At 64.4% G+C, this 56,233-nt stretch carries 56 protein-coding genes and 1 pseudogene (2 of these 57 only partly in view); 25 read left to right on the top strand and 32 right to left on the bottom strand.

Annotated elements, in window-relative coordinates; all coding sequences use genetic code 11:
• Positions 1-2,668: the 3' portion of a phosphoribosylformylglycinamidine synthase gene (gene purL, locus NRS07_RS10920; RefSeq protein WP_259206477.1), read on the top strand. The gene continues 1,376 nt to the left of window position 1, outside the view; 2,668 of the gene's 4,044 nt are visible here — the last part of the coding sequence; the start codon falls outside the window, past its left edge; its stop codon occupies positions 2,666-2,668.
• Between the two features lie 196 nt (positions 2,669-2,864).
• Entirely contained in the window at positions 2,865-3,440 is a 576-nt protein-coding gene (locus tag NRS07_RS10925) for a hypothetical protein (RefSeq protein WP_259206478.1), read from the top strand.
• Positions 3,441-3,492: 52 nt separating this feature from the next.
• Here NRS07_RS10925 and NRS07_RS10930 read toward each other — a convergent pair whose 3' ends face one another.
• The 6 genes from NRS07_RS10930 to NRS07_RS10955 form a co-directional block, all read right to left on the bottom strand.
• Positions 3,493-4,269, bottom strand: coding sequence for a peptidyl-prolyl cis-trans isomerase (locus tag NRS07_RS10930; RefSeq protein WP_259206480.1), 777 nt, complete (start codon positions 4,267-4,269; stop codon positions 3,493-3,495).
• 82 nt (positions 4,270-4,351) lie between these two features.
• Entirely contained in the window at positions 4,352-5,131 is a 780-nt protein-coding gene (locus NRS07_RS10935; RefSeq protein ID WP_259206482.1) for a peptidyl-prolyl cis-trans isomerase, read from the bottom strand.
• Between the two features lie 162 nt (positions 5,132-5,293).
• On the bottom strand, positions 5,294-5,572 hold the full coding sequence (locus NRS07_RS10940) for a BolA family transcriptional regulator (protein WP_259206487.1): 279 nt from the start codon (positions 5,570-5,572) through the stop codon (positions 5,294-5,296).
• The gene (locus NRS07_RS10945; RefSeq protein WP_259213157.1) at positions 5,562-6,203 is read right to left on the bottom strand and encodes a septation protein A; all 642 of its coding nucleotides are present in this window, start codon (positions 6,201-6,203) and stop codon (positions 5,562-5,564) included. The genes NRS07_RS10940 and NRS07_RS10945 overlap by 11 nt, the downstream gene beginning before the upstream one ends.
• Positions 6,203-6,610, bottom strand: coding sequence for a peptide-methionine (R)-S-oxide reductase MsrB (gene msrB / locus NRS07_RS10950; protein WP_259206489.1), 408 nt, complete (start codon positions 6,608-6,610; stop codon positions 6,203-6,205). Before msrB ends, NRS07_RS10945 begins: the two co-directional genes overlap by 1 nt.
• Positions 6,611-6,648: 38 nt before the next feature.
• Positions 6,649-8,127 (bottom strand): YdiU family protein, encoded by a 1,479-nt coding sequence (locus NRS07_RS10955; RefSeq protein WP_259213158.1) that lies wholly within the window; start codon positions 8,125-8,127, stop codon positions 6,649-6,651.
• 95 nt (positions 8,128-8,222) lie between these two features.
• On the opposite strand from NRS07_RS10955, the pseudogene NRS07_RS10960 reads away from it, so the two are divergent.
• Positions 8,223-8,492: pseudogene (locus NRS07_RS10960) on the top strand (hypothetical protein); the annotation flags it as partial.
• Positions 8,425-9,747 carry an amidohydrolase gene (locus tag NRS07_RS10965; protein WP_259206494.1) on the top strand — a complete coding sequence of 441 codons (1,323 nt, stop codon included), beginning with the start codon at positions 8,425-8,427 and terminating at the stop codon, positions 9,745-9,747. The pseudogene NRS07_RS10960 and the gene NRS07_RS10965, both read left to right, overlap by 68 nt.
• A 209-nt stretch (positions 9,748-9,956) precedes the next feature.
• Here the strand turns inward: NRS07_RS10965 and NRS07_RS10970 are convergent, their stop codons facing one another.
• Positions 9,957-10,718, bottom strand: a complete 762-nt coding sequence (locus NRS07_RS10970; RefSeq protein WP_259206503.1) for a hypothetical protein — start codon at positions 10,716-10,718, stop codon at positions 9,957-9,959.
• Positions 10,719-10,854: 136 nt separating this feature from the next.
• On the opposite strand from NRS07_RS10970, the gene NRS07_RS10975 reads away from it, so the two are divergent.
• Positions 10,855-12,942, top strand: coding sequence for a 3-hydroxyacyl-CoA dehydrogenase NAD-binding domain-containing protein (locus NRS07_RS10975; protein ID WP_259206510.1), 2,088 nt, complete (start codon positions 10,855-10,857; stop codon positions 12,940-12,942).
• Positions 12,943-13,029: 87 nt separating this feature from the next.
• On the opposite strand, the gene NRS07_RS10980 is transcribed toward NRS07_RS10975, so the two are convergent.
• Positions 13,030-14,730: an MFS transporter gene (locus NRS07_RS10980; protein ID WP_259206516.1), complete on the bottom strand. Its 1,701-nt coding sequence runs from the start codon at positions 14,728-14,730 to the stop codon at positions 13,030-13,032.
• Positions 14,731-14,932: 202 nt separating this feature from the next.
• On the opposite strand from NRS07_RS10980, the gene NRS07_RS10985 reads away from it, so the two are divergent.
• The 3 genes from NRS07_RS10985 to NRS07_RS10995 all read left to right on the top strand — a co-directional run bounded on the left by NRS07_RS10985 (position 14,933) and on the right by NRS07_RS10995 (position 17,042).
• Positions 14,933-15,235, top strand: coding sequence for a Dabb family protein (locus NRS07_RS10985; RefSeq protein WP_259206517.1), 303 nt, complete (start codon positions 14,933-14,935; stop codon positions 15,233-15,235).
• 93 nt (positions 15,236-15,328) lie between these two features.
• Positions 15,329-16,111: an SDR family oxidoreductase gene (locus NRS07_RS10990; RefSeq protein ID WP_259206523.1), complete on the top strand. Its 783-nt coding sequence runs from the start codon at positions 15,329-15,331 to the stop codon at positions 16,109-16,111.
• A gap of 22 nt (positions 16,112-16,133) precedes the next feature.
• Complete coding sequence (locus NRS07_RS10995) at positions 16,134-17,042, top strand: SDR family oxidoreductase (RefSeq protein WP_259206531.1); 909 nt, start codon at positions 16,134-16,136, stop codon at positions 17,040-17,042.
• 55 nt (positions 17,043-17,097) lie between these two features.
• Here the strand turns inward: NRS07_RS10995 and NRS07_RS11000 are convergent, their stop codons facing one another.
• The 3 genes from NRS07_RS11000 to NRS07_RS11010 are packed head-to-tail and all read right to left on the bottom strand — an operon-like array spanning position 17,098 to position 19,213.
• Positions 17,098-17,859 (bottom strand): NRDE family protein, encoded by a 762-nt coding sequence (locus NRS07_RS11000; protein ID WP_259206535.1) that lies wholly within the window; start codon positions 17,857-17,859, stop codon positions 17,098-17,100.
• Positions 17,850-18,152, bottom strand: a complete 303-nt coding sequence (locus tag NRS07_RS11005) for a DUF4936 family protein (protein ID WP_259206537.1) — start codon at positions 18,150-18,152, stop codon at positions 17,850-17,852. Before NRS07_RS11005 ends, NRS07_RS11000 begins: the two co-directional genes overlap by 10 nt.
• Before the next feature lie 2 nt (positions 18,153-18,154).
• Positions 18,155-19,213, bottom strand: coding sequence for a folate-binding protein YgfZ (locus NRS07_RS11010; RefSeq protein ID WP_259206549.1), 1,059 nt, complete (start codon positions 19,211-19,213; stop codon positions 18,155-18,157).
• A gap of 113 nt (positions 19,214-19,326) precedes the next feature.
• Here NRS07_RS11010 and mltG point away from each other — a divergent pair, with 113 nt between their 5' ends.
• From mltG to lpxO, 10 genes are all read left to right on the top strand, one after another.
• Positions 19,327-20,334 carry an endolytic transglycosylase MltG gene (gene mltG / locus NRS07_RS11015; RefSeq protein WP_259206557.1) on the top strand — a complete coding sequence of 336 codons (1,008 nt, stop codon included), beginning with the start codon at positions 19,327-19,329 and terminating at the stop codon, positions 20,332-20,334.
• Positions 20,331-20,981, top strand: a complete 651-nt coding sequence (gene tmk / locus NRS07_RS11020; RefSeq protein WP_259206576.1) for a dTMP kinase — start codon at positions 20,331-20,333, stop codon at positions 20,979-20,981. The genes mltG and tmk overlap by 4 nt, the downstream gene beginning before the upstream one ends.
• Positions 20,978-22,003, top strand: coding sequence for a DNA polymerase III subunit delta' (locus NRS07_RS11025; RefSeq protein WP_259206578.1), 1,026 nt, complete (start codon positions 20,978-20,980; stop codon positions 22,001-22,003). The genes tmk and NRS07_RS11025 overlap by 4 nt, the downstream gene beginning before the upstream one ends.
• Positions 22,004-22,013: 10 nt before the next feature.
• Positions 22,014-22,391, top strand: a complete 378-nt coding sequence (locus tag NRS07_RS11030) for a PilZ domain-containing protein (RefSeq protein WP_259206628.1) — start codon at positions 22,014-22,016, stop codon at positions 22,389-22,391.
• Between the two features lie 41 nt (positions 22,392-22,432).
• A complete protein-coding gene (locus NRS07_RS11035; RefSeq protein WP_259206638.1) occupies positions 22,433-22,951 on the top strand; it encodes a GNAT family N-acetyltransferase in 519 nt (172 codons plus the stop codon).
• 65 nt (positions 22,952-23,016) lie between these two features.
• A complete protein-coding gene (locus tag NRS07_RS11040) occupies positions 23,017-23,799 on the top strand; it encodes a TatD family hydrolase (protein ID WP_259206639.1) in 783 nt (260 codons plus the stop codon).
• Between the two features lie 4 nt (positions 23,800-23,803).
• Positions 23,804-24,514, top strand: a complete 711-nt coding sequence (locus tag NRS07_RS11045; RefSeq protein WP_259206641.1) for an ankyrin repeat domain-containing protein — start codon at positions 23,804-23,806, stop codon at positions 24,512-24,514.
• 126 nt (positions 24,515-24,640) lie between these two features.
• The gene (locus NRS07_RS11050) at positions 24,641-25,555 is read left to right on the top strand and encodes a methyltransferase domain-containing protein (RefSeq protein WP_259206644.1); all 915 of its coding nucleotides are present in this window, start codon (positions 24,641-24,643) and stop codon (positions 25,553-25,555) included.
• 166 nt (positions 25,556-25,721) lie between these two features.
• Entirely contained in the window at positions 25,722-25,949 is a 228-nt protein-coding gene (locus NRS07_RS11055) for a DUF6139 family protein (protein WP_259206653.1), read from the top strand.
• Positions 25,950-26,157: 208 nt separating this feature from the next.
• Positions 26,158-27,057, top strand: coding sequence for a lipid A hydroxylase LpxO (gene lpxO, locus NRS07_RS11060; protein WP_259213166.1), 900 nt, complete (start codon positions 26,158-26,160; stop codon positions 27,055-27,057).
• Between the two features lie 9 nt (positions 27,058-27,066).
• On the opposite strand, the gene NRS07_RS11065 is transcribed toward lpxO, so the two are convergent.
• On the bottom strand, positions 27,067-28,317 hold the full coding sequence (locus tag NRS07_RS11065; protein ID WP_259206655.1) for a PEP-CTERM sorting domain-containing protein: 1,251 nt from the start codon (positions 28,315-28,317) through the stop codon (positions 27,067-27,069).
• Positions 28,318-28,528: 211 nt separating this feature from the next.
• On the opposite strand from NRS07_RS11065, the gene NRS07_RS11070 reads away from it, so the two are divergent.
• Positions 28,529-29,509: a tripartite tricarboxylate transporter substrate binding protein gene (locus NRS07_RS11070; protein WP_259206671.1), complete on the top strand. Its 981-nt coding sequence runs from the start codon at positions 28,529-28,531 to the stop codon at positions 29,507-29,509.
• An 88-nt stretch (positions 29,510-29,597) separates the two neighbouring features.
• On the opposite strand, the gene NRS07_RS11075 is transcribed toward NRS07_RS11070, so the two are convergent.
• The 14 genes from NRS07_RS11075 to NRS07_RS11140 all read right to left on the bottom strand — a co-directional run bounded on the left by NRS07_RS11075 (position 29,598) and on the right by NRS07_RS11140 (position 46,525).
• Positions 29,598-31,577: a U32 family peptidase gene (locus NRS07_RS11075; RefSeq protein WP_259206673.1), complete on the bottom strand. Its 1,980-nt coding sequence runs from the start codon at positions 31,575-31,577 to the stop codon at positions 29,598-29,600.
• Between the two features lie 97 nt (positions 31,578-31,674).
• Positions 31,675-32,238 (bottom strand): putative glycolipid-binding domain-containing protein, encoded by a 564-nt coding sequence (locus NRS07_RS11080; protein ID WP_259206676.1) that lies wholly within the window; start codon positions 32,236-32,238, stop codon positions 31,675-31,677.
• Between the two features lie 124 nt (positions 32,239-32,362).
• A complete protein-coding gene (locus tag NRS07_RS11085) occupies positions 32,363-32,560 on the bottom strand; it encodes a hypothetical protein (protein ID WP_259206678.1) in 198 nt (65 codons plus the stop codon).
• Positions 32,561-32,789: 229 nt separating this feature from the next.
• On the bottom strand, positions 32,790-33,749 hold the full coding sequence (locus NRS07_RS11090; protein ID WP_259206680.1) for a chemotaxis protein: 960 nt from the start codon (positions 33,747-33,749) through the stop codon (positions 32,790-32,792).
• Between the two features lie 171 nt (positions 33,750-33,920).
• A complete protein-coding gene (locus NRS07_RS11095; RefSeq protein WP_259206686.1) occupies positions 33,921-35,837 on the bottom strand; it encodes an AI-2E family transporter in 1,917 nt (638 codons plus the stop codon).
• A 225-nt stretch (positions 35,838-36,062) separates the two neighbouring features.
• A complete protein-coding gene (locus NRS07_RS11100) occupies positions 36,063-36,917 on the bottom strand; it encodes a flagellin (RefSeq protein WP_259206718.1) in 855 nt (284 codons plus the stop codon).
• A gap of 194 nt (positions 36,918-37,111) precedes the next feature.
• Positions 37,112-38,266 (bottom strand): hypothetical protein, encoded by a 1,155-nt coding sequence (locus tag NRS07_RS11105; RefSeq protein WP_259206720.1) that lies wholly within the window; start codon positions 38,264-38,266, stop codon positions 37,112-37,114.
• A 236-nt stretch (positions 38,267-38,502) separates the two neighbouring features.
• Positions 38,503-38,877 carry a hypothetical protein gene (locus NRS07_RS11110; RefSeq protein WP_259206722.1) on the bottom strand — a complete coding sequence of 125 codons (375 nt, stop codon included), beginning with the start codon at positions 38,875-38,877 and terminating at the stop codon, positions 38,503-38,505.
• Between the two features lie 72 nt (positions 38,878-38,949).
• The gene (locus tag NRS07_RS11115) at positions 38,950-42,048 is read right to left on the bottom strand and encodes an efflux RND transporter permease subunit (RefSeq protein ID WP_259206736.1); all 3,099 of its coding nucleotides are present in this window, start codon (positions 42,046-42,048) and stop codon (positions 38,950-38,952) included.
• Positions 42,049-42,055: 7 nt separating this feature from the next.
• Entirely contained in the window at positions 42,056-43,183 is a 1,128-nt protein-coding gene (locus tag NRS07_RS11120) for an efflux RND transporter periplasmic adaptor subunit (protein ID WP_259206739.1), read from the bottom strand.
• Positions 43,180-43,749, bottom strand: coding sequence for a hypothetical protein (locus tag NRS07_RS11125; protein ID WP_259206741.1), 570 nt, complete (start codon positions 43,747-43,749; stop codon positions 43,180-43,182). Before NRS07_RS11125 ends, NRS07_RS11120 begins: the two co-directional genes overlap by 4 nt.
• Positions 43,746-44,954, bottom strand: coding sequence for a TolC family protein (locus NRS07_RS11130; RefSeq protein ID WP_259206743.1), 1,209 nt, complete (start codon positions 44,952-44,954; stop codon positions 43,746-43,748). The genes NRS07_RS11125 and NRS07_RS11130 overlap by 4 nt, the downstream gene beginning before the upstream one ends.
• Positions 44,955-45,053: 99 nt before the next feature.
• A complete protein-coding gene (locus NRS07_RS11135) occupies positions 45,054-45,398 on the bottom strand; it encodes a hypothetical protein (protein ID WP_259206745.1) in 345 nt (114 codons plus the stop codon).
• 68 nt (positions 45,399-45,466) lie between these two features.
• Complete coding sequence (locus NRS07_RS11140) at positions 45,467-46,525, bottom strand: AI-2E family transporter (RefSeq protein WP_259206746.1); 1,059 nt, start codon at positions 46,523-46,525, stop codon at positions 45,467-45,469.
• Between the two features lie 465 nt (positions 46,526-46,990).
• On the opposite strand from NRS07_RS11140, the gene NRS07_RS11145 reads away from it, so the two are divergent.
• Complete coding sequence (locus NRS07_RS11145) at positions 46,991-47,203, top strand: hypothetical protein (RefSeq protein ID WP_259206748.1); 213 nt, start codon at positions 46,991-46,993, stop codon at positions 47,201-47,203.
• 649 nt (positions 47,204-47,852) lie between these two features.
• The gene (locus tag NRS07_RS11150; protein ID WP_259206750.1) at positions 47,853-48,131 is read left to right on the top strand and encodes a hypothetical protein; all 279 of its coding nucleotides are present in this window, start codon (positions 47,853-47,855) and stop codon (positions 48,129-48,131) included.
• 26 nt (positions 48,132-48,157) lie between these two features.
• Here the strand turns inward: NRS07_RS11150 and NRS07_RS11155 are convergent, their stop codons facing one another.
• Positions 48,158-49,354, bottom strand: a complete 1,197-nt coding sequence (locus tag NRS07_RS11155) for a tyrosine-type recombinase/integrase (protein ID WP_259206774.1) — start codon at positions 49,352-49,354, stop codon at positions 48,158-48,160.
• Positions 49,355-49,467: 113 nt separating this feature from the next.
• Between NRS07_RS11155 and NRS07_RS11160 the strand changes: the two genes are divergently transcribed.
• Entirely contained in the window at positions 49,468-49,926 is a 459-nt protein-coding gene (locus NRS07_RS11160) for a DUF411 domain-containing protein (RefSeq protein WP_259206776.1), read from the top strand.
• A 1-nt stretch (position 49,927) separates the two neighbouring features.
• Positions 49,928-50,284, top strand: a complete 357-nt coding sequence (locus NRS07_RS11165) for a hypothetical protein (protein ID WP_259206783.1) — start codon at positions 49,928-49,930, stop codon at positions 50,282-50,284.
• A 44-nt stretch (positions 50,285-50,328) separates the two neighbouring features.
• Here NRS07_RS11165 and NRS07_RS11170 read toward each other — a convergent pair whose 3' ends face one another.
• On the bottom strand, positions 50,329-50,829 hold the full coding sequence (locus NRS07_RS11170) for a pyridoxamine 5'-phosphate oxidase family protein (protein ID WP_259206786.1): 501 nt from the start codon (positions 50,827-50,829) through the stop codon (positions 50,329-50,331).
• A gap of 181 nt (positions 50,830-51,010) precedes the next feature.
• Between NRS07_RS11170 and nadB the strand changes: the two genes are divergently transcribed.
• Both nadB and NRS07_RS11180 read left to right on the top strand, forming a co-directional pair.
• The gene (gene nadB / locus NRS07_RS11175; protein ID WP_259206789.1) at positions 51,011-52,651 is read left to right on the top strand and encodes an L-aspartate oxidase; all 1,641 of its coding nucleotides are present in this window, start codon (positions 51,011-51,013) and stop codon (positions 52,649-52,651) included.
• A 134-nt stretch (positions 52,652-52,785) separates the two neighbouring features.
• A complete protein-coding gene (locus NRS07_RS11180) occupies positions 52,786-53,685 on the top strand; it encodes an NAD-dependent protein deacetylase (RefSeq protein WP_259206791.1) in 900 nt (299 codons plus the stop codon).
• 17 nt (positions 53,686-53,702) lie between these two features.
• On the opposite strand, the gene NRS07_RS11185 is transcribed toward NRS07_RS11180, so the two are convergent.
• The 4 genes from NRS07_RS11185 to NRS07_RS11200 all read right to left on the bottom strand — a co-directional run.
• On the bottom strand, positions 53,703-54,023 hold the full coding sequence (locus NRS07_RS11185; protein WP_259206793.1) for a hypothetical protein: 321 nt from the start codon (positions 54,021-54,023) through the stop codon (positions 53,703-53,705).
• A gap of 13 nt (positions 54,024-54,036) precedes the next feature.
• Positions 54,037-54,903: a carboxylating nicotinate-nucleotide diphosphorylase gene (gene nadC, locus NRS07_RS11190; RefSeq protein WP_259206795.1), complete on the bottom strand. Its 867-nt coding sequence runs from the start codon at positions 54,901-54,903 to the stop codon at positions 54,037-54,039.
• Positions 54,900-56,045: a quinolinate synthase NadA gene (gene nadA / locus NRS07_RS11195; RefSeq protein ID WP_259206806.1), complete on the bottom strand. Its 1,146-nt coding sequence runs from the start codon at positions 56,043-56,045 to the stop codon at positions 54,900-54,902. The genes nadC and nadA overlap by 4 nt, the downstream gene beginning before the upstream one ends.
• An 82-nt stretch (positions 56,046-56,127) precedes the next feature.
• A protein-coding gene (locus NRS07_RS11200; RefSeq protein ID WP_259206809.1) for an ABC-F family ATPase crosses the window boundary here: on the bottom strand, positions 56,128-56,233 show its final stretch. It continues 1,496 nt past the right edge of the window; 106 of the gene's 1,602 nt are visible here — the last part of the coding sequence; the start codon falls outside the window, past its right edge; it ends in the stop codon at positions 56,128-56,130.

The raw sequence follows: 56,233 nt of genomic DNA on the forward strand, positions 1-56,233 counted from the left end.
TCCGGTCGGCAGCCTGCTGGTGCAGCTCGGTGGTCCCGGCATGCGGATCGGCATGGGCGGCTCGGCCGCCTCGTCGATGGCGACCGGTACCAATACTGCCGACCTGGATTTCGATTCGGTCCAGCGCGGCAATCCGGAAATGGAACGCCGGGCCCAGGAAGTCATCAACGGCTGCTGGCAGATGGGAGAGGACAACCCGATCATCTCGATCCATGACGTCGGTGCCGGCGGCCTGTCCAATGCCTTCCCGGAAATCGTCAACGATGCCAAGCGCGGCGCGCTGTTCGACCTGCGCAAGGTGCCACTCGAAGAGAGTGGTATGGCGCCGAAGGAAATTTGGTCAAACGAGTCTCAAGAGAGATATGTGTTGGCTATTTCTCCAATGGACCTTGATAAATTTGCATCGCTGTGCGAGCGCGAGCGCTGCCCTTACGCCGTGGTCGGTACCGCCACCGAAGAGCGCCAGCTGCGCGTGATCGACCAGGAATCAAACGGCACCTCGCCAGTCGACATGCCGATGGATGTCTTGCTGGGCAAACCGCCCAAGATGCTGCGCGAAGTCGAGCATGTGCGCTACGCTTTCCCGGCGCTCGACCTGACCGGCATCGAGCTCGAAGAAGCCGCGCGCCGCGTGCTGCTGCTACCGGCCGTGGCCGACAAATCCTTCCTGATTACGATTGGCGACCGCAGCGTCGGCGGCATGAGCGTGCGCGACCAGATGGTCGGGCCATGGCAGGTGCCGGTCGCCGACTGCGCCGTCACCGCGATGTCTTTCGACGGCTTCGTCGGCGAAGCGATGGCGATGGGCGAGCGTACTCCGCTGGCCGTGATCGACGCCGCCGCCTCGGGCCGCATGGCGGTGGGCGAGGCGATCACCAATATCGCCGCCGCCGCCATCGACGACATTTCCGACATCAAGCTGTCGGCCAACTGGATGGCGGCCTGCGGCCAGCCGGGCCAGGATGCCGCACTGTTCGATACGGTCAAGGCAGTGGGCATGGAGCTGTGCCCGGCGCTGGGCGTGTCGATCCCGGTCGGCAAGGATTCGCTGTCGATGCGTACCACCTGGAACCAGGACGGAAAACACCAGGCCGTGATCTCCCCGGTATCGCTGATCGTGTCCTCGTTCGCACCTGTCGCCGATGTGCGCCGCACGCTGACCCCGCAACTGCGCACGGACCTGGGCGAGACCGCCCTGATCCTGGTCGACCTGGGGCGCGGCAAGAACCGCATGGGTGCCTCGGCGCTGGCGCAAGTGACCCAGCAACTGGGCGACAGCGTGCCGGACGTCGATTCGCCGCAAGACCTGAAAGCATTCTTCGCGGTGATCCAGCAGCTCAACCGCGACGGCAAGCTGCTGGCCTACCACGACCGTTCGGACGGCGGACTGTTCGCCACCCTGGCCGAGATGGCCTTTGCCGGCCGCGCCGGCGTGACGGTCAATCTCGACATCCTGGCGATGGAAGAAGGCCATGGCGCCGATTGGGGCGATGCCAAGAACTGGGCCGGCCAGGTGGCCGAACGCCGCAACGAACTGACGCTGCGCGCGCTGTTCAACGAAGAACTCGGCGCCGTGGTCCAGGTGCGGGGCGAGGACAAGCAGGCGGTCATGGCGGTGCTGCGCGAGCACGGGCTCGGCGCATGCAGCCACATCATCGGCAAGCCCAACGAGCGCGGCGCCATCGAGTTCACGCGCGACGCCAAGGTGATCTACAAGCAGCAGCGCGCCGACCTGCACCGCCTGTGGAGCGACACCAGCTGGCGCATTGCGCGCCTGCGCGACAACCCGGACTGCGCCGACCAGGAATTCGACCGCCTGCTCGACGAGACCGATCCCGGCATCTCGCCGAAAGTGACGTTCGACCTGCGTGACAATGTCGCCGCGCCGTTCATCGCGACGGGCGTGCGTCCGCGCGTGGCGATCCTGCGCGAGCAGGGCGTGAATTCGCATATCGAAACTGCCTGGGCAATGCACCAGGCCGGCTTTGCGGCAATCGACGTCCACATGAGCGACCTGATCGCGGGCCGCGTCAAGCTCGACGACTTCCAGGGCGTGATCGCCGTGGGCGGCTTCTCGTACGGCGATGTGCTGGGCGCGGGCGAAGGCTGGGCCAAGACCATCTTGTTCAACCCGCGCCTGAGCGACGCCTTTGCCAGCTTCTTCGCGCGCCAGGACACCTTTGGCCTTGGCGTGTGCAATGGCTGCCAGATGCTGAGCAACCTGAAGTCCATCATTCCGGGCGCGCATGCCTGGCCCAAGTTCACCCGCAACAAGTCGGAACAGTTCGAGGCGCGCTTCGGCATGGTCGAGGTACTGGACTCGCCGTCGATCTTCTTCGACGGCATGGCCGGCACCATGGCGCCGATCGCGATCGCCCACGGCGAAGGCTTTGCCGACTTCTCGCTTACCGGCGACGCCGCCGCCGCGATCGGATCGCTGCGCTATGTCGACAACCGCGGCCAGGCCACCGAAACCTATCCGTTCAATCCGAACGGCTCGCCCGGCGGCCTGACCGCAGTGACGACCAGCGATGGCCGCTTCACCGCGATGATGCCGCATGCCGAGCGGGTGCTGCGCAGCGTCGTGCATTCGTGGGCACCGGACACCTGGCCGGACGAGTCGCCATGGATGCGCATGTTCCGCAATGCGCGCAAGTGGGTAGCTTGACCGCTTGACCGTGTTAGTCAAGGCGCCTCTTCGGAGGCGCTTTTTTTTTGCGGGAGACATCAAGCTTTGCCTGGGAAAGTCTTCCTCGAAATCGAACCGCTCGCCGCAATGCGGCGACGCAAAGCACAGGGCAGGGCTGCGCGCATCATGAATGCTATGACGGACTCAACCGCCATAAATTTCTTTGGAGGATCACATGACTTACCGACAGCGTATTTCCCGGATCGCCGCCCGCATTGTGCTTGCCAGCGGCCTCACATTCGTGCTTAGTCCCGGCGCCTTCGCAGCCGAGGCTGCCCTGACGCAGGCGGGGACCAGTGCCGCTTGCGGCGAAGTAACGACTGTCGCGGCTGTCACGCCGGACGCAGCATTGGCGGACTGCGGATGTCCGCCGAAAGGCTGCGTGCGCACCCAGGGCTATTGGGGCAACAAGCCAGGTGTCGCCTGGCCGGCGCCCTACGACCGCGACGCCCCCTTCTTCAACAGCAGCTTGAGCTGGCAGCAGGTAATGGACAGCCCGGTACGGGGCGATGCCTATGTCATGCTGGCGCATCAGTACATCGCGGCCGTACTCAATGGCAGGGCTGGCGCATCGGCGCCCAACAGCCTGCGCGCGATCCTGCTAGCGGCGGGCAGCTGGTTCAAGACGGCCACCCCCGGCACCTGCCTGCGCGGCGCTTGCCAGCTGCAGCGGTCCTGGGCCGGCATGCTGGACGAGTACAATAATGGCGACTATCCGGGCGCGCCGCCACACTGCGCCGAAGACGACTGAACAGTAAAAAAGCGCTCCCTGGGGAGCGCTTCTTGGCGAGGCTGAATCCAGATTACTGGATCTTGGCCTTCTTCACCAGGCTTTCGCGGTACTGGGCCAGCTGACGCTGTTGCAGTTGTTCCGCGACCTGCTGCTTGACTTCTTCCAGGGCCGGCACCTTCGCGGCGCGCACGTCTTCGAGCTTGATCACGTGGTAACCGTACTGGGTCTTGACCGGGGTCTCGGTGATGGCGCCTTTTTGCAGGGCGGTCATGGCCTTGGAAAACTCGGGCACGTAGTTGGCCGGGCTAGCCCAGTCCAGATCACCACCATTGGCTGCCGAACCGTCTTTCGACTGCTTGGCCAGCTCCTCGAACTTGGCGCCGGCCTTGAGCTTGCTGATCATGGCCTTGGCTTCGTCTTCGGTGGTCACCAGGATATGGCGTGCGCGGTATTCTTTCTCGCCCACCTGGGACTTGTACTTGTCGTACTCGGCCTTGATTTCGGCGTCCTTGATCGGGTTCTTCTTGACGTAGTCGGCCAGCATGGCGTTGATGATGATGCTCTGGCGCGCATTGTCGATCGCTGCCTTGACGTCGGCGCGGGCGCCAATGTTCTGCTTGTCGGCTTCCTGGATCAGGACTTCACGACCGATCAGGTCTTTCTTGATGGCGTCGCGCAACTGCGGCGAATCGGTGGCGCGGCCCTGGGCGACAACTTGCTTGACCATCTGGTCAACCTTGGCCGCCGGGATGGGTTTGCCATTGACGGTCGCAACGTTTTGCGCGAACGCAGGCGCGGCAACCAGGGTCATCATGGCTAACAACAGGCGGGCTGGCTTCGAAATCATTGTTGAGGTCCTATCTAAACACGAAAAAGTTCGCCGCAGGCGGCAAAAACCGGTACTGACTCAGCACCGGCGGTAACCTATATTACTGCACCTTTGCCTTTTTGACCATTTGGTCTTTGTACTCTTCGAGCTTCTTCTGGGCCAGGGCGTCGGCGATCTGCGGCTTGACTTCGGCCAGCGTCGGCAGCTTGGCGGCGCGGGTGTCATCGAGCTTGATGACGTGGAAGCCATTGGCGGTCTTGACCGGGGTCTCGCTGACCGCGCCTTTTTGCAGGCCAGTGAAGCCAGCGGCGAATTCCGGCGGGAACGAAGACGGGCTGGCCCATTCCAGGTCGCCACCCGTGCTGGCGGTGCCGGTATCTTTCGAGCCCTTGGCCAGCTCTTCGAACTTGGCACCGGCCTTGATCTTGGCGATCACCGCCTTGGCCTCGGCTTCAGTCTCGAGCAGGATATGGCGCACGTGGTATTCCTTGTCGCCGGTCTGCTTGGTGAAACGGTCGTACTCGGCCTTGATCTCGGCATCGGTCACCGGGTTCTTGGCGATGTAGTCGCGCGCCAGCTGGTTGACAACGATCGCCTGGCGGGCGTTGTCGAGCGCCGCCTTGACTTCCGGCTTCTTGTCGTAGCCCTGCTTGACGGCTTCTTGCATCAGCACTTCGCGCGCGATCAGGTCGCGCTTGATCACTTCGCGCATTTCGGGCGAATCCTGGCCCTGGCCGGCGGCGACCACCTGCTTGACGACGGCGTCGACGCGCGACGACGGGATCGGCTTGCCGTTGACCACGGCGAGGTTCTGCGCATGGGCAGGGATGGCGACAACGGCGATCAGGGCGAACAGCAGGCGTGCTGGCTTCAAAGTCATTTCTGGAATTCCTGTGGGAAGAGTTGCTTGGACGAGATTGCTCAGTTCTTGTACGTGGTTGTTTTTGTGTACGTCTTCTACTACAGCTTCTTTTACTTCTAGCGAAAGATTGTCTGCGATGATACTTAAAGCTGGCTGAAGGTGCTTGCCTCTAGCGAGCCGTCAGCCGGCATCGGACGGGGCGATGGCCGTGATGGCCAGGGCATGGATTTCCGCCTTGTTAATCATTTCGTGCACGGCATCATACACAAGACGATGACGCATGACCAGCGACAGCCCGGCGAACTTGTCGGAGGCAATCTTGACGCTGTAATGGCTGCCGCCAGAGGCTGCGCCAGCGTGTCCGGCGTGCAGGTGTGAATCGTCGCTGATCTCGAGCAGGCTGGGGGCCAGCGCGGCCTGCAACTGCGCGCGCAGGCGTTCGGTACGGTTAGTTTCCATTCGGTGCATCCTCCTGAATATGTTTGGACAGCATGAGCGATTGAATGATGATAAAGGCGAACAGGATGCCAGAGATGCCGAACAGCTTGAAGCTGACCCAGGCCCCGGTGTCACCTTCGAAGACCACAAAGGCCATCAGCAGGTTCAGCACGCCCAGCGCGACGAAGAAGGCGACCCAGGCGTAGAGCACGCGGGTCCAGACCGCTTCGGGCAGGCTCATGGCGCCCCCGAGCGCCGAGCGCATCAGGTTCTTGCGATAGACCAGGTGGGCGAACAGCAGGGCAGCGCCAAAGGCCCAGTACAGGATGGTCGGCTTCCACTTGATGAAGGTATCGTCATGAAAATAGATCGTGGCGCCACCGGCGACCGCCACGACCCCAAGCGACACCCACAGCATGCCATCGACCTTGCGCCGGCGCGCCAGCAGGTAGGCGATCTGGAGCACCGTGGCCAGGATCGTGACTGCCGTGGCCAGCAGGATCGGCGACTGCGATGCCGGCACCGCGCCGCCCGAGATCAGTACGCCGAGGTAATCGGTGACCAGTCCGTGGGCCCATTCCTGGTGGCTTTCGCCGTATTTATAGATGCCGAAGAACAGGATTACCGGCAGCATGTCGAACAAAAACTTGATCATGCGTCGCCTCGGGCCGGTTCGAAACGCAGCGAGGCCGAATTGATGCAGTAACGCAGGCCAGTAGGCGGCGGACCGTCGGGAAAGACGTGGCCAAGGTGGGCATCGCACACCGCGCAAATGATTTCGGTGCGCAGCATGCCGTGGGTGCGGTCGGTCTTTTCAATGACATTGGCCGGATCGAGCGCCCGGAAATAGCTCGGCCAGCCGCAGCCCGAATCGAACTTGGCGTCGGATTCGAACAGCGGCGTATCGCAGCACACGCAGGTATAGATGCCGTGCTCGTGGTGGTCCCAGAATTTGCCGGTGAACGCGCGCTCGGTGGCGGCGTGGCGGGTCACCTGGTATTGCATCGGGTCGAGCTGGTCGCGCCATTCGGCGTCCGTTTTGGTCAGTTTGTCGGTCATATTGGTCTCGCGGGTAGCAATGCGGGTTCGGAACAGGCTCACGACGAGCAGCTCACTTCGAGGTGAGCGGCCCAGTCGGGCGGCAGGGCCGCGTAGGCGTCGTGTTCGGGTTGTTCGTCGAACGGACGCTCGAGCACGGCGAGCAGCGTCTGCACGCCGCTGTAGTCGCCACGCTGCGCCTGTTCGATTGCGGTCTGGGCCAGGTAGTTGCGCAGCACATATTTCGGGTTGGCGCGATGCATGGCGGCGCGCCGCACGTCATCGCGGCTAGCCTCGGCGCGCAGCCGGGCGCGGTACTGCACCGCCCAGCCATCGAAGGCTTCGCGCTCGAGGAACAGGTCGCGCACCAGGGCGTCCTCGCCTGGTCCGCCGTCCAGGCGCAGTTCGCCCAGTCGCCGGAAGAACAAGGTGAAGTCGGCGTGGTTCGCCTGCAGCAGCTGGAACATGGCGTCGAACAATTCTTCGTCGCCGGGGCGCACGTCGCGCAGGCCGAGCTTGGCGTGCAGGTGCTCGTCCATGCTGGCGCCAAAGGCCGGGCGATACACGGCGAGCGCCTCTTCGGCTTCGTCGGTCGTGCCGATCAGGGGCAGCAGGGCATTGGCGAGCGCGTAGCAGTTCCAGTGACCGACCGCAACCTGGTTGGCATAGGAATAGCGTCCGCCCTGGTCGGTGTGATTGCAGATGTGATTGGCGTCGAAGGCTTCCATGAAGCCGAACGGTCCGTAGTCGAGCGTCAAGCCCAGGATCGACATATTGTCGGTGTTCATGACGCCATGCATGAAGCCGACCGCCTGCCACCCGGCGATGGTGCGCGCCGTGCGGCGGGTGACTTCCGCCAGCAGTTCCTTGTAGGGATTGGCGGCCCCGGCCAATTCCGGATACCAGTTGGCGATGACGTAGTCGGCCAGGATACGCAGCTCGTCCTGCTTGCCGCGCTGGGCCCAGTGCTCGAACGAGCCGAAGCGCACAAAGGTCGGCGCCATGCGGGTCACGACGGCAGCGGTCTCGACGCTCTCGCGGATCACCGGCTGGTGCGAGCCGGTCACCATCAGGGCGCGCGTGGTCGGGATGCCGAGCGCCGCCATTGCTTCGGAGCAGAGAAATTCGCGCAGCGACGAGCGCAGCACCGCACGGCCGTCGCCCATGCGCGAATACGGCGTCAGGCCAGCGCCCTTGAGCTGGATTTCCATCCGGCCATGGCCATCACCCATGGGAAGGTCGCCCAGGGTGATCGCGCGACCGTCGCCGAGCTGGCCAGCCCAGACCCCGAACTGGTGTCCGGAGTACACCGCAGCCAGAGGCTGCGAGCGCACTGCCACCTTGTTGCCGGTGAAAACCTCGACGAAATCCGGCTGCGCCAGCGTCTGCAGGTCGAGCCCGACCAATGCCGCGGCGGGCCCACTGGCGGCAATGAAGCTCGGCGCCGGCAAGGGCGTCGGCATCAGCCGGGTATAGAACGCCGGCGGTAATTCGGCAAACACGTTGTCGAAAGGAAGTTCGTCAGCAGTAATGGCAATTCCAGTACAAGTAATCGGGTGAGCACAAAGGCGGGCGATATTGGCGGAATTCTACCGTACCCGCCCGATTCTCACCGCGCACCGGTGAAGGACAACTGGTGCTGGAGCGTGCTGGCATGGAGGTTAGCAGCAAAGAATTGCTGGCCTTCATCGATAAAAAAGTGGCAAAGTGGTGGATTCCGGACGATGTCGTGTTTCCCGAGGCGCTCCAGGTGGGCGGCACCGGCAAGTTCCAGAAAAACAAGCTGCGTGAGCTGTATCACGAACAATGTATGCCATTTGCCCCACCAGGACCCCATGACCAAGACTCTGCTTTCCATACTACTGGCCGCCAGCGTGCTGCCGGGCGCCGTTCACGCGACTGAGCTGTCCAGGGCTGTCGCCAAAGACTATGACACCCACCTGGCGCCACTGCTCGATTACCTGCACCGCAATCCCGAGCTGTCCTTTCTAGAGGTGAAGACCGCGGCGCGCATGGCCAAGGAGTTGCGCGCGGCCGGCTTTAGCGTTACCGAGGGCGTGGGCGGCACCGGGGTGGTGGCGATCCTGAAGAACGGTCCCGGACCGCTGGTGATGATGCGGGCCGACATGGATGGCTTGCCGATGATCGAGAAATCCGGCTTGCCCAATGCCTCGACCGCCACCCAGAAAGACATGGAAGGCAATGTCACGCCGGTGGCACACGCCTGTGGCCACGACATCCACATGACCAGCCTGGTGGGCACGGCGCGCCGCATGGCGGCCGAACGCTCGGCCTGGTCGGGCACCCTGATGCTGGTGGGCCAACCGGCCGAGGAAAGGATCGGCGGCGCGCTGGCCATGATGAAAGATGGGCTCTATCAACGCTTCGGCCAGCCGGATGTCGCGCTGGGCTTGCACGTCAAGGCCGACATGGCCACCGGCAAGGTGCACGCGTCCGAGGTCTCGCCGTATTCCGGCGCCGACACGGTCGAGATCGCGATCAAGGGCGTCGGCGCCCACGGCGCCCAGCCGCACCGCGGCAAGGACCCGATCGTGCTGGGCGCGATGATCGTGATGGGCCTGCAAACCATCGTCAGTCGCGAGCTGGGCCCGCGCGAACCGGGCCTGATCACGGTTGGCTCTTTCCACGGCGGCACCAAGGCCAATATCATTGGCGACAACGCCAGGCTGCAACTGACCGTGCGCAGCGAAAGCCCGAAAACGCGCGAGCTGCTGCTCGGCGCCATCAAGCGCATGGCCGAGCACACCGCGCGCGCCGCCGGCATGGCCGACAACGAACTGCCCGAAGTGAAGCTGGTGGACACCCCGGCGCCGCCGGTGCTGAACAATGTCGAGCTGGTGCGGCGCCTGCGCGCGGCCTGGATCGGCAAGCTGGGGCCAGATGCCTTTGGTGCCGAAGAATTCCGCGAAGGCATGGGCTCGGAAGACTTCCCGATGTTCGTGACCGACCCGTATATCCCGAGTGTGTACTTCACGATCGGCGGCACCGCCCCCGAGACCATCGCCGCAGCCAAGGCCGGCAAGCTGCGCCTGCCGAGTCATCACAGCCCGCTGTTCAAGGTCGAGCACGGGCCGGCGGTGCGGATGGGGGTGGAAGCGACGGTTGTGGCCTTGCGCGAGTTGATGGGCAAGCCTTGAGCTGCGCTGCCTTCGATCACGCCGGTTAATGAACCAACCGGCAGCCGCAGCTAAGTGCTCGACCGGAAATCAATGTGAATTTTGGCAAACAGAACCGGATGCGGGGCAAGGCGGCGAGTGTGCCGCAGTGCGAGCACTGCAAGCGCGAGCCAACGCAGCAACGCGCCGGTTATGGCAGCCAAAAACACATTTATTTAAGGGTGAGTACTTTAGTCGCGTGGTGGCAGCACATGGCGCAAGGTCGGCTCGATGCCCAGCGCCTGCAAGTGACGGACAATGTCCTCTAGCGTAGCGTCCTTGAGCAACAGGCCGTCGGGCCCTGCGCGGCGGGGCTCGAATGCGGGCCCCGGCGCCGGCATCGGGGCTGCCGCCGTGGTGGCCGTTTCGCTCTGCTTCATCGACACCAGCGCATCAAAAAACTGCGCCTTGCCGATGCTGTCCAGGCCCTCCAGAAAGCCCACCTGCGCCGTCACGGGCGGCGTCATTTCCAGTCCGGCCTCATCGGCAAACGACGCGCCCATGCCCGGGTGGATGAAAGCCGCCCACTTGCCGCTGGCCGTGCTCAACGATGGCGGCAAGGCCACTTCCACTGCCACCTGCAGGTCGAGCTCGGGGAAATGCGCGTCGCGCAGCATCGAGACGAAGCGGCGCACGTCGCCCAGCGGTACCGCTTCTTCGAGCGACAGCCAGAGCTGGTAGCCGCTGCCGCCGTCGATGCTGACGGCGGGCGGCGCAAAGCCAAACGACTCCTGCAGCCGGTTGGCCACCTCGCACAGGTTGGTCCAGTGCTGGGCCGGAGCGGCGCCACGCACCTTTGGAAAGTCGATCACGATCGCCCGCATCAGGTCGTCGCGCGAGGCCAGTCCGACGCGCAGGGCCTGCATGCCCTGGAAGTGCTGGGCGAGCGCATCGGGCGAAGCCAGTTCGGGCATCAGGTAGAGCCGGTAAAGTTGCGCGATCAGTTTTTCCATGGAAATCAGTTTGCTTGTCTCAAGAGGGCGCTATTCTGGCACAGCCTGTCCTCGCAAGAAAATAAGACGAACGTTCTTTTAGTTGGGGTATAGTTTTATAGATAAGCAGCATCAATCACAAGGAGATAAGACAGACATGAGCGCCGATTACACCAGTGAAGGCAGCGTTGCCGTAATCACCCTGAATAACCCGCCGGTCAACGGCCTGGGCCTGGAGACGCGCACCGCCGCGGTCGCGGCGATTCGCCGTGCCGAAGCCGATGCCACCATCAAGGCGATCGTCATTACCGGCGCCGGCAAGGCCTTCTCGGGCGGCGCCGACATCCGCGAATTCAACTCGCCCAAAGCGCTAACAGAGCCGACGCTGCACACCCTGATCCGGGTCGTGGAAGACTGCGCCAAGCCGGTCGTCGCCGCCATCCACAGCGTCTGCATGGGCGGCGGGCTGGAACTGGCCCTGGGCTGCAACTACCGCGTCGCGCTGCCGGGCGCCCTGATCGCGCTGCCAGAGGTCAAGCTCGGCCTGCTGCCGGGCGCCGGCGGCACCCAGCGCATGCCGCGCATGGTCGGCCTCGACATGGCCTTGAACATGGTGGTCAGCGGCGCGCCGGTAGTGTCCGAAAAGCTGGCCGGCACCGCGCTGTTCGACAAAGTGTTCCCGGCCGGGACCGACCTGCTCGGCGCCGCGGTCGCCTTTGCCGAGGCAAAGGCCGATATCAGGCCGCTGCCGAAGGTGCGCGAGCGCAGCGTCGATTATCCGGACCACGCCGCCTTCCTCGAGGCTGCGCGGGCGTCGGTGAAAGCCATGGCCGGACCGTTTCCAGCGCCGCTGGAATGCGTCGAGACGGTCGCCGCGTCGGTGACCATGCCCTTCGAGCAAGGCCTGGCCTTCGAGCGCGAACGTTTCCTGCACCTGATGCAGACCCCGGAATCGAAAGCGCAGCGCCATGCCTTCATGGCCGAACGCGCCGCCAGCAAGGTGCCGGACGTGCCGGGCGACACGCCGGTGCGCAGCATCGCCAGCGCGGCGGTGATCGGTGCCGGCACCATGGGCGGCGGCATCGCCATGAATTTCGCAAACGCCGGCATTGCGGTGACCATCCTGGAAACCCAGCAGGACGCGCTCGACAAGGGTCTGGGCACGATCCGCAAGAATTACGAGAACACCGTCAAGAAGGGCAAGCTCAGCGCTGACCAGGGCGAGCAGCGCATGGCCCTGATCAAGGGCACGCTCGACTATGCCGACATTGCGCAGGCCGACATCGTGGTCGAGGCCGTGTTCGAAGACATGGGCGTGAAAGAAACCGTGTTCAAGCAGCTCGATGCGGTCATGAAGCCGGGCGCGATCCTGGCGTCGAACACCTCGACGCTCGACCTCGACCGCATCGCGGCCTTCACCCGGCGCCCGCAGGACGTGATCGGCCTGCATTTCTTCAGCCCGGCCAATGTCATGAAGCTGCTGGAAATCGTGCGCGGCAAGCAGACCGGCAAGGACGTGCTGGCCAGCGCGCTGGCCCTGTCGAAAAAGATCAAGAAGACCGGCGTGGTGTCGGGCGTATGCGATGGCTTCATCGGCAACCGCATGCTGGAACAATACCTGCGCCAGGCTTACTTCTTGCTCGACGAAGGCGCCTTGCCGGCCCAGGTCGATGCGGCGATCGAGCAGTTTGGCTTTGCGATGGGGCCGTTTCGCATGAGTGACCTGGCCGGCAACGATGTCGGCTGGTATATCCGCAAGCGCCGCGCCATCGAGTCGCCCCAGATCGCCTATTCGAAGAGCGCCGACCTGCTGTGCGAGCAGGGCCGCTTCGGCCAGAAGACCGGCGCCGGCTGGTACGACTACCAGGCGGGCGAGCGCAAGGCCTATCCTTCGGCCCTGGTCGATGCCATGATCGTGCAGCATTCACAGGACCTCGGGCTGGAACGCCGTGCAATCGGCGACGCCGAGATCGTCGAGCGCCTGGTGTACGCGCTGGTGAACGAAGGCGCCAAGATCTTGGAAGAAGGCATCGCCATGCGCGCCTCCGACATCGACATCGTCTACCTGACCGGTTACGGCTTTCCGCTGCACCGGGGCGGGCCGATGTTCTATGCCGAGTCGGTCGGCCTGCCAACGGTGCTGGAGGCGATCCGCGGCTATGCGGGCGGGCGCCATGGCGAAGCCTGGAAGCCGGCCCCGCTGCTGGAGCGGCGCGCGGCCGAGGGCAAGGGCTTCGGGGGCTGAATCTTGGCTTGAATACCCGGGCGGGGTAATGCGCCGTGCCGCGCGCATTACCCCGCCGTACCTTGCATTAGCTATCCGGGCTGATGGTCAATCGTCGGCGTAGATATTGTTGTCCTTCGTCTCACGGACGAACAGCCCGCCGATGAGCACGGTGGCCAGCGCGATGACGATCGGGTACCACAGGCCGTAGTAGATGTCGCCCTTGAAGGCCACCAGGGCGAAGCTGACCGTCGGCAGCATGCCGCCGAACCAGCCGTTGCCGATGTGATAGGGCAGCGACATCGAGGTATACCGGATACGGGTCGGAAACATCTCGACCAGCATGGCTGCGATCGGCCCATACACCATCGTCACATACAGCACCAGGATGAACAGCAGCAGCACCAGCATCGGCTTGTTGATCGCGGCCGTGTCGGCTTTCTCTGGATAGCCTGCCGCCTTCAGGGCGGCGGTCACGTCGCCCTTGAACGCGGTCTCCCTGGCCTTGGAGGCAGCATCGAAGTTCAGGTTATCCGGCGTCATGACCGCGTTGAAGGACGGGAAGGTGGTGTCGCCGACCTTGACCGTGGCCACGGTGCCGGCGGGCGCTTCCTGGATGTTGTAGCTCACCGAGGCGGCCGTGAGCATGCGGGTGGCGATGTCGCACGACGACGGGAATTTCTTGGTGCCGGTCGGGTCGACCTGGAAGTGGCAGGTGGCCGGGTCGGCCACGACCACCACTGGCGAAGTCTGGATCGCACGCTCCAGCGCCGGGTTGCCGTAATGCGTGATCGCCTTGAAGATCGGGAAATACGTTGCCGCGGCGATCAGGCAGCCGCCCAGGATGATCCATTTGCGGCCGATACGGTCCGACAGCGAACCGAACACGATAAAGAAAGGCGTGGCCAGGGCCAGCGCGATCGCGATCAGGATGTTGGCAAGCGGCTCGTCGATCTTCAGGGTCTTGGTCAGGAAGAACAGGGCGTAGAACTGGCCGGTGTACCAGACCACTGCCTGGCCCATGGTCAAACCGGCCAGCGCCAGGAAGGCGACCTTGGCGTTCTTCGGCTTGAGGAAGGCTTCCGACAGCGGTGCCTTCGAGGTCTTGCCTTCGGCTTTCATCTTGGCAAAGGCCGGCGATTCGGACATCGACATCCGGATCCAGACCGACACGCCCAGCAGCAGCACCGAGATCAGGAAGGGAATGCGCCAGCCCCAGGCCTGGAACTGTTCTTCGCCCATGGCGGTGCGGGTGGCCAGGATCACCATCAGCGACAGGAACAGGCCGATTGTGGCAGTGGTCTGGATGTAAGAGGTGAACAGGCCGCGCTTGCCTTCGGGCGCGTGTTCGGCCACATAGGTGGCCGCGCCGCCGTATTCGCCGCCAAGCGCCAGGCCTTGCAGGATGCGCAGCGACACCAGGATGATCGGCGCGGCGATGCCGATCGTGGCATAACTCGGCAGCAGGCCAACCAGGAAGGTCGAAGCCCCCATGATCACGATGGTAACCAGGAAGGTGTATTTGCGGCCGATCATGTCGCCCAGGCGGCCGAACACCAGCGCGCCGAACGGGCGCACGATGAAGCCGGCGGCAAATGCCATCAAGGCGAAGATGAAGGTGGTAGTGGGGTCGCCGATGAAGAACTGCTTGGCGATGATGGTGGCGAGCGAACCGTACAGGTAGAAGTCGTACCACTCGAATACCGTGCCGAGTGAAGATGCGAAGATGACCTTTTTCTCTTCTTTGGTCAGTCCAGAGGAAGAAGGCGCCGCCTTTCCTCCCGCTGTTGTGCCGGGTGTGATTGCCATGGGTGTCTCCGAATAGATTTTGGTGTTGTCGGATCGCTGATGGTTGGTCAGCTAAGGCGCAGTGTGGGCCGCTATCCTTACACGGTGCTTGCTCCCACTGGAAGGTGAGCGAACGACCGTGCTTGATCATGCTATTCTCGTTCGTTGGCGCAGCCCCGCCAGGGAGCCATGGATGGCGCGACATTCACCTACAGGAGCAGCAATGATCAAGCATATCGTGATGTGGAAACTGAAGGACCAAGCCGAAGGCGCGGACCGGGCCGCCAATGCGCGCGAAATGAAGCGCCGTCTGGACGAGTGCGCGCAGATCGTGCCAGGCATGCTGGCCTTCGAAGTGTCGCTGGCGCAGCCCGGGCTGGAAGCGACCTATGATGTCGTGCTGTACTCGGAGTTTGCCGACAAGGCGGCACTGGCCGCCTACGCCGCGCACCCGACCCACCAGGCGCTGGTGCCCTTCATCGGTGCGGTGCGCGAAGCGCGCCAGTGCATGGATTACGCGGTGTAAACACGCTTTATAAACACGCTTTAGAGTTGCCGGGCATGAAGCACGCGCTGCTAGCGGCGGCAAGCAACCAGGAACACAAACGGAGACTATGTAATGCGCACCACCGAGGAACTTTTTTCGTTAAAGAACAAGACCGCCATCGTCACCGGTGGCTCGCGCGGCCTCGGGCTGCAGATGGCCGAGGCGCTGGGCGAGCAGGGCGCGCGCGTCTTGGTCTCGTCGCGCAAGCAAGAAGAGCTCGATGAAGCCGTGGCCCACCTGCAGGCGCGCGGCATCGATGCCTCGAGCATCGCTGCCGACCTGTCCGACCCGGCCCAGGCCCATGCATTTGCCGAGGCCGCCGTTGCCCGGCTCGGCCATGTCGACATCCTGGTCAACAATGCCGGGGCCAGCTGGGGGGCGCCGGCCGAAGACTACCCGCTCGAAGCCTGGGACAAGGTGATGGACCTGAACGTGCGCAGTATCTTTTTGGTGACGCAGGCGATCGGCAAGCTGTCCATGATCCCGCGCGGCTACGGGCGTATCATCAGTATCTCGTCGATCGCCGGACTGGCCGGCAATCCGCCGGGCACGATGCAGACCATCGCCTACAATACCTCGAAGGGTGCGGTCGTGAACTTCACGCGCGCGCTGGCCGGCGAATGGGGCCGCTACGGCATCACGGTCAATTCGATCGCGCCGGGGTTCTTCCCGTCGAAGATGACCAAGGGTGTGCTGGCCGCGTTGGGCGCCGAACACCTGGCCAAGGATGCGCCTTTGAATCGCCTGGGCGACGGCGAAGACCTGAAAGGAGCGGTGGTGCTGTTCGCTTCCGACGCCGGCAAGCATATTACCGGGCAGACGCTGGCCGTCGACGGCGGCGTATCGGCAGTCTGATGTCATTCCAGGGGAGAAGCACATGAAGGATTTTCTAGGCAAGGTTGCCGTCATTACCGGCGCTGCGAGCGGCCTGGGCCGTGAGTTCGCCAATATGGCGGCCGGCCTGGGTATGAAACTGGTGCTGGCCGATGTGCAGGCCAAGCAACTCGAACACGCGACCGAAGAGTTGCTGGCGACCGGCACCGAGGTGCTGTCGATGGTGTGCGACGTCAGCAAGGGCTCGCACGTGCAGGAGCTGGCCGATTCGGCAATCGCCCGCTTCGGCGCCGTTCACCTGGTGTTCAACAACGCCGGCGTCGGTGCCGGTGGCCTGATCTGGGAAAACTCCGAGAAGGACTGGGAGTGGGTGCTGGGTGTGAACTTGTGGGGCGTGATCAATGGCGTACGGATTTTTACCCGGGTAATGCTCGAGTGCGCCCGGCGCGACGCCGACTACCAGGGTCATATCGTCAATACGGCATCGATGGCCGGCCTCCTGACGCCGCCGGTGATGGGCGTGTACAACGTGAGCAAGCATGCCGTGGTAGCGCTCACCGAAACCCTGTATCACGACCTGCGCCTGGTTGACGCGCCGATCGGGGCCTCGGTGCTGTGCCCGTTCTTCGTGCCGACCGCGATCGCCCAGTCGCACCGCAACCGCCCCGAGGAGCTCGCCAGCGACGAGCGCATTACCGCCAGCCAGGCGACCTCGCAAAGCATGACCGAGCGGGCGGTCGAGTCGGGCAAGGTAACGGCCCAGGACGTGGCCCGAATGGCCTTCGACGCGATTCAGGATGGGCAGTTCTATGTGTATTCGCATCCGCAGGCACTGGCCTCGGTTGGCGAGCGCTTCGATGCAATCGTGCAGGGCAAGCTACCCGCCGATCCTTATGCGGCCACGCCCCAGGTGTGGAATGGTCTGAAGGCGGGGGTCAAGGGGCGGCGCTGAGCTCGATGCGAGCCGGACAGGGCAGGACAGGGCAGGCAGCGTCCTTGGGGCGCTGTTACGCCGCTTCCTGGTTCTCGGGATGCACCACCCGCTCATGCAGCTCGGGTTCGCCCGCGTGGTACAGCTTGACCACGGTCGAGGTGCGGGTACCGTAGCCGGGCGACTCGATGCACACCGGCGAGAGCATGCGCTCGAGCTCGATCGGCATGCCGGTTTCGGGCAGGCGCAGGTCGGGGGCGCGGGTGGTGTCGGCCAACATCTCGAAATAGGCGTCTTCCGGGGCGCCCTGGCACAGCAGGCTCGCGAACTGCGCCTTGGTGCGCAGCACCTTGGGCCAGGGCGCATCGAGCAGGCCGTTCGAGATGCCATAGATGCGTCCCGGTTCCAGGGCTAGTCCATTGCGCGGGTCGCCGCCGCCGCGGTTCGAATACCAGTACAGCGTATCGCGGTCGCCAAGCACCAGGTTATAGCCGTTATAGACGTCGCCGCGCGCGATCACCTGCGCCAGATAGTCGGCGGCATCGAGCGTGCCTGCCAGGAAGCCGGCCACCAGGTCGCCGCGGGTCGGCGCGTTATCGCGGCGCTCGTGCGGGCCGCGGATATTGGTCAGGGCGGCGAACTTCGGGCCGTTCGGGCCTTCGGTGCTCACACCCATCCAGCTGCCGCCGCCACGCAGGTCACGCCCTGCGATGACGTGCGGATGCTCGGGCCAGGGGGCGGCCGGGCTGGCGGGGCGGTCATAGAACTCATCGCGGTTGGCGGCGGCGATGACGGGCACGCCCGGCATCACATGCCAGGCAAAGACGATCAGGCACATGGTGGCAGGTCCATAGGTGGCAGGTCCATAAAGATCTCGGACCGGCGCGGGCCCTGGGTGTAGGCGTCGAGGCCGGCCGCGCACGCGGCGGCGCTGACCACGCTATCGAAGCCGTCGGCGGCGCCGGGATAGACTTCCATCCAGGTCTGCAGGCCGTCGCGCGCATCGGGACGACACTTGAGCTGGGCCGCGGTGCCCCCGTGGGCGAGCTGCGCCTGCATGGCGCGCACCCGCGCCGCCAGTGCGGCGCCATCTTCGGTGCGCACCTTGTAATAGACGTACAGGTCGATCATCGCTAGATGTCGAGCGCGTCGAGATGGTAGGGCATCTGCTCGAAGCGCAGCTGCGGGCCGCCGGCGGTGCCCAGGCGCACGTCTTCGCCCAGCGCCGCCAGTTTCATTTCCACCAGCAGGTCGGCGCCGCCAAGGCCGTTCGGCGCGGCATTGACGACCATGCCGCAAGGCTGGCCGGGATCGCTCATCGAGACCGCTTCGTCGCCGGCGCGCGCGCCCGCATGCCCGACCGTGGCCAGCACCGTGCGGCGTTTGAGCTTACCGAGATACTGGCTGCGGGCGACGATCTCCTGACCCGGGTAGCAACCCTTCTTGAAGTTCACACCACCGAGCAGCTCGAGGTTGATCATCTGCGGCACGAACTGTTCCTGGGTGACGGCAGTGATCTGCGGCACGCCGGCATGGATGGCCGCCAGTAGCCAGGCCTGGTTGCCGCCCAGTGCCAGCTGGTCGGCCAGCAGCGGTAGGGCGGCGCTGGCGGCTTCTTCACTCGCCAGCCACAACCAGCGCGGCGCGCCAAAGGCGTCGGCCAGCCGGATCACGGTGCCGAAGCTGCCCTCGGTCTTGCCGTTGACCGTATCTGGCAGGGTAGCGACGTGACGCTCCAGCGCACTGCCGGCGCGCGCCCCGCCCAGTCCCAGCACGGCCGCGAACGGCGCCTCGAAGCTGGCGTCGCGCAGCTTGGCCTTGGCGCGCAGCACGAACATGGACAGGCGCTTTTGCAGCGGCGGCTGGATTGCACGCGGCAGCTGCAGATACACCGCCTCGGCGTCGCGCCAGACCAGAAAGGTAGCCTGCAGACGTCCTTTGGGCGTACAGAAGCCGGCCAGGCGGGCTTCGCCCTGGCCAAGGTGCTCGACGTCGTTGGTCAGCTGCTTGTGCAGGAAACTGGCCGCTTCGTCGCCGGCCACGGCAATGATGCCGAGATCGGTAACCGGGGCCACGAAGCCCGCGCTCAGCTCGGCCGCGGTAAGCGGGCGGCCGAAGTCGTCGGCCTGGGAGGCGTCGTCGGCATCGAAGCGGGCGCCGAGTGCAGCAAGAGTGTCTGTCCAGTTAGGCATAAATCCAGTTAGTATTAGCAATTAGGCTTTATCATTACGGGCTCATTATAAAGATGTCGGCGAAATCGCGCCGGGGACGTCGAAACCCCCGGCAACACACCAAGCAAAAACACATGGCATTCATCAAAAAACTCCTGGTCACCGGCGTCGTCGTTTCCGTCGCCGCAGTCGCAGGCTTCTCATGGTGGGCCAAGACCCCCCTCGACACCGGAGCGGGCACGGAGCCGGCCATCGAATTCACGATCAACCCGGGTAGCGGGGTGGGCGCGGCCGCGCAGCAGATGGTGGCAGCCGGGGTGCCGGTCAATCCGCAGCTGTTCAACCTGCTGGCGCGCGTCACCGGCAAGGCTGGCCGGATCAAGGCCGGCAGCTACGAGCTCAAGCCGGGCACGTCGCCACGTCGCCTGCTGACCCAGATCGTGCGCGGCGAATTCGCGCAAGAGGCGGTGACGATCATCGAAGGCTGGACCTTCCGCCAGATGCGCGCGACCCTGGCCGCGCACGCGCGCCTCAAGCACGATACCGTGAAGCTGAGCGACCAGGAGTTGATGGCGAAGATCTCCAAAGAGTACACCTCGCCAGAAGGCCTGTTCTTCCCGGATACTTACCTGTTCGCCAAGGGCTCGTCCGAACTCGACATCTACAAGCAGGCGCATGCGGCAATGCTCAAGCACCTGCATGCCGCCTGGGAGAGCCGTGACAGCAGCCTGCCGTACAAGACGCCTTACGAAGCACTGATCATGGCCTCGATCGTCGAGAAGGAAACCGGCCAGAAGAGCGAACGCACGATGATCGCGGGCGTATTCGTCAACCGCCTGCGCACCGGCATGCTGTTGCAGACCGATCCGACCGTGGTCTACGGCATGGGCGAGCGCTTTGCCGGCGATATCCGCAAGAAAGACCTGGAAACCGATACGCCCTACAATACCTATACCCGCAGCGGCCTGCCACCCACCCCGATCTCGTTGCCAGGGGTGGAGTCGCTCGCCGCGGCGCTGGCGCCGGCCAAGACCGAAGCGCTGTATTTCGTCTCGCGCGGGGACGGTACCAGCCAGTTCTCGACCAACCTGCCGGATCATAACCGGGCGGTGAACCAGTACCAGCGGCGGATCAAGCAATGAATCAGGGCGTGGAAGTGGAATCTGCGACGACACCGGCACCCAGGGGCAAGTTCATCAGCTTCGAAGGCATCGATGGCGCCGGCAAATCGACCCATATCGGCTTTGTAAAGAATTTCCTGGAGTCGCGCGGCAAGACCGTGGTGTCGTCGCGTGAACCGGGCGGCACCGCGCTGGGCGAAAAGCTGCGCGCTTTGCTGCTGCACGAGAAAATGCACCTGGAAACCGAAGCCCTGCTGATGTTCGCCAGCCGCCGCGAGCACCTGGCGCAGCTGATCGAACCCGGGCTGGCGCAGGGGCACTGGGTATTGTCGGACCGGTTTACCGATGCCAGTTTTGCCTACCAGAGCGGCGGCCGTGGCTTGCCGCGCTCTAAGATGGAAGCGCTCGAAGCATGGGTCCATCCGTCGCTGCAGCCCGACCTGACGCTGCTGTTCGACCTGCCGCTCGAGGTCGCGCGCGAGCGGCTGGACGCCACCCGCACGCTCGACAAGTTCGAGCGCGAGCAGGCCGACTTCTTCAGTAAATGCCGCGACGAATACCTGCGCCGTGCACAGCAGTTCCCGCAACGCATCGTCGTGATCGATTCGACGCAGTCGATCGACGCCATCCGGGTGCGCCTGGGCGAGGTGCTGGAGAAGCTGCTGTGACGATCTATCCATGGCAGGGCGAGGCCTGGACCCAGTTGCAGGCGATGCGCGCGCGCTTGCCGCACGCGATCCTGTTCCACGGCCCGGCGGGCGTGGGCAAGGCCGATTTCCTGGAAAGCGTGGCGCAAGCGCTGCTGTGCGAAAACGTGCGCGCCGACGGCCACGCCTGCCAGGCCTGCGCCTCGTGCGGCTGGTTCGCGCAGAATAACCATCCGGATTACCGCCGCGTGCGGCCGGAAATGCTCGAAGACGAGCCGGGAAGCGATGCCGAGGAGGGCGCCGAGCCCGCCGCCAAGTCGAAATCTGCCAAGGCGCCCTCGAAAGAGATCAAGATCGAGCAGATCCGCGCCTTGGGCGACTTCATGAATATCTCGACCCACCGCCAGGGCCTGCGGGTGGTGGTGCTGTACCCGGCCGAGGCACTGAACATGCCGGCCTCGAATGCGCTACTCAAGACGCTCGAAGAGCCGCCCCCTGGCACCGTGTTCCTGCTCGCCTCGAACAGCCTGGACCGCCTGCTGCCGACCATCCTGTCGCGCTGCCGCAAGTTTGCGCTCCCGATGCCGTCGCAGCAGCAGGCGCTGGCCTGGCTCGACGCCCAGGGCGTGGCCGACGCCGGCAGTTGGCTGAGCGAACAGGGCGGGGCGCCGCTGGCTGCGCTGAGCGAGGCCGAGAGCGGCAACCGCGAGGAGATGGAGGCGCTGCTGCAATTCCTGGCCAATCCGGCCACCGACGGCGCATTGCGGGTGGCCGACAAACTGGCCAAAACGCCGCTGGCGACGCTGGTGGCCTGGCAGCAGCGCTGGCTGTACGACCTGGTGTCGGTGAAACTGGCCGGCCGGGTACGCTATTATCCGCGCTACCAGAAGCAGCTTGCGGCGCTCGCGGGGCGGGTGCACACTGCCAACTTGAACCGTGCGGTGAAGGCGGCCAACGAGCGCCGGGCGGTGGCCGACCACCCCTTGTCGGCAAAATTATTTGTCGAAGATATGTTGCTTGAGTACACTTCGTGCTGCGCATGAAAGGAAGCCGATGACCGCCACTACCAACGATCCGAATGCCCCGCAGCTGCCGCGGCCGTCGGTGCTGTCGTTGGCGATCAAGGAAAAGGCGGCCCTGTACGCGGCTTACATGCCTTTCATGAAGAACGGCGGCATCTTCGTACCGACCAACAAGCCCTACAAGATTGGCGACGAGATCTACCTGATCCTGTCGCTGATGGACGACCCCAACAAGTTCCCGATCGCCGGCAAGGTGGCCTGGATCACGCCGGCGGGCGCCAATAACAACAAGGCGCAGGGCATTGGCGTGCATTTTCCGGAAGACGAAGCCGGCCTGCGCGCCAAGTCCCGCATCGAAGAAATTCTCGGCGCCGCACTGCGTTCGGCGCGCGCCACGCATACCCTGTAGATCACACCGCGCTCACTGACCCTTTGCACCCTTCGCACCCTATGCCGTCTTACGTCCATCGCCTCGCCACCCGTGCCGACCTGCCGCGCATCGTCGACATCTACAATTCCACCGTGGCCTCGCGCGAAGTCACCGCCGATACCGAACCGGTCACCGTGCAATCGCGCGAGCAATGGTTTGCCGACCATACGCCGGAACGCCGGCCGCTGTGGGTGATCCACGCGGCTGGCGACATCAGCGCGCAGCCCGACGTGCTGGGCTGGCTGTCGTATTCGAATTTCTACGGCCGTCCAGCCTATTCGGGCACCGCCGAGCTGTCGATCTATATCGCCGAGCACGCGCGCGGCCGGGGAATCGGGCGCTATTGCCTGGAGCAGGCAATTGCTTTCGCGCCGAACGTGAACGTACACACGCTGCTGGGCTTCATCTTCGGCCACAACGCGGCCAGCCTGGCTCTGTTCGACCGCTACGGTTTCGAGAAATGGGCGCATTTCCCGCGCGTGGCCAATCTCGACGGAATCGAACGCGACCTGATTATCCTCGGCAAGCGGGTGGCCTAGCTGCCGCCGGTGGGGAGCATGGTGGGCGGTAGCTGTGCCGCAAACGCCTCGGTTACAATACCGCCATGTTCATCGATTCCCACTGCCATATCAATTTCCCGGAACTCGCCGTCCGGATGCCCGAGATCCTGGCCAAGATGGCCGAGAACGGGGTGACCCATGCCTTGTGCGTGTCGGTCGACCTGCCGGACTTTCCGCAGGTGCTCGCGCTGGCCGAACAGTACCCCCATATTTTTGCTTCGGTCGGGGTCCATCCCGATTACGAAGACACGCCGGAACCGAGTGTCGAGCAACTGGTCACCCTGGCGAACCATCCGAAGATCGTCGCCATCGGCGAGACCGGTCTCGATTACTACCGGCTCCAGGGCGACCTGGAATGGCAGCGCGAGCGTTTCCGCACCCATATCCGCGCCTCGCGCGAGACCCGCAAGCCGCTGATCATCCATACCCGGGCATCCAGCGCCGACACCATCCGCATCATGCGGGAAGAGGGCGCCGGCACCAATGCGGGCGGGGTGGCCGGCGTCATGCATTGCTTTACCGAGTCGCTCGAGGTGGCGCAGGCCGCCATGGAGCAGGGCTTTTATATCTCGTTCTCGGGCATCGTCACCTTCAAGAGCGCGAAAGAGCTGCACGAAGTGGCCAGGGCGGTGCCGCTCGAGCGCATGCTGATCGAGACCGATTCGCCCTACCTGGCGCCGGTACCCTTTCGCGGCCGCATGAACGAGCCGGGCTATGTAGCCCATGTTGCCGAATACATCGCCACGCTCAAGGGCGTATCCCTGCGCGAGGTGGCGGACCGAACCAGCGAGAACTTCTTTACCTTGTTCAGTACGGCGAAGGCTTGATGCCATGCTGGCGCGCCGCCGCAGCCTTTTTTATTACGGTGTGCTCGCTGCCTGCCTGGGCGCCGCCGCACCTACTGCTGCTGCTTCTGCTGCTGCTTCTGCTACTGCTGCTGCTGCTGCGGCGGCAACGCCCGCCCAGCTCGCGGCCTTTTTCCGCGCAGTCGAACTCGACGACGTGAACAAGGTCGAGCGCCTGCTCGCAGGGGGAATCGATCCGAACGAGATCAATCCGGTCGGCGGTGAGCCGGCGCTGGTCATTGCCGTGCGCGAAGATGCGATGCGGGTGCTGGCGACGCTGGTCGCCCAACCCGGCATCGACTTGCAGGCGCAGGCCATGAACGGCAACACCGCGCTGATGATGGCAGCCTACAAGGACAGGCGGCAGGCCGCCGCCATCCTGCTGGCGCGCGGGGCCACGATCAAGCGCAGCGGCTGGACCGCGCTGCACTATGCCGCGGCCAGCGGCAGCGCGCCGATCGCGCGCCTGCTGATCAAACAGGCGGCCAACCTCGATGCCGTGTCGCCGCGCGGGAGCGGCGCGTATACTCCCCTGATGATGGCGGCGCGCGAAGGCAAGGCCCAGGTGGCAAGGCTGTTGCTCGAGGAAGGGGCCGACCCTGCGCGCACGAATGGCGAAGGGCTCAGCGCGGCCCGGATCGCCGAACGGGCCGGCCATACCGATCTCGCGGCCGCCATCGACGCCTTCCAGCCTTGAGAGTTTCACCATTGCCCCGCGGAACTAAGAGGTAAACACCCCGCAGCTCGGGCAATGGCCAGCGTGCATCCTTGTCCATAATGGTTCCACGCTTAAACACGACCACCTTGGTCATCGGGGAAAACCATGCTGAACGAACGCGAAATCGAAAGCTGCTACCTGGGGCAGTTCATTCCAGTCCATTACCATCACAATATGTTGATGGACCAGAACCGGATGCACAGCTTCAAGTCCGCCATCCACTACGCGGTCAAGCCGGGCGCGAAAGTGCTGGAACTGGGCGGCGGCACCGGCGTGCTGTCGTTCTTCGCGGCGCAGGCGGCCAGCAAGGTCTATTGCGTGGAGTTCAATCCCGACATGGTGCAGGAAGCGCGCAAGTTCCTGGCGATGAACCCGAACGGCCACAAGGTCGAAGTCATCCACGCCGACGCCTTCGATTACCTGCCGCCCGAGCCGGTCGACATCGTCATCTGCGAAATGATTCATGTCGCCATGCTGCGCGAAAAGCAGGTCGAAGTCATCGAATCGTTCAAGCGCCGCTACCTGGCCAAATTCGGCGGGCCGCTGCCGATCTTCCTGCCGGAAGCCGTGATCATGGCGGCCCAGCCAGTCGAGCACGAATACGATTTCGAAGGTTTTTACGCACCGATCGTGCAGTTCCAGGAGACCAACGTGATCTATCCCGGCACGGTCGAGCTGGCGCAGCCGGCGGTATACAGCGTGATCGACTTCAGCCAGCCGGTTGATAACGTGTTTTCGTGGGAAGGCGCGCTCGTGGTCGAGACCAGCGGCACGCTCAACGCGATGCGCTTCATTACCAAGAACGTGCTGGCGATCGTACCGGAAGAATCGAACACGATCGACTGGCTCAACCACTACATGACACTGCCACTGGCCCAGCCGATCAAGGTGGTGGCGGGTGACATGCTGCACATCGCCTTCCAGTACCGGGCCGGCGGCTCGATTCCTTCACTGCAGGCTTCGCTGCGCGCGCAGGTCGTCAACCAGCGCGTGACGCAAGAGGCCCCCGCCTACGCGTAAGGCTTTTCCGCCCGGCCGAGCGCGGTTTTTTCGGTCGAGCCTGCTTTTCGATGACATTTCTATCGGCTCAGTGTGGGTCAGTTAACAGACGACAGCGTTTCAATCTTCTACTGTGGAACGGCCCGCTTTCATTTTGAAAGCGCGCTTTGACTTTGAGGAAACGACTATGCGCCTGGATATTTACCGTAGATCAGAAGCCGACGGAAAGCCTTCGTATCTGGCAGTTCCGGAAGCCCGCAACATCCCTGAAGAAGCAACCAATACCGACTGGGAGGTCGAAGCCCGCGCTGTCGAGTTCGACGACAATGCCGGGCAACTGCCCGACTACGACATCGAGAACGTGAGCAGCCAGATCGACGAAAAGGGCTACGCGATTACCTCGGTCCAGCACTGAGTTTTCCCGGCCCGGCCTGGCGTCGGGCGCCGGCGCAGGCCCGCTTGCGCTGGCACGGGGCGCCACCCGGGTAGTCTCGCCCGGGCGGCGTCGGCGCGACATTCCTGCCCATCTCCACGGCCCGGCCCGTTACGGCCGCCCGGCCGGTATGGTATCCTGCGTGCCTTGTAAACACGTCGGCCGCCTGTGCGCCGGGATGGAGCACGCGATGAAATGGGTGGTGGTCGGTTTTTATTTTTTCTCGGTTCTGCACATCCATTTCCGCGGCCGCGTACGGCTGCCGTTTCGTCGCCAGTTGTTCGACCACTCGTCGTTCATGGCGCCGATTAATATCTTCATGCACAAGTTTTCCCGAGTTGCCAGCACGCCTTATGTTCCGGTGAGCGCTTTTCCGGAATTGGCCCGCCTGCAGGAAAACTGGCCTATCATCCGCGCCGAGGCCGAGAACCTGCTGGCACTGAAGAAAATCAAGGCCGCCGAGCAGAACGACGATGCCGGCTTCAATTCGTTTTTCAAGAACGGCTGGAAACGCTTTTACCTGAAGTGGTACGACGCCAGCCACCCGTCGGCCGAGCGCCTGTGCCCACAAACCTATGCGCTGCTGCAGGCGATCCCGAGCGTCAAGGCCGCGATGTTCGCCGAGCTGCCGCCGGGCGGCAAGCTCAATCCGCACCGCGACCCGTACGCGGGCTCGATGCGCTATCACCTGGGGCTGGTCACGCCCAACGACGACCGCTGCTTTATCGAGGTCGATGGCGAGCGGTATAGCTGGCGCGACGGGCAGGACGTGATTTTCGACGAGACTTATATTCACTGGGCCATTAACGGCAGCGACAGTGACCGCATCATCTTGTTCTGCGACATCGAGCGCCCGATGCGTTTGCGCTGGATGGGCGCGCTCAACCGCTGGTTCGGCCGTACCGTCATGACAGCCGCTGCCTCGCCCAATGAAAGTGGGGACCAGGTCGGCCTGGTCAGCAAGCTGTTCCGCATTTCCTTCCATATGGGCCAGTACCGGCGCCGCCTCAAGGCATGGAACAAGACCGCGTACAACCTCACCCGTATCGCGCTGGTGGCCGCCCTGGCCCTGCTGATCTGGTGGATCTGACGAAACCTGTTATTTCCTTCCTGCTCCGGCGCGCGGCGCCAGCGCCAGTTGCCTGCGGCGCAGCACCAGCATTGCGGCAAGCGCCGCGCCAGCCAGCCAGCCAGAACCTGGTTCCGGCACCGGCGTCGCTTGCGGCTCTTCGGTGCCGGTGCCAGTAGGTGGAAGTGGCGGTGTCAGGCCGGGCTGCGGAATAAACGGGACAGGCGGCTTGCCGCCGCCTGGTATCGGCGTCGGCCCTGGCACTGGCGCTGGTATTGGTACTGGCGCGGCTGGGCGCGGTGGGCGCGGCAAATCGCCGTCCTTGCCATTGCGCGCAGGGGCAGCGGACGGGGGCACGACGACCACGTTGCCCGGCACCGGCGTTGGCACGGCGCTCACGGGCGTGGTATCAGCGATTGCCGGCACCGATAGCGGGACCGGAACCGGGACCGGGATCGAGTCTGGCCGGGCCGGGACGGACAGCTCCGGACGCACTATCGAAATTGGGCTGCCCGACCAACCGGTCCGGGTCAGCGTCGTGGCCGCCACTCCAGGCAGCACCAGGCGGGTGTCGGAAGCGGCCGGCGCCGCTTGTTGCATTGACTGGGCCGAATGGCCCAATTGGTGCGAATAGTGCGAATAGTGCGCGCCTTCGTCGGCATCGGCATCGGCGTTGACCAGCAGCAAGGCCTCGTCCTCGCCTTCGACCGAGGCGGGCTGTTCCTCCACCGAATCGAGCACTTCGGCCGGCGGCTCCTGCGCTTCAACCGGCAACATCGCAACGTCCGAGATCCGGTTGGCGCAGCGGGCCCGCATGGCATGGGTACCGTCCGAGATCAGGGTTTCACCACGCGCGAGCATGACTTTTTTAGAGGTCCAGTACACCTGGTCGCCCTTGCGGTAAGACACGTGCACGGCGCGTGGCGTGGTGACCGTCACGGCACGGGCCTGGTCGAGCTTAAAGCTGGCATAGTGCGCCGCCACTACCTTGTCGGTCCGAATCACCCGGGCCAGTTCGGTCGGTCCGGCCACGCCTCCCGGCACGACCGAATACCGGTAGACCGGACGTGGAGCCGCTTCGGCCCGGCCAGTCGGGGCCGAAGCCAGTATTGGCAATGCCGGCGCACTGTCCGGCAGAGCGTTCGCCACCATACCGGTCTTGCCGGCGAAGACGAACGCAGCGAGGGGAGCCATGACGCAGATCAGGGCGATCGCCACAGCGCGCCGCTGCAGGCGGGCGCGTTCGACAAGGCGCCGGGTATAGGGATACAAGCGGTCCATGCAGAGCTCGAAGGTAGGATGTATCCTACAGATTAGACTATTTCTGTTAGCAAATCATTCTTTCTCTAATAAATTGTTGGTTTTGTGTTGCAGAGCGTGCAAAGGGGGCGACAGCGGACCGGCGACAGCGACCCAGGGGTTCGTGTTGAGCATCCATGAATGCGCTACACTGTGTGCTCAATAAGAATTCACCAACATAAGGATGGGGACTATGCGCTTACTCTTCGGCACCACCAAACAATTCGCCTTCGCCCTGGCGGCGTCGGCATTTTCCTTGAGCGCCATGGCGCAGAACTGGCCAGACTCGACGGTAACGGTGGTGGTGCCGTGGCCGCCGGGCGGCCCGTCGGACATCGCGGCGCGCCCGCTCGCCAAGGGTCTGACCCAGGGCCTGGGACAGACCTTCGTGATCGATAACCGCGCCGGCGGCGGCGGCAATATCGGCACGGCCGCGGTTACGCGCGCCCAGGGCGATGGCAAGACGCTGCTGGTTACCTCGAGCGCGCCGATCGTGATCAATCCGAGCCTGTACAAGAACATGAATTTCGATCCGCTCAAGGAGCTGGCGCCGGTGACCAACCTGTTGCGCGTACCGCTGGTACTGGTCGCCCACCCGTCGGTGCCGGCCACCAACCTGAAAGAGCTGATGGCGCACATCCAGTCGAAGAAGGGCCAGTTCTCGTTCGGATCGTCGGGCAATGGCACGCCGCAGCACCTCACCAGCGAGCTTTTCGCCGCTGCGGGCAAGCTGCAGATGACCCATGTTCCGTACAAGGGCTCGGCGCCGGCGATCTCCGACCTGCTAGGTGGCCATATCCCGATCATGTTCGACAGCACCATCGCGATCATGCCGCACATTAAGAGCGGCAAGGTCAGGCCGATCGCCATCTCGAGCGCCAAGCGCTCGCCCATGCTGCCAGACGTGCCGACCTTTGCCGAGGCAGGTTTGCCGGCGATCGAATCCTACGCCTGGTACGGCATGTTCGCTCCGGCCAAGACGCCCAAGGCGGTGGTCGCAAAGATCAATGCCGAAGCGATCAAGGTCATGAAAGGGCCGGAATTCCAGAAAGTGCTGGCCGATACCGGCTCGGACTTCGTCGGTGACACGCCGGAGAACTTTGCCAAGTTCGTGCAGGCCGAGTCGGTGCGCTGGTCGAAGGTCGTGAAAGATAGCGGCGCGACCGTCGACTAATTGGTTTGCTAAAAACAATTAAAAAACGCTGCCGGGGGGTCACCCACGGCAGCGTTTTTTTTGAAGCCAGGCTCGTCCCACCGTGCGCTTACGCGCGCGGGCGCTGGCGATGAAACACCAGGGGACTATACGGTACCGCCGAGGGCGGGGCCGACTGCAGGATGTTCGGCTTCATTGCGCCGACCACATGCATTTCACAGGGCTTGCAGTCGAAGCGTAGCGTGTAGGTTTCCTTGCCACTGACCAGGGTCATCGGCTCGGCGCGTACCTGGCCCTGCACGCCGGTCACACCCTTGGCCTGTTTGGGGCACAGGTTGAACGAAAAGCGCAGGCAGTGCTTGGTGATCATCAGCGGCACCGCCCCCGGCTCCTGGTGCGACTCATAGGCGGCGTCGATCAGCTGCACGCCATGCTTGTGGTAGAAAGCACGCGCTTTTTCATTGTAGACATTGGCCAGGTAGCTCAGCTGCTGATCCGGATAGATCGCGGGCGGTTCGGCCTTGGGCTTGCGCTGCGGACGTACCCAGCTGGCCAGGCGCGCAGCCTCGTGCGCGGCGACGGCGTCGCGGCGCAGGGCATTGATCGCGCTCGCTGCGACGAACCAGGGCTGCGACAGTGCCAGCTCGACACTGCCGGCCTCGAACATCGTATTGCCGAGCTTGGTGAGGCTGGTGCGTAACGCGGCCTCGGCCTGGGCGCCGTGCTGGGCCGGCTGCAAGCCGATGCCGGCATCCGTGACCGTGGTGACGCCGTCTTCGTCGCACAGCGTCAGGCGCAGCCCGCCCGGCTGCTCGGACAGGCACAGGTCGATCCTGACCTTGCGCTCGGACGACTTCTTGTTCAGCGCCGATTCCCATTGGTGATCGCGGTTGCGGTGGATGCGGGTGCCGACCCGCAGGCCGGACAGGCTACCCAGGATTTCGTTGGGAAAAACGCGCCAGCGCTGGCCGTCCTGGCCCCCGTCGTCGTTGCCAAGCTTCTCGGCCTTGTTAGCCTGGATTCCGACCGTGACGCGCTTGTCCATGTAGTTCAGGCCGTCGCCATTGGCCATAGGCGCATTGGTCAGCAGGTCGATGAAATCCGGACCGATGCGGGTCACGGTGCCCAGTTCGGCGCCAATGTATTTCGGCGAATCGAAGGCGCCGATGTCGTCCTGGCGGCCGAGCGCGAAATAATCGGTATGGCCACGGTGGAAGTTCTTGTCGACATCGGGGCTGAACAGTACCCGGGTGCTGCCACTGGCGGCGCGCGCCAGTTCCGGGCGGCGCTCGAGCAGATCGTCGAGCAGCAGGCGGTAGTGGGCGGTGATGTTTTTCACATAGCCCATGTCCTTGTAGCGCCCCTCGATCTTGAACGAGCGGATACCGGCGTCGACCAGGGCTTCAAGGTTGCGGGTCTGGTCGTTGTCCTTCATCGATAGCAGGTGTTTTTCGAAAGCCACCACCCGGCCCTGGCCGTCGCTCAGGGTATACGGCAGGCGGCAGGCTTGCGAGCAGTCGCCGCGGTTGGCGCTGCGACCGGTGTCGGCGTGCGAGATATAGCACTGGCCCGAGAACGCGACGCACAGGGCGCCATGGACAAAGTATTCGAGCGGGGTGTCGACATGCGCCGCGATCTTCCGGATCTGTTCGACGCTCAGCTCGCGCGCCAGCACCAGCTGCGAAAATCCAACGTCGCCCAGAAAGCGGGCTTTCTCGACGCTGCGTATATCGCACTGGGTACTGGCGTGCAGCTGGATCGGTGGCAGGTCGAGTTCGAGCAGGCCCATGTCCTGGATGATCAATGCATCGACACCGGCTTCGTAGAGCTGCCAGATCTGGCGCCTCGCCAGGTCCAGCTCGCTATCATGCATGATCGTGTTCATGGTCACGAAGATCCGCGAGCGGTAACGGTGCGCAAACTCGACCAAGCCGGCAATGTCGGCCAGCGGATTACTGGCATTATGGCGCGCGCCAAAGGCAGGGCCCCCAATATAGACGGCATCGGCGCCGTGCAGGATGGCCTCGCGGCCGATATCGGCGGTTTTGGCAGGCGACAGCAGTTCGAGCTGGTGGTCGAGCAAAGACATGGCGGTATCCTCGTTACGAAGCCGGAAATTATAGCGCCATCGCGCTGGCAAGTCATTGCTCAGTCAATGTGCTCAGTCAATGCGTACCACGAGGCGATCATGGCGGCGCCAGGCGCCGGAACAGGGCAGGGTAAGCCACTACCAGCCCGTCGGGATCGACTTCGATCTCGGCCTGGTAGCTGCCAACCGGGCCTTCGTACAGGTAGCGGCGCTGCGCCAGGCGGGTGTAGGCCTGCTCGGCAGGCGCCAGCGCGAGGGTCGGCACCGAAATATAGGCCACGTTCAGTGCGGTGCGCTGGCGCAACTGCTCGCCCAGGCGGCGGATCGGGAGCGTATTGGTGAAAGGGGTGGCCGAGATATCGACGTCGAGACAGCCGGCAAGTTCGGGAATCGGGCGACCGTCGCCGTCGCGCCAGCGGCCGCCGCCATCGGTGGTGAGCACGCATGAACCGCCGCCTGCGGTATGCACTTCGACCGCGCGCACGCGCCAGTGGTCGTCGCAACAAATGCGGTAGGTGCAGCCGAAGCTGCCGTCGTCGCCGGTAACCGGGGCGACGCCAATGATCACGCCTTCCGCGACAATGACGTCGTGGCGTTGCTGTAGGTTCAGGTGTTCGAGCCCGATGCCGTCATCGGTCTGCCAACGATATACGCGCTGCATGGCCAACTCTCCATCGCAGCAAACATAGCATGGGGCGCAGCGCGGTGACGCGCATTAGGAATAAGTATGGAAATGGCCCAGCAGCACCCTCTTCGGTACGGTGGCGCGGTGGTGCGGTGGCAGCTTAGTCGTTGCGTGGGACGCGGCGCCGTTCCAGGCGCCGCCGCTTGGCCGGCTGCTCGATTGCGCGGATCAGGATATCGCAGGAGACATGGCAATTTTCCAGGTAGTCGAGCGCAAAGCGCAAGCCCCGGGTTTCCGCCAGAAAGAAAGCGTACTCGGCAGTGACAGCGGTCTGGTCGTCTCGTCTTCGTTGCGGCATGGCTGGCTCTCTGCAGGTCAAGCGAGGCGTGGGGCTACGCGCTCGCTTCACCGCGTTCAGTCGGCAGAGGCGAAGCCCCTGCCTGGCCGGTACCCCGATTCACCTACCGACTTGTTGTTGATAGTATAACGGGGATGTCGGCGCACGGCACGATCTGAAGGATGTTTGTTACAGCACAACGAATGGCCGGCACATGCGGTTGACATGGGCCGGCGCATCGACCGCAGCCTTACTGGCGCAGAAGGCGGCGCAGGGTAGTGGCCAGCTCTTCGGCCGAGAACTTGGCGACATAAGCGTCGGCCTGGACGTTCTTGACGTGCTCTTCGTTGGTGGTGCCCGACAGCGATGAGTGAATCACCACCGGAATGCTGGCGAAGCGGCCGCTCTTCTTGATGTTGCGGGTCAGGGTAAAGCCGTCCATCTCGGGCATCTCGAGATCGGTCAGCACCAGGGCGACCTTGTCGTGCACGGTCGTGCCTTCGGCCTCGGCGACCGCGGCGATGGCGTTGAGCTGATCCCAGGCTTCCTTGCCGCTCTTGGTCATGATAAAAGGCAGGCCCATGGCCTTGAGTCCTTCTTCGATCAGGGCGCGCGCAACCACCGAATCGTCGGCTGCCAGCACGACCGAGCCCGGCTTGATGTGGATCTTGGCACCGACGGTCTGCTGGCTGATCTCCGGCGCGGACTCCGGATTCATGTCGCGCAAGATGGTCTCGACGTCCAGCACCTGGGCCAGCCGGCCCTCTTCGCCGTCTTCGACCGGCAGGCGCGCGATACTGGTAACCATGCCGCTCCCCGAGCAGCGTTCGGCGGACATTACCTGGCTCCAGTCCAGGCGCACGATTTCCTCGACGCTCTCGACTGCGAAGGCCTGGGTGGTGCGCGCAAATTCCGTGACCAGCATGATGTTCAGGCCGGTTTTAGGCTTGACCCCTGCGATGGCCGGCAGGTCCAGCACCTGGATGATCTGGCCGCGCAGGTTGACTACCCCCAGCACGTGCGGCATCGCGCCGGCGACGGCGGTGATGGCCGGCATGGCGACGATCTCGCGGATCTTGAACACGTTAATACCGAACAGCTCGTTGCGCTCGCCATGTTCGTCGCCGCCAAGGCGAAACAGCAGCAATTCGAATTTATTGGTGCCTGTGAGATTGCTGCGCTCGTCGACTTCTTGTTGTACCGATTTCATATTCCGCCATGAGAAAAGTTAGTGCCGCTAGGAAAGCATTTTACGTGCGAAATTCATGAAATCGTCAAAACCACTGCGTAGCTGATCAATATTTTGTCGTCTCTGCGCTGGAAAAACAACGAAATTTCCGGGCGCGCCGCGCCGGCCCGCAATTTGGCGCCGGTGCCGGTTCTATTCGCCACGGGTGCGCCCGGAAGAAACAGGAGCATGCGCCGCGCGGTCGGGTGCGACGAAGGCCAGGCCTTCTTCGAACGAGCGCAGGATCATGTCGACATGTTCTTCTACCAGCGCGCGCTTGGGCACTTGCTCGTCATACGGAAGTAGCACAGTGACCAGCAGCGCTTCCGGCAATTCCTGGCGCAAGTCTGCTACTGCGGCCAGCCATTGGTCGAGCTGATCCTGGCGCGGATAAGTGATAAAGACGGTCGAGACCAGCGCCGGGTTGCCGGCCTCCGGACGCTCCCGGGGGGCGCCGGTGACGATGCTGCGCGCATCCACCTCGGCTTCGCGCAAGGCGCTCACCAGCAGTTCGCTCAGGAACTCGTCGCGCTCCGAGGGCAAACCGGCGCACAGCACGACCGAGCCGACCGGGACGTCGAGCGCGCCTTGCCAGCGGCCGAAGCGCGCTTCGCGCATCTGGCGCAAATGGGCCCCGATGTTCGCGTCCAGCAGCGGCACGGCCTTGCGCCGGGTGCGCGCGCCCGATTCCGAAGCCGAGGCCACCGTTTCGGCGATCGTCGCGATCACGGCGCGCATGCGGTCTTGCTGGACTTTGTCGATGCCGCCGGTGCCGAAGTCGGATACCGCCATGCGCAAGCCGGGCAGCAGCACGTGGTCGCAATAGCGGGCAAAGCTGTAGCGCCGCACATAGGTGCGCGCATCCTTGATCAGTTCGTCGGCTTCGCCGGCCAGCACACGCTGGTGGAAGCGTTCGGCGTCCGACATGTCGGGAGCGTCGCCGAGCAGGATCGTGATTGGCGCCAGCGCCCGCACATGGCGTCCGGCCACTACCAGGCACAGTGTGAGCGGGGTCGACAGCAGCAAGCCTACCGGGCCCCACAGTGCGCCCCAGAACAGCGCCGAGACGATCACCGCCAGCGGCGACAGGCCCGAACTGTGGCCGTACACCTTGGGCTCGATGACATTGGCCAGCACCAGCTCGATGGTCAGGAAGATCGCCATGCAGGTCGCCGCCAGCGACCAGCCCGGATCGATGGCCGCCACGAACACGGCAATGATGGCGCCGGCCAGCAGCACGCCGAGATAAGGCACGAAGCGCAGCACCCCGCTGAGCACGCCCCACAAGATAGCGTGGGGTATTCCCACCAGCCATAGCGACAGCCCGATGACGGCGCCGAAGGTGGCATTGACGATGAATTGCGAAAAGAAGAATCGCGAGACTCCCTGCGCGGCATCGCCCAGGGTGCGGATCGTGCGGCTGACCTCGGCCTGGCCGGCCAGCCGCACCAGGCGGTCGCGCAGCGAGCCTTGCTCGAGCAAAATGAACACCAGCAGGATCAATACCACCCCGGCTTCGCCGATCGGGCCCCATACCAGGCCAACGATGCGTCCGAGCGTGTCCTTCATGGTGCGCGGCGTGCGTACCTCGACCGGCACCGGCGCGCTGGTAGCGGTATTGGCGGCGGTCGCCGACAGGTTGGCGCCGCGCCGCGGCCGGCTCTGGGCCTGGGGCGGCTCCACCGCGCCGCTCGGGGCCACGGCGCTGAGCTCAGCCTCGATGCGCGAGATCGGCCGCTCCACCACTTCGCGCACCTTGGCCACCTTGGCCCGGATCGCGCTGCGGTATTGCGGCAGGTCGCGCGTGATGGTCACCAGCTGGGTCGCCAGCACCGCGCCAACGCCGGCCACGAAGGTGGCCACCAGGGCCACCGACAGCAGTACCGCCGGCGTGCGCGCCAGCCCGACCCTGGTCATGCTGCGCACCAGCGGCGCCAGTACCAGGCTCAGGATGATTGCCAGCGCCAGCGGTTCCAGCACTTCGCGCCCGAAATGCAGCAGGGCGATCAGGCAGGTTGCGCCGACCACGGCATTGGCGCTCAGGCGCAGGGCGGGTGGCAGGACATTCATATGGTGCAGGGCTGGCTCATGGGAATGGCAATGTTGCCTTACTATTATGCAACAGGATACCCACACTCGCACGCTTCCAGCAAGGCAGGTGCATGCATCCCGGGCGGCGCCATCGCGGCAGGCAAGGCCCCGCGGGTGCGCCAGCCTGGCCCGTTAACACAAAAAGCCAGCCTCGAAAGGCTGGCTGTGAGCAGGTCTTGCCCGGTCGACCGGGCGCGCAGCCGATTACTGCAGCAGCGACATGACCATCGACGACATGCTGTTGGACTGCTTGAGCATGGCGGTGCCGGCTTGCAGCAGCATCTGGTTCGAGGTCATGTTGGCGCTTTCGGTGGCGAAGTCGACGTCCATGATCAGTCCAGCGGCGGCCTTGCTGTTGGTGCTGATGTTCGACAGGTTGTTGTACACGTGCTCAAGGCGGTTGGCAGCAGCGCCCAGGCCCGAGCGGACCTTGTTGACCGAGGCCAGCGCGGTTTCCAGCTTGGTGATGCTACCGTTCGCGGCGGTGCCGGTCACCTCGGCGCCGGCGGTGGCAGCACTGTAGTTGGCGGTAGCGGCGCTGACGTCGGTGACGACCTGCGCCATGTCGGCTGTGAGGTTGACTGCCATCGTTTCGCTCGCCGAGGCGCCGATCTGGAAGGTCATCGACGCAGCCACGGTGCCGCCGACCAGCAGCTTGGTGCCGCCGAAGGTGGTGTTCTTCAGGACATTGCCCAGTTCGGTACCGAGTGCATCGTATTCCGACTGCATGGCTGCCTTGTCGGCGGTGGTCGACGAGGCATCGGCGGCCTGGGTGGCCAGGTCTTTCATGCGGACCAGCATGTTGCTTACTTCGTCCAGCGCGCCTTCGGCGGTCTGCAGCATCGAAGTCGAATTCTGGGTGTTGCGCATGGCAACGGTCATGCCCGAGGTCTGGGCTTTCAGGCGCGAGGCGATTTGCAGGCCGGCGGCGTCGTCCATGGCCGAGTTGATGCGGTAGCCGGTCGACAGGCGGGTCATCGAAGTCGACAGCGAGCTCTGGGTGCGGCTGATCGAGTTCTGTGCGGACAGTGCAGCGTTGTTGGTGTGAAGGCTCAGCATGATTCGGGTCCAGTCGGTGTTGGGTGGTTGAGTGCGGTGCTTGGGGTTCAGTACTCGCGTTCAACAGTACAAGGCGACAGGTTTCCCTGCGGCATTAAGTTCCACAAAGAAATTTTTTAAAATAAATTTATATCCCCCTCGCGGAGATTTGATGAGCACGCCGATCCGCCACCGGCAACAGCGTTAAGGGGAACTTACGCGCGCACGTGCTTCCTGACGGCCAGCGCGCGTGCAACGGCAGCGCTGCCACGCGTAACAAAAGCGGCAACCGCGATGCAGGTAGCCACCAACGCGGCAAAGCGCAGATAGGTGGCAGCGACTGGCTGCTGCATCAAGACGTCATCGAACAGGCTGGCGCCCATTGCAGCGGCCAGCATGATCACCGGAAAATGACAAAAGAAAGTAAAGGACGCTGTCTGTCCGGCCCAGCCATCGGCGCTCTCGATGGCTGGACTCGCTAAACCGGCGGGCGCATCCTGGCTCCGGCGCGGATACAGGGCCCAGGCCAGGCCCGCGAATCCCACTCCGACCAGCCAAAAGCCCCCCTGGACGACCAGCTCGCCAAAGGGCGCTGGCGGCAGGCTCGGCATCGACCCCAGCATCCTGGACAGCACCAGCGCACCACCACACAGGGCAAGCGCCAGCAGCGGCGGCGGCCGGAAGGCCCGCGCTTCGCTGAGAAACACAAGCGCGACCCCGGTTAGCCAGATGGCGGCCCAGACCAGGAACTGGGGGGGCATGATCAAGACCACGGCCACGCACAGCGCCCCCCGCACCAGAGGCGCGCGCGCGCGAACCAGGGCAAACAGCAGGATCAGCGCCCAGAACAGGTAGGACAACAGGTAGAGCATGCTGTTGCTGCCAAAATTGGGAACGACAAAGGGTTGCAGCATCAGCAGATTGGCGAGCAGCGTCGTCAAGCTCAGGCTCAGCACACTGAAAGCCGGAAAATCGGTGTATACACCGGAGGCGCCAAACAGCCGGCTTCCGGCGAGGTCGAGACTGGCGCCAACCAGCAGGCCCGGCAAAAGGATGAGGTAGAGCGATGCGGCATGCCGGAACACGGCGCGGCTTGCGCTTGCCGCGGGCGGGTAGCGCCGCAGCAGCAAGCCCGCGATTATCCCGTCGAGGATGAAGAAGACCGCGTAGGACTCGTGACCGAGTCCGGTCACGAAATAGAACGCCTTGGTCAACACCCCCTTGTCGTGCGCGGCGTCATAGTTGACGAACAGCAAAAACCGGGCATGGTACATGGTGGCCACGATGGCGGCGACCCAGCGCGAGACCAGCAGGAACAGGACGAAGCGGTTCTTCACAAGAGCCTCGGCGTTGACCCAGATCGAACGCATTTGCTGACAAATGTACATTGCCTATCAGCAGGAGCATTGATCTGGCTAGGGTAACTTGATTAAGAGGTTTGATGAGCTGCAGCAGGCAAGTACCCGATTTATTCTAATGAACGAGTCCTGCCAGGGTTTGAGGCCGCGCAGGCCCTGGGGCCGGCTGAAGAATCCGGATGAGAGATCCGGATGAGAGATTTAGATGAGAGATCCGGCGGCGGCCGCAGCGCGCGCCGGATCGATGCTCACTTGATCGCGAATCGAACACTGACCGACTTCTTGTCGGCGAACGTAACCGCGGCGACGGCCTTGCTGCCCGGCGCAAGTCTGGCGCCTCCCTTCATGACCAGCGTGTTGTTGCTGCCTGCCTGCAGCGGCCATTCGGTCCTTTGCGCACCCTGCAATACGGTCAGGGTGCCCGTGGCCCCTGCCGTCGACAGGTCCTTGCCATGATCGTCGACATAGATCGTGGCGCCGCTGCCGGTGGCGACCAGTTCAAAGGCCAGGTCGCCCGCGCTTTGCACGATGCCCCCATGCTTGGGCTTGGCGCCGTGGGCAAGCACATTGCCCGACAGGGCGAGACTGGCCGCGATGGCGGCGACTGCGAAAATCTTGTTCAATGCATGCTCCAGAAAACTGTGGCGGCTGGTAAGGGCGCCGCCACTTGGCCCGTGTGGATCGTTCGCGATGCATCAATAGGTCTGGTTGTCTTCCTGGGCCAGCAGGCGCGCCAGTGGCGCGCGCCCGACTTTCCAGAAGATCAGCGGCGTGAGCAGCGAATCGAGCAAGGTAGAGCTGATCAAGCCGCCGAAGATCACGACCGCCACCGGATGCAGGATCTCCTTGCCCGGGGCGTCGGCTGCCAGCAGCAGTGGCGTCAGCGCGAAAGCCGCCACCAGTGCCGTCATCAGCACCGGTGTCAGCCGTTCGATCGAGCCGCGCACGATCATGGGCCAGCCAAACGTTTCCCCCTCAAACTTGCACAGGTTGATGTAATGGCTCACCTTGAGAATGCCGTTGCGGGTGGCAATACCGGCCAGCGTAATGAAGCCGACCATCGACGCCACCGAGAGCGAGACCCCGGCGATCCACATCGCAATGACGCTCCCAACCAGCGCAAAGGGAATATTGCCCATGATAACAAATGCCAGGGTCGAGGACCGGTAGCGCGAATACAGCACCAGGTAGATCAGCAGGAGCGACGCCAACGACAGCCAGACAATGCGCTGCTGCGCCTGCTCCTGGGCCTGGAACTGGCCTTCGACACTGACAAAATACCCTTCCGGCAGCGTGCTGGCGCCGACCGTCCTGCGCACGTCCTCGATAATGTGCGACATGTTCGAGCCGTCGGTATTGGCATACACGACGATGCGTCGGCGCCCGTTCTCGCGGCCGATCTGGTTCGGACCGTCGCCTTCTTCCACCGTCGCTACCCGCGACAGCGGAATCTGGCCGGCCGGGGTGGCGAGCATCACCCGCGCCAGGTCCTGCGGCGAGCGATCGGCGTCGGCCAGTCGGACGACCAGGTCGAACCGGCGCGCGCCATCGATGACCTGGGTCACGCGCGTGCCTTCGGCCAGCGCCTGCAGCGCCGCCAGCACGTCGCCAGCCGCCAGTCCATATTGGGCGGCCTTGCGGTAATCGATGTGCACCTTGATTTGCGGGATTAATACCTGCCGCTCGACCGACAGATCGACCAGCCCTGGCACCGAGCGCAGGCGCGCCTGCAGGCCATCGGCCAGGCCGCGCAGCGTGTCGATGTCGTCGCCATAGATCTTCAGGGCGATCTGGGCCCGCACCCCCGAGAGCAGGTGGTCGAGCCGGTGCGAGATCGGCTGCCCGATCGCCACCGAAGCCGGAATCACGGACAGCTGGTGGCGAATGCCCGCCATGACGTCGGCGCGCGCGCGGCCGGAATCCTTGAGATCGATGTCGATTTCCGACGAATGCACCCCTTCGGCATGTTCGTCCAGTTCGGCGCGGCCGGTACGGCGCCCGACGCGGGTCACCTCGGGAACCTGGGCGATGAGCGTTTCTGCCAGCGCGCCCATGCGATTGGCTTCGGCCAGCGAGGTACCAGGGGTGAAGGTCAGGCCCATCACCAGCGAGCCTTCGTTAAACGCGGGCAGGAAAGCGCGCGGAAAGAACGGCACCGTGGCCGCCGCCGCGATCACCACGATCAGCGCGCCTGCCAGCAGCAGCCGGATGCGCGAGAACGACCAGTTCAAGGCAGCCGTATCCCAGTGCTTCATGCGCCGCACGATGGGACTGTCGCCGCGGTGCCGGCTCAGCATGTTCGGCAACAGGTAATAGGCCAGTACCGGCGTCACGGTGATCGACACCAGCATCGAGGCCAGAATCGAGGCAATATAGGCGATCCCCAGCGGTGCGAACAGCCTGCCCTCGATGCCGGGCAAGGCGAACAGCGGTACGAATACCAGCACGACGATGACGGTGGCGTAGACGATGCCCGAACGGACTTCGACCGATGCGTGCCAGATGGTTTCCAGCACCGAGCGGCCATCTTCCTTGCGCTGCTTGAGCCTGCGTAAGATGTTCTCGACATCGACCACCGCGTCGTCGACCAGCTCGCCGATCGCGATGGCCAGTCCCCCAAGCGTCATCACGTTGATCGACTGGCCCAGCAAATGGAAGGCCAGTGCCGTCACCGCCAGCGAAAGCGGGATGGCGACCAGCGAGATGACCGTGGTGCGCACGCTGAGCAAGAAGGCGAACAGCACGATCGCCACCAGAATCGCGCCGTCGCGCAAGGCCTCGATAACGTTGCCGATGGAGTTCTCGATGAAATCGGCCTGGCGGAACAAGACTACCGGTTGCGAGATGCCTGCGGGTAGTCCCTGTTTCAGTTCGGCCAGCGCGGCCTCGATGTCGCGCGTCAGTCGCACGGTGTCGCCATCGGGCTGCTTTTGTATGCTCAGGATCACCGCCGGCTTGCCGTTCAGGCCGGCGTCGCCGCGCTTGAACGCCGGCGCATAGCGCACGTTCGCGACCTGCTCGAGCAACACCGGCATGCCGTTGCGGTAGTCGAGCGCCAGGCCCTTGAGGTCCTCGAGCCGATTGGTGCGGCCAAGGTTGCGGATCAGGTATTCGCGGTTGTTCAGGTCGACGAAGCCGCCGCTGGTGTTGGCCGCGAACCCGCGCAGGGCCGACGTCACCTGGGCCAGCGAGACGCCGAACTGCGCCATGCGCGCCGTATCGGGTTCGACCCGCAACTGGCGCACCTCGCCGCCAATCGGAATCACCTGCGACACGCCGGAAATCGACAGCAGGCGCGGCCGCAGCACGAAATCGGCATACTCGCGCGCCTTCATCGGGTCGGTCCGGGCAAGGTCGATCGGCAGCGCGATCAGCATGATCTCGCCCATGATCGAGGACACCGGCCCCATCACGGGCGCAATATTGCCTGGCAGTTGTTCCTTGACCAGCGCAATGCGCTCTGCTACCAGCTGGCGGTTGCGGTAGATGTCGGTCCCCCAATCGAACTCGGCATACACGATCGACAGGCCGACGCCCGAGACCGAACGCACCCGGGTGACGCCCGGCATGCCGTTGAGCGCGGTCTCGATCGGGAACGACACCAGCTGCTCGACTTCTTCCGGCGCCATGCCACCGGCCTCGGCCAGCACGGTCACCACCGGCTTGTTCAGGTCGGGGAAGACGTCGACCGGCGTGCGCCATGCCGTCATGGCGCCGTAGACCATCAGCATCAGCGCTGCCGCCAGCACGAACAGGCGGTTGCGCAGGCTGAAACGTACTATCGAATCAAACATGGGCGGCTCACCTGATCTGATTGATCAGGGAGGTGCCAATCACCACCACCCTGTTGTCGGGACTAAGACCCTTGGTCACGATCACCGTACCGGCGTCGAGCGCGGTCGCTTCGACCGGCAGTGCGATGAAGCGCTGCGTCCCGGATTTGATCCATACCACGGTCTCGTTGGCCTGATTGCGCGCCAGGGCGGCGGCTGGCAGGGCGATGCCCTTCACCTTGGTGTCGAGCCGTGCCAGCACCGTCACCGGCTGCCCCACGGCAAGGTCGAGCGCTGCCCCCTTGACCCGAAAATTCAGGGGCAGGGCGCCGTCGCGCAGACTGCGCCCGCCCCCGATCAGGGTCAGCTCGGCGCCGGGCTCGCCGACCAGGCTGGCTGCGCCGATGTTGCGTGCGATCTTGCGTGCGATCGAGGCGTCGGTGGTCCAGGCTTCGACCAGCATGCGCTGCGGGTCGACAATGTCGAACAGCACATCGCGCGCTTCCACGATCTGGCCATTGAGCACCGATGCGCTGGCGATGACGCCACTGGCGGGCGCAATGATCGACTCGCTGCCGCCGATCGACCTGGCCACCGCGCGCTCCTGGCCGATGGTACTGGCCAGCGCGGCCTCGGCCGCTTCGATATCCTTGGCCGGCACCACGCCTTCGAGCGACTTCAGGCGCTGCACCCGCTTGGCCACAAGCTCGCGCTCGGCGCGCAACTCGGCCAGGCGCGCGGCCTGGTTGCCCCGTTCGATCGCCGCGCCAATCGGGCGCAGCCGGGCCAGTACCTGGCCCTTGACGACCCGCTGGCCAGCGACCGGCAAGCCATGCGGGCCGGGCTCGATCTGCCCGGCCAGCGGCGCCTGCACCCGCCCGCCCGCATTCGGATCGATCGCGGTACGGGCGTTGAGCAAGACGGTAAGCGGGTGCTCGCCTTGCGTGGCGACGAGCGTGCGCACACCCATGCGGCGTTGCGCCAGCTTCGGCACGTGGACACTGCCGTCCGGCAGGCGCGCCAGGGTCGCGCCGGCAGCTGGCGCGTGATCATCGAGGTGCTCGCCATTGGGGCCGTGGGCGCCCGGCGCGGCAAACAGGGCGCTGGCACACAGCGCGGCCACCAGGCCAGCGAACAGGTGGGGGGACTTGTTCATGATTGATTCCCCCCGCGTTGGCGCCGCCGTCCTCTTTGCCGTAAGGCGAACCCTGCCGCAATGAGGCCGGCCGCGCCGAGCGCTGCAAGCCCCCACGGGCGCCATTGGTCATGCTCGTGGGCGTGATCTTCGCGCGCCGCGCCAACCTGCAGGCTACCCTCGAGCAGGTCGCTCTCGTCGCCATCGATAAGCGTAAATAGTAGTCCGTGGGTGCCCGGCTGCGAGATCGCGGCCAGAAAAGCAGGGTCGTCGATGGCGTAATCACCGCCGTCGGCGTGGAAGTTTGCCTTGGCCTTGAGCTGGCGATACTGGACCTCGAGGATTGCGTTCAGGACCGGCTCGTTGGTTTCAAAGCGGTCGATCATGACCGACAATTCGCCATTGGCGAGGTGGCCGACCAGCTCGAACGATTCGGTGAAGGCTTCGATGCTCGGTACGCCCGGGCCGGCTCCCGCCATGCTGGCCTGGGCGTCGAGATGTTCGCCGTTCGGGCCATGCGCGCCGGGGCCGGCGTAGGCCACCGACATGGCAAGCAGGGCGAAAGTAAGCAGTAACAGGGTTCTCATGGCAGGATTCCTAATGCTTGGTTGAGTTGCGCATGGGCCAGGCCAAGCGCAACTTTTTGCTGGGCCACGGCGACGTCGGCCTCATGGGTCAGCGCGCGTGAGCGCAGCAGGTCGGCCAGGCCACGCTCGCCGAGCCGAAACGCCTTTTCGAACAGGGCGGTGTGCTGGTGCAACGCGCGCGCGCGGGCGCCCGCCTGGCCAAGCGCTGCGCGCGCGCTGGCCAAATGCTCGCGCGCCATGTCGGCTTCGACGCCGAGCGCCGCCTGCGCCTCGGCCGCCTGCGCGGCGGCGGTTGCAATGGCCGTGCGCGCCTGGGCTTCGGCCAGGCGATTGCGGCCGGCGCTGCCAAGCGGCACTTGCAAGGCGACACCGATACTGCGCACCGGTTCGCGCAGCGCGCGTTCATCTTCGCGCCGCAGCGACAGGGCGAGCGTCGGCGGCGCCGCGCGCGTGGCCTGGGCGAGCACCAGGGCTGCGCGCGCGCGATCCTCGGAAGCCGCGACGGCAGCCAGGCGGGGATCTGCAGCGGCGTCGCGTTCGCGCAGGGGCTCGGGCTCCAGCGCCGGCAGATCTGCCAGACCCGTCAATATCCGATAGCGCGCCAGCGCTTGCGCCGCGGCCGTGGCGGCGCTGCCAACATTGATACGGGCCGCCAGGACTTCTTGTGCATACAGCAAGCCGTCGCTGCGTGCCAGGTCACCCGCGTTCACGCGGCGCTGTACCTCGTCGGAGAATCCTTCGAGGTGATGCAGATGGTCCCGTTTTTCGTCGAGCGCGACCTGGGCGGCAGCGGCTTCCCAGATGCGGCTGCGCACCAGTCCCGCGACGGCAAGCCTGGTTGCGCGCGACTGGGCAGCCAGTTCATCGCTGCTGCGCGCGGCCAGGGTCTCGCGTGCCGATTTCTGGCTGGGCAGCCAGAACGAGGACGAGATGGTGAGTTCGGATTCGCGCTGCGCACGCTCCGGCGCGCCCTGGTCGCTGCGCTGGGACAGGCCCAGGATCGGATCGGACGCGCGCCAGGACGTAGCCAGCGCGCGTTCGGCGGCGACTTCGTCGTGGCGCGCTTCAAGTGTTCGGGCGGCCGGCGCCCGCTGCCAGGCTTGCTCGACGGCATGCTGGAGCGTGATGGGCGACGCCGCTCCCGCCCCGTATGACAGGACGCAGAGGGGCAAGACCAGGTAAAACGACAGGCGACAGGTGCGCATGTAGACTCCAGCGGGTGATGTTAATAATCACTGGGAGAAACGCTCGAACACGATCACCACGACGAGTAGCAGCGCGACCATGTCGCGACCACCTCTGGTTCAGATGTCCAGCTTTCCCCCGGCGGCGTGGCCGGGGGCAAGGCGAGGGGGCTTGCGGGGACCATCCAGGAAAGGTTCCGGTACCGCCCGGGCGACAAAGGGCGCGAGCTTCGAGACCTGCTGCTCGGGGGGAATGATCGGCGAAGGCAGGCTCAATCCAGCCGGGTGCGGCGAACATGAATGCTCTTGCATGTGCTCGAGCGACTCGTCCGACCCGTCGTAGTGAGCCGGGCCGCCGTCGTGATGGTGGTGCGGGAGGGCTTGCGCATGCGCCAATCCGCCCTGCATGGCGAAACCATGCAAGGGCAGGCACAGCAGCAGGAGGAGATAGAAAATCCGGCGCAAAAGTTGTTCCTGAAGAATAGGGCGATTATAGCAGCGCGCTTGCGCGACGCTTGGCCCCACGCCAATAGTTACTCTCCATGAAACTCTTCGGCGCCGGCAAACAGGCTCCAGGCGGCGATGAACAATGCTGCGATCACCGGTCCGATCACGAAACCGTTCAGTCCAAACAGCGCCATGCCACCGATCGTGGACAGCAATACCAGGTAGTCCGGCAGTTTGGTGTCCTTGCCAACCAGCATGGGCCGCAGCAGATTATCGACCAACCCGATGACCAGCACGCCGTACAGCGCCAGTACCGCGCCTTGCCAGAGCGATCCGGTGAACAAAAAATAGGCCGCCACTGGGCCCCAGATGATCGCGGCACCCACGGCCGGCAACAGTGAAAGGAAGCTCATCACAACTGCCCACAGCACCGGCCCCGGCACGTCGAGGAACCAGAATATCAGGCCGCCAAGCGTGCCCTGGGCCATCGCCACCAACACATTGCCCTTAACGGTAGCGCGGATGACGGTTTCAAATTTATCGAACAGCGGCTTCTTGTAGTGCGAGTTAAGCGGTACCGCGCGCTTGATGCGCGCCGCGATGGTGCGACCGTCCCGGAACAGGAAAAACAGCAGGTACAGCATCACCGCCATGCCAATGAAAAAGTTAAGCGCGTTGCGGCCGAAGTTGACCGCATAGCTTGCCGCCAGCTTGCCAGCCTCGGTGATGCCGGAAGTGAGCTTTTCCTGCACGGTATTGATGATCGTCGACTGGTAGCGGTCGAACAGCGAAGCGGCCCAGGCCGGCAAGCCAGCCACCACGCGCCGCAGCAAGGCATCGAAGTCGAGTTGGCCATCGCTGAACATGGCGTACAGGCCAAGCGCCTGATCCACCAGGGCCGCCGCGATCAGCGTCATTGGCAGGATGACCATCAACACGATCACCACCAGAGTGGCAAACGCTGCCGTATTGCGCCGCGCACCACATGCTGCCAATAGCCGCGCATGCAGGGGCGCAAACACGATCGCCAGCACGATGCCCCAGAACACGGCGCCAGAAAACGGCAACAGGATCCAGACGAACGCCATGGTCACGAGACCGAGCAAGAGCAGGAAGGAATTCTGCGGCAGGGTAAACTGGGTCATCGGGACGGTGATGGGCTGGCTATCTTGCTGGTGATGATATCGCAATAACAGCGGCGAATCTGGGGTCGAGCATGCTGGAAAGAGCCAACCGGCATCTTGCCACGCAAAGGACATAACACCGCATAATCTATATTATGTTAAATCGACTTTGTTTATTACAGCTCGCGGGCCTTCCCGGTTCGCCAGGAGGCCGCCTGGCCAATGTCCATTTAGACGTCTTTCCCGGCACGCTACCGCACCCAGTGCCGGCAACGCTAGTGGCTACCATCGAACAATCCCGACGCTGCAGCAATCCCGCCCGCTCGCGCTCCAAACCGAGCAACCGGGCGGATCAAGCTGGCCGTCGGCGATCCATACATCGCGCCGACACGGTACAGCCCCATCGAACCATGCCTATGGTTCAGCTGCAGGCGCGTGGATAGCATCGGTATCACCGAAGACTTGATGCCTGATGCCTGATACCCGATGCCGTCGCAGATCATCGCGGCAATGATGCTGTGCGACGCGGGCACCATTGCCGAGCGCAGCTGGAGCGCGCCGCCCGGCTGCCGGCATCTGCCTGCCGGCCAAGTCGCAGGGTATCGAAATACACAGCCCATGGGCCGAACGGTTGGCCAAGCATGCCAGGGCGCCGGTATAGCGCCCGATGCCATCGCCATCGGCAACCGCGACTTCTGAATCGTTCGCACCAGGGCAATGGTCGCGGCGATGTGCGAGCTGCCGGCCCGGCCCGGTCCTGACCGAGTCGCCGCGCGGGTCGTTGCCAATTGCGTTACAGGCGGCTCCCTGTTCCGGCAGCGGCCCGTGCCCGCATCTTTTACTCGACAATATATATGCTAATGTCGAGTTAAAAATGTGGGCATGCATCCATGCCTGGGCTGGGTTGTGCCGGACACTCGCGCTTCGGTCTGGTTGCCGGTGCAGATCGCCGATGCAGGTCGCCGGTGCCTGGCTGTTGCCTTGCAACGCCGATCTGCACCAGGCGATGCGCAATCACGAATCGAAGGCGCTGGCCGCGGCCGCCTCCGGGCCCTGCGCGCGCAACTGGTGCGGTCGCACGCCTTGGCTGCGGTGTTGGCCAGGGTGCCAATGGAACCGCCAAGGGCGCTCGCCGACAGCCAGGGGTGCGCGCGTCACCCGGCATCGCCCCCCCCCTGCCCGGCGTGCGCATGTACGCTACTTCACAACCCGCCCTGCCCCTTAGGCGCCGACCGCGCATTCTTGGCCACTGCCCCGCTGCGCACTGCTGAACGCCAGCCATTTGCACCGGGGCTGGCATGTAGGTAAGAATGTGCTTCATGCAAACTGATCACATGAAAGGATGAGCATGGCCACGACCGTAAAGAACAGCACGCCCGACAGTATCAAGGTGATCCTGGTCGGCGAGATGATGGACGGCAGCTTCGACGCCAAGGTGATGAAGGAAACCGATGTCCCCTACACCAAATTCTGGGACAACGAGCTCGAACAGCGGATCATCTACCTGCATCCGGATCCTGACCAGCTCACGGCGATTGTGCGGGCCTTGAATGAGCATCGCCTCACGCTCGACGACCTGCAGGAATTCGGCAGTTCGAACGGTGGCGAGTCGGAACTGCCGATCTGACAGCACACCCCAGGGCGCTGCAATGACTACTCGGCCAGGCCGGGCCCCTTGCCCACGATCTCGTCGTGGCGCTGGTGGTCGGTCTTGTGCAGGTAGGCGGCAGTGGTCGCGATGTTGGCGTGGCCGGCCGTATCCTGCAGGGTCTTGAGCTGCACCCCGCTGTTGGCGTGATTGGTGAGCATGCTGTGGCGCAGCCAGTGGGTCGAAGCCTGGCGCAGCGACGCGGCGCTGTCGCCATCGCCCTGGCCTGTGGCAAGGTCGGCTCCGGCCAGGAATACCGCCTTGAGCGCTTCGGACGCCGCTTCGTCGGTGATGCGCACGAGTTCCTCGCGCCGGCTGGACAAGACCAGCGGCGTGCGGTCGGCGCGGCTGGCCTGGGGCAGTAGCCCGAACGCCTGGCGGTAGTCGCGGTAGGCGGCCAGCATGGCCGCCGGCACCGGCAACCGGCGCGGCTTGGCGCCCTTGCCCATGACGTCGAGCCACCAGCGGCCGTCGCCTTCGCTGTAGATCGCACCCATGTGCGCGCCGACGATCTCGTTCAGGCGCGCGCCGGTCTGGGCAAAGGCCACCAGCAAGAAGCGGTCGCGCTCGCGCTGGCGCTGCGCCGCCGGGGTGTCGGCGGCGCGCCCGGCTACCGCATCGAGCGCGAAGGCGACTGCCTGCGGCGACAGGTAGCGCGTGATCCGGCTGGCAGCAGGGGCACGCACGTTGCGCACCAACCGCGCCAGATTGCGGCGCAGGTAGCCGGTCTGCTCCGCATAGCCGAGCAGACCCTTGACGGCGATCATTGCCTGGCGCCGGCTGGCATCGGAGAGCGGACCGGAAAATGGGCGATAGCGTGGGTCGGCGCGCGGCCATTTGGTTGTACTGACCCACTGCGGCGGTGGATGACGGATGAACTCCTTGTAGGCGTTCAGGTCGGCCACGCTCAGCTGTGCGAAGGTCTTGCCCGCCTCTTCGCGGCACCAGGTCAGGAACCGGTACAACTCTTTCTGCGTGTTGGCGATGGATTTTGGGCTGAGCTCGCCGTGGCCGATGTATTCGCGCGCCAGCTCGACGTCGCTCCTGGCATCCGTGAGGGGTTCGTCCGCGACAGCACGAAACGGTGCGCCGCGGACGCTGGCGGCAACGCTGGCGGCAACGCTGGCAATGGCGCGCTGCGAAGTGTCCGGTGCGGGCGGATCGAGGTCGAGCGGCGTAAAGCTGGGAGACGACGCAGGCATAGAATAACGATACTGTGTTTTTATACAGTATAGCACTGCCCGGCGGTCGCTCCAAGCGAGAGAACCGGATGCTGCGGCATAATGTCGCTTCGTCCCAGTTATCCGGAGCCCCCATGTCCCTGCATTTTTTGCGCCAGACCACCCTCGCCGCCCTCCTCGCCTTGCCGCTCGCCGCCAGCGCTGCGCAACCGGTGATCGAGGTCTACAAAACGGCCAATTGCGGCTGCTGCAAGGAATGGGTCAAGCATCTCGAAGCCAATGGCTTCAAGGTCAAGGCGAACAATGTCGCCGATCCGGGCGACTACCGGCAGAAGTTCGGCATCCCGGCCGAATACGGCTCCTGCCACACCGGTCGGGTAGGTGGCTATGCGATCGAAGGCCACGTGCCGGCGGCCGATATCAAGCGCTTGCTGGCCGACAAGCCGAAGGCGCGCGGGCTGGCCGTGCCTGGCATGCCGATGGGCTCGCCCGGCATGGAAGGCGGGCGCAAGGATGCGTACGACGTGTTGCTGGTCAAGGATGGCGGCAAGAGCGCAGTGTTCCAGCGCTACGAATCAACCGAAGGAGACTGACATGAGTGAGCCACAATCCCAGGACGAGGCATCGACCACGATCGGCGTGGGCGGCGCCACCAGCGGCCAGCAAGGCGCGACTCGGCGCCACGAAACCCATCAGGAGACCGGAGGCAGCGGGGGCGACGGCCTCACCCGCAACCAGGCCGGCGAGACCACGAATGCACCCAACGGCGCAGCGCTGGACGAGACTTCTGGCTCTGCACAAGCGCCTGCCGAAGCGCCCGATAGCGCGATGACCCACAGCACGCGCGGAGCGCAGGACACCCGCCCGGACCAGGCCAGCAAGACCGGCACCGGTCTCGGTACGCCCGAAACCGGTGGCAACCAGGACGCAGGCGACCTGCCCCCGGTTTAAGCCGTTCGCCCCCCCGGCTGCTCCAGCGTGGCCGGGGGCACAACTTACATGCGGATGGTGCCGTGGGCGGCGTCCATGTCCGGGGTCTCGCCAGTGATCGCGGCCTTGGCCATGGCGAACATGCGCACCATCTTGCTGTCGTTCGCATCCCAGTATTCGGCCGCATGCGGTCCCACCCGCACCAGCACCACGTGTTCGTCTTCCGGGCCGGCCGGGAACCACGCTTGCACCATCGGATTCCACAGTGCATTGATCTTGACGCGGTCGACCACGCGCTCGGCAGTGCCGCTGACCGAGACGTAGATACTGTCGTCGCTGTTGGCAAAACTGATGTTCACTTCGGGATCGTGGGCGATGTTGCCCCATAATTCGGTGGTGGTGGAAGTGAAGAACCACAGTGCACCATCCGCATCGACCTGCTGCAGCGTCATCGGCTGGCTGATCAGGTGCCCGTTCTGGTCGCGCGTCGTGAACATGGCAAAGCGCATCGAGCCGATCTTGTCGGTCAGGGTGGCGGCGTGTTCCTGGGTAATATTGGCGTGCATGGCATTCCTCTTCGGACAGTTGAAGGGTCGATGGTAGCGCCGGGCCGCGGCGCCATCCGTGCGCGCGCGAACACTGACCCGTGCCTGTCCCCCTTGTGCGCCGTGGACCTGGCCTGCCGCCCCCGGGCGCGCAAGGTCCAAATCGTCTATAGTGATGCCTCTTTAAAAAAACAACATTTCCATGAAATTTGACGTCGCTATTGTCGGCAGCGGGCTGGCCGGCCTGTCGGTGGCACTGCACCTTGCGCAGACTCGCTCGGTCGCGATTATTTCCAAGCGCGCACTGCTCGACGGCGCCAGCAGCTGGGCCCAGGGCGGCATCGCCGCGGTACTCGATTCGGCCGACAGTCACGACCAGCACATCGCCGATACCCTGATCGCCGGCGCTGGGCTGTGCGAAGAAGCCGCTACCCGCTATATCGTCGAAAACGGGCGCGCCGCCATCGAATGGCTGATCGAGCAGGGGGTACCGTTTACCCGCGATGCCACCGCGGAACTGGGCTTTCACCTGACCCGCGAGGGTGGCCACAGCCAGCGCCGCATCATCCACGCCGCCGACGCCACCGGCCACGCGGTGCAGGTCACGCTGGAACAGAAAGTGCGGGCCCATCCGAACATCACCCTGTTCGAGCACCACTGCGCAATCGACGTCATCACCTCGGACAAGCTTACCGCCAAGGGCGCGCTCGGCGCACTGCATGGCGGCACGCCGCACCTGGTCGGCCAGCCGCGCTGCTATGGCCTGTATGTGCAGGACGAACAAAGTGGCGACGTGCTGACCTTCGAAGCCGAGCACACCGTGCTCGCTACCGGCGGCGCCGGCAAGGTCTACCTGTACACCACCAACCCCGATACCGCCACCGGCGACGGCATTGCCATGGCCTGGCGCGCCGGCTGCCGGGTGTCGAACATGGAATTCATCCAGTTCCACCCAACCTGCCTGTATCACCCCTATGCCAAGTCGTTCCTGATCACCGAGGCAATCCGCGGTGAAGGCGGCTTGCTCAAGCTGCCGCCCGAAGCCGGCAGCGCGGCCGGAACCCGCTTCATGCCGGCCCATGACGAGCGCGGCGAACTGGCCCCGCGCGACGTGGTCGCGCGCGCGATCGACTTCGAAATGAAAAAGCGCGGCCTCGACTACGTCCACCTGGACATCAGCCACCAGAGCCCCGAATTCCTGATGGAGCATTTCCCGACCATCTATGCGCGCTGCATGGAGCTGGGCATCGACATCACGCGCGAGCCGATCCCGGTGGTGCCGGCAGTGCACTTTACCTGCGGCGGCATCGTGACCGACCTGGCGGGGCGCACCGATATCCCGGGCCTGTATGCGGTCGGCGAGACCGCCTGCACCGGCCTGCACGGCGCCAACCGCCTGGCCAGCAATTCGTTGCTGGAATGCGTCGTGATCGGCCGTGCCTGTGCCTACCAGATCGCCGCCGCGCCCCCGGGCGAAAGCCCGGCGCTGTCGCCCTGGGACGAAAGTCGCGTGACCAACGCCGACGAAGAAGTAGTCATTGCCCATAACTGGGACGAGCTGCGCCGCTTCATGTGGAATTACGTCGGCATCGTGCGCACTACCAAGCGCCTGGAGCGCGCCCAGCACCGCATCAAGCTGCTCAAGGAAGAAATCGACGAGTATTACCGCAACTTTCGCATTACCCACGATTTGCTGGAGTTGCGCAACCTGGTCGAAGTGGCATCGCTGATCGTCAATAGCGCGTTGTCGCGCCATGAAAGCCGCGGCCTGCATTATTCACGCGACTTTCCGGATACCCTGCCCAAGGCGCTGCCGAGCGTGCTGACACCGACACGCCGCTAGTTTTTTACCCAGGCCACGTCCCGGTCAGGGCTTGCACCGCCCTGCCCTGCTGCTGCAGGCCCGGAACCGTGTTCCGCTGCCGGCGCCATGAATGATAGGATCCTAGCCTGTCAAAGAATGTGGGAGTGTGCGCGATGGCGCAAGGCGGCGAGCAGCACAGCCAGGCTGCGGCCCTGGCGCAATTTTTGGAACAGCATCCGCGCGCGCTGGTGCTGACCGGCGCCGGCCTGTCCACGGCATCGGGCATTCCCGACTACCGCGACCGCGACGGCGTGCGGCGCGGGCGCTTGCCGATCCAGGGACCGGAGTTCCGGCGCTCGCCCGACGTGCAGCGGCGTTATTGGGCGCGCAGCATGGTCGGCTGGCCGATCATGGCACGCGCGCTGCCCAATGCCGGCCACCGCGCACTGGCCAGGCTCGAGCAACATGGGCGGATCGCCTCCTTGCTCACCCAGAACGTCGACGGCCTGCACCAGCGCGCCGGTAGCGCTGCGGTACTCGAATTGCACGGCAACGTACACACGGTGGTTTGCCTCGATTGCCGCGCCGAATTCTCGCGCGCCTTCGTCCAGACCTTGCTCAACGACGCCAACCCGGAGCTGGCCGCCGCTCTGAACGAGATCTCGGCCAGGGCCCTGCCCGACGGCGATGCCGCGATCGAGCCAGGCGCGCTCGACGCGCTTCACCTGCCCTGGTGCGTCCAGTGCGGCGGCGTACTGACGCCGGACGTCGTCTTCTTTGGCGATGGCATTCCACCAGATCGGGCCAGCAATGCGCTGGCGCGCATGGAGGCGGCCGATGCGCTCGTGGTGGTCGGTTCGTCGCTGATGGTGTATTCGGGTTTCCGGTTTTGCCGCATTGCTGCCGAAACCGGCAAGCCAATTGCCGCCGTCAACCTCGGGCGCACCCGCGCGGATCACCTGATTGCACTCAAGCTGGAAGCCTCGGCCGAGCAGCTGCTGCCACAGGTGGCCGCCCTGCTAGGCGCGGATGAGCCGGATGAGCTGGGTGAGACGGATGCGCCGGCCGCCTGAGCCGGCGGCCACATCGCTCAATCGTTCATCATGTACCTGATCACGATTCCCGCCATCAGCGCGATGAAGATCACCATCGACAGGGCGCCATGCAGGGTTGGGGAGCCAATCGACACTTGCGCCGTCTTGGGATCTTGTTCCATCCGCAGCGCCTTGCCGAACATGACCGGACGCAGGAAACCGCGCACGCCCACCAAGATCATGCCGGCCCCGAAGCACAGGTCGGCCGTGCTGCCGGTGCCGACGCCGCTCAGCAGCGTTGGCACCCCCAGCACGAGGCCGAACATCAGCCAGAAGATGCGGGCGCCGGTCGACAGGCGCAGTCTGTTCCAGTCCATTGAATTGTCCATATCAGCCTAAGATCCTGAGTGAATAATCGGTCGCGCGCACGTCCTTGGTGAGGCTGCCGATCGAAATGCGGTCGACGCCAGTTTCGGCGATTGCGCGCACGGTGTCCATATTGATGCCGCCGGATGCCTCCAGCAGCGCGCGGCCGGCATTGACCGCAACGGCTTCGCGCATCTGCGCCAGGTCGAAGTTATCAAGCAAGACCGACTTGACGCCGGCCTGCAGGGCTTCGCGTAGCTGCTCGATGGTTTCGACCTCGATCTGCACGGTCACGCCCGCCGCGAGCGCATCGGCCGCGGCCAGCGCCCTGGACACGCCGCCGGCTGCCGCGATGTGGTTTTCCTTGATCAGGATGCCGTCGTACAGCGCCATGCGCTGGTTCTTGCCGCCGCCGACGCGCACCGCGTATTTCTGCGCCTGGCGCAGGCCCGGCAGGGTCTTGCGGGTGTCGAGGATGGCCGCCCCGGTGCCGGCGATCAGGTCGACGTATCGACGGGTTGCGCTGGCCACGCCCGAGAGCAGCTGCATAAAATTGAGCGCGGCCCGTTCGGCCGTGAGCAGCGAACGCGGATTGGCCTCGATGGTGCAGACCACGGAATCGGCCGTCATCATGTCGCCTTCGGCGTATTTCCAGTCGATGTCGATGTCCTGGTCGACCGCCAGCATCACGGCTTCGAACCAGGGGGCGCCGCACAGCACCGCACTTTCGCGCACGATCACGCGTGCCTGGACCCGGGTATCGTTCGGCACCAGCAGGCCGGTCAGGTCGCCGGTGCCGACATCTTCGAGCAGCGCAGCCAGGATATTTGCCTCGAAGCTGGCCTGCAGCTTGGCGTCGAAGGCGTTGTGGGGATTACGCAGGGTCGTCATGCCGGACCTACTCCATTGAACAAGCTGGCGTTATTTTCGAGCGCGCCACTCGGCAGCGCCTGGGCTTTCTTGGCTGCGGCGAAATCGAGCATGCGGTCGATGGCGCGCTTGGCCTGGCGCCCGATCTCGGGGTCGACATGCACTTCATTGCTGCCAGAGCGCGCGCCGAATTCGAGCGCGTCTGCCAGGTTTTTCAGGCCGTTCATGGCCATCCACGGGCAGTGCGCGCAGCTCTTGCAGGTGGCGCTGTTGCCGGCGGTCGGCGCCTCGATGAAATGCTTGCCCGGCGCCGCCATGCGCATCTTGTGCAAGATGCCGTTGTCGGTGGCGACAATAAAAGTGGTCGCCGGCAGGTTCACTGCCGCATTGATCAGCTGGGTGGTCGAGCCGACCACATCGGCCTGGGCCACGACCGCGGCGGGCGACTCCGGGTGCACCAGCACCTTGGCATCAGGAAATTCGGCACGCAGCAGGTCGAGCTCCACGCCCTTGAATTCGTCGTGCACGAGGCAGGAACCCTGCCACAGCAGCATGTCGGCGCCAGTCTGCTTCTGGATCCAGGCGCCCAGGTGGCGGTCGGGGGCCCACAGGATCTTCTTGCCCTGCTCGTGCAGGTGCCTGACGATGTCCAGCCCGATCGACGACGTCACCATCCAGTCGGCGCGGGCCTTCACGGCGGCACTGGTGTTGGCATACACGACCACGGTGCGGTCCGGGTGCTGGTCGCAGAAGGCCGCGAACTCGTCCGCCGGGCAGCCGAGGTCGAGCGAGCAGGTTGCGTCCAGGTCCGGCATCAGGATGGTTTTCTCGGGACTGAGAATCTTGGCCGATTCGCCCATGAAGCGCACACCCGCCACAACCAGCGTCCGGGCCGGGTGATCGCGGCCAAAACGCGCCATTTCCAGCGAGTCGGACACGCAACCACCGGTTTCCTCGGCCAGGTCTTGCAGGTCGGCGTCGACATAGTAGTGGGCTACCAGCACCGCATCGCGCTCCTTGAGCAGGCGCCGGATTCGCTCCTTGAGCTCGGTTTTTTCGGCGGCCGTCGGCGTAGCCGGCGTGCGCGCCCAGGCCTCGGACGTGCAGGCCAGGCCGGCCTGCGGGTGGTCGTATTCGTAGGTCTTGATCGGTATGGTTATCATGGGATGGATGGTCTCCTAGTGCTGCCCCAGGGTCGACTGGTCACGAATCACGTGCTCGCAACCCAGCCGTCCGCCCTGCACATCAGTCGATGCCCTGGCTTTCCAGGTACTCTTCGTAGTTGCCGCGGAAATCGATGATCTCGTTTTCCTTTACTTCGAGCACGCGCGTGGCCAGCGAGGACACGAAT

It is taken from the genome of Massilia sp. H6, assembly GCF_024802625.1.
Taxonomy (GTDB): domain Bacteria; phylum Pseudomonadota; class Gammaproteobacteria; order Burkholderiales; family Burkholderiaceae_D; genus Telluria.

Coding starts and splice junctions, on each gene's coding strand:
- NRS07_RS10925 (WP_259206478.1), top strand. CDS start 2,865: ATGACTTACCGACAGCGTATTTCCCGGATCGCCGCCCGCATTGTGCTT.
- NRS07_RS10930 (WP_259206480.1), bottom strand. CDS start 4,269: ATGATTTCGAAGCCAGCCCGCCTGTTGTTAGCCATGATGACCCTGGTT.
- NRS07_RS10935 (WP_259206482.1), bottom strand. CDS start 5,131: ATGACTTTGAAGCCAGCACGCCTGCTGTTCGCCCTGATCGCCGTTGTC.
- NRS07_RS10940 (WP_259206487.1), bottom strand. CDS start 5,572: ATGGAAACTAACCGTACCGAACGCCTGCGCGCGCAGTTGCAGGCCGCG.
- msrB (WP_259206489.1), bottom strand. CDS start 6,610: ATGACCGACAAACTGACCAAAACGGACGCCGAATGGCGCGACCAGCTC.
- NRS07_RS10965 (WP_259206494.1), top strand. CDS start 8,425: ATGACCAAGACTCTGCTTTCCATACTACTGGCCGCCAGCGTGCTGCCG.
- NRS07_RS10970 (WP_259206503.1), bottom strand. CDS start 10,718: ATGGAAAAACTGATCGCGCAACTTTACCGGCTCTACCTGATGCCCGAA.
- NRS07_RS10975 (WP_259206510.1), top strand. CDS start 10,855: ATGAGCGCCGATTACACCAGTGAAGGCAGCGTTGCCGTAATCACCCTG.
- NRS07_RS10980 (WP_259206516.1), bottom strand. CDS start 14,730: ATGGCAATCACACCCGGCACAACAGCGGGAGGAAAGGCGGCGCCTTCT.
- NRS07_RS10985 (WP_259206517.1), top strand. CDS start 14,933: ATGATCAAGCATATCGTGATGTGGAAACTGAAGGACCAAGCCGAAGGC.
- NRS07_RS10990 (WP_259206523.1), top strand. CDS start 15,329: ATGCGCACCACCGAGGAACTTTTTTCGTTAAAGAACAAGACCGCCATC.
- NRS07_RS10995 (WP_259206531.1), top strand. CDS start 16,134: ATGAAGGATTTTCTAGGCAAGGTTGCCGTCATTACCGGCGCTGCGAGC.
- NRS07_RS11000 (WP_259206535.1), bottom strand. CDS start 17,859: ATGTGCCTGATCGTCTTTGCCTGGCATGTGATGCCGGGCGTGCCCGTC.
- NRS07_RS11005 (WP_259206537.1), bottom strand. CDS start 18,152: ATGATCGACCTGTACGTCTATTACAAGGTGCGCACCGAAGATGGCGCC.
- NRS07_RS11010 (WP_259206549.1), bottom strand. CDS start 19,213: ATGCCTAACTGGACAGACACTCTTGCTGCACTCGGCGCCCGCTTCGAT.
- mltG (WP_259206557.1), top strand. CDS start 19,327: ATGGCATTCATCAAAAAACTCCTGGTCACCGGCGTCGTCGTTTCCGTC.
- tmk (WP_259206576.1), top strand. CDS start 20,331: ATGAATCAGGGCGTGGAAGTGGAATCTGCGACGACACCGGCACCCAGG.
- NRS07_RS11030 (WP_259206628.1), top strand. CDS start 22,014: ATGACCGCCACTACCAACGATCCGAATGCCCCGCAGCTGCCGCGGCCG.
- NRS07_RS11035 (WP_259206638.1), top strand. CDS start 22,433: ATGCCGTCTTACGTCCATCGCCTCGCCACCCGTGCCGACCTGCCGCGC.
- NRS07_RS11040 (WP_259206639.1), top strand. CDS start 23,017: ATGTTCATCGATTCCCACTGCCATATCAATTTCCCGGAACTCGCCGTC.
- NRS07_RS11045 (WP_259206641.1), top strand. CDS start 23,804: ATGCTGGCGCGCCGCCGCAGCCTTTTTTATTACGGTGTGCTCGCTGCC.
- NRS07_RS11050 (WP_259206644.1), top strand. CDS start 24,641: ATGCTGAACGAACGCGAAATCGAAAGCTGCTACCTGGGGCAGTTCATT.
- NRS07_RS11055 (WP_259206653.1), top strand. CDS start 25,722: ATGCGCCTGGATATTTACCGTAGATCAGAAGCCGACGGAAAGCCTTCG.
- lpxO (WP_259213166.1), top strand. CDS start 26,158: ATGAAATGGGTGGTGGTCGGTTTTTATTTTTTCTCGGTTCTGCACATC.
- NRS07_RS11065 (WP_259206655.1), bottom strand. CDS start 28,317: ATGGACCGCTTGTATCCCTATACCCGGCGCCTTGTCGAACGCGCCCGC.
- NRS07_RS11070 (WP_259206671.1), top strand. CDS start 28,529: ATGCGCTTACTCTTCGGCACCACCAAACAATTCGCCTTCGCCCTGGCG.
- NRS07_RS11075 (WP_259206673.1), bottom strand. CDS start 31,577: ATGTCTTTGCTCGACCACCAGCTCGAACTGCTGTCGCCTGCCAAAACC.
- NRS07_RS11080 (WP_259206676.1), bottom strand. CDS start 32,238: ATGCAGCGCGTATATCGTTGGCAGACCGATGACGGCATCGGGCTCGAA.
- NRS07_RS11085 (WP_259206678.1), bottom strand. CDS start 32,560: ATGCCGCAACGAAGACGAGACGACCAGACCGCTGTCACTGCCGAGTAC.
- NRS07_RS11090 (WP_259206680.1), bottom strand. CDS start 33,749: ATGAAATCGGTACAACAAGAAGTCGACGAGCGCAGCAATCTCACAGGC.
- NRS07_RS11095 (WP_259206686.1), bottom strand. CDS start 35,837: ATGAATGTCCTGCCACCCGCCCTGCGCCTGAGCGCCAATGCCGTGGTC.
- NRS07_RS11100 (WP_259206718.1), bottom strand. CDS start 36,917: ATGCTGAGCCTTCACACCAACAACGCTGCACTGTCCGCACAGAACTCG.
- NRS07_RS11105 (WP_259206720.1), bottom strand. CDS start 38,266: ATGCGTTCGATCTGGGTCAACGCCGAGGCTCTTGTGAAGAACCGCTTC.
- NRS07_RS11115 (WP_259206736.1), bottom strand. CDS start 42,048: ATGTTTGATTCGATAGTACGTTTCAGCCTGCGCAACCGCCTGTTCGTG.
- NRS07_RS11120 (WP_259206739.1), bottom strand. CDS start 43,183: ATGAACAAGTCCCCCCACCTGTTCGCTGGCCTGGTGGCCGCGCTGTGT.
- NRS07_RS11125 (WP_259206741.1), bottom strand. CDS start 43,749: ATGAGAACCCTGTTACTGCTTACTTTCGCCCTGCTTGCCATGTCGGTG.
- NRS07_RS11130 (WP_259206743.1), bottom strand. CDS start 44,954: ATGCGCACCTGTCGCCTGTCGTTTTACCTGGTCTTGCCCCTCTGCGTC.
- NRS07_RS11140 (WP_259206746.1), bottom strand. CDS start 46,525: ATGACCCAGTTTACCCTGCCGCAGAATTCCTTCCTGCTCTTGCTCGGT.
- NRS07_RS11145 (WP_259206748.1), top strand. CDS start 46,991: ATGCCGTCGCAGATCATCGCGGCAATGATGCTGTGCGACGCGGGCACC.
- NRS07_RS11150 (WP_259206750.1), top strand. CDS start 47,853: ATGGCCACGACCGTAAAGAACAGCACGCCCGACAGTATCAAGGTGATC.
- NRS07_RS11155 (WP_259206774.1), bottom strand. CDS start 49,354: ATGCCTGCGTCGTCTCCCAGCTTTACGCCGCTCGACCTCGATCCGCCC.
- NRS07_RS11160 (WP_259206776.1), top strand. CDS start 49,468: ATGTCCCTGCATTTTTTGCGCCAGACCACCCTCGCCGCCCTCCTCGCC.
- NRS07_RS11165 (WP_259206783.1), top strand. CDS start 49,928: ATGAGTGAGCCACAATCCCAGGACGAGGCATCGACCACGATCGGCGTG.
- NRS07_RS11170 (WP_259206786.1), bottom strand. CDS start 50,829: ATGCACGCCAATATTACCCAGGAACACGCCGCCACCCTGACCGACAAG.
- nadB (WP_259206789.1), top strand. CDS start 51,011: ATGAAATTTGACGTCGCTATTGTCGGCAGCGGGCTGGCCGGCCTGTCG.
- NRS07_RS11180 (WP_259206791.1), top strand. CDS start 52,786: ATGGCGCAAGGCGGCGAGCAGCACAGCCAGGCTGCGGCCCTGGCGCAA.
- NRS07_RS11185 (WP_259206793.1), bottom strand. CDS start 54,023: ATGGACTGGAACAGACTGCGCCTGTCGACCGGCGCCCGCATCTTCTGG.
- nadC (WP_259206795.1), bottom strand. CDS start 54,903: ATGACGACCCTGCGTAATCCCCACAACGCCTTCGACGCCAAGCTGCAG.
- nadA (WP_259206806.1), bottom strand. CDS start 56,045: ATGATAACCATACCGATCAAGACCTACGAATACGACCACCCGCAGGCC.